The 57,258-nt window shown below is 66.0% G+C and carries 49 protein-coding genes and 3 rRNA genes (1 of these 52 running past the window's edge); 33 read left to right on the forward strand and 19 right to left on the reverse strand.

What is annotated here, in order from left to right; genetic code table 11:
• Nucleotides 1-177 precede the first annotated feature (177 nt).
• The 3 genes from EGM71_RS01670 (at nt 178) to rrf (EGM71_RS01680) (ending at nt 3,544) form a co-directional block, all read left to right on the forward strand.
• A 23S ribosomal RNA gene (locus EGM71_RS01670) occupies nt 178-3,055 on the forward strand.
• A 125-nt stretch (nt 3,056-3,180) separates the two neighbouring features.
• Nucleotides 3,181-3,296: ribosomal RNA gene (rrf, locus tag EGM71_RS01675) — 5S ribosomal RNA — on the forward strand.
• A gap of 133 nt (nt 3,297-3,429) precedes the next feature.
• Nucleotides 3,430-3,544: ribosomal RNA gene (rrf, locus tag EGM71_RS01680) — 5S ribosomal RNA — on the forward strand.
• Between the two features lie 286 nt (nt 3,545-3,830).
• Here the strand turns inward: rrf (EGM71_RS01680) and EGM71_RS01685 are convergent.
• Nucleotides 3,831-5,540, reverse strand: a complete 1,710-nt coding sequence (locus EGM71_RS01685; protein WP_188487345.1) for a M28 family metallopeptidase — start codon at nt 5,538-5,540, stop codon at nt 3,831-3,833.
• An 86-nt stretch (nt 5,541-5,626) separates the two neighbouring features.
• The gene (locus EGM71_RS01690) at nt 5,627-6,289 is read right to left on the reverse strand and encodes a hypothetical protein (RefSeq protein ID WP_188487347.1); all 663 of its coding nucleotides are present in this window, start codon (nt 6,287-6,289) and stop codon (nt 5,627-5,629) included.
• Nucleotides 6,290-6,384: 95 nt separating this feature from the next.
• Between EGM71_RS01690 and EGM71_RS01695 the strand changes: the two genes are divergently transcribed.
• A complete protein-coding gene (locus EGM71_RS01695; protein WP_188487349.1) occupies nt 6,385-7,683 on the forward strand; it encodes a murein hydrolase activator EnvC family protein in 1,299 nt (432 codons plus the stop codon).
• A 108-nt stretch (nt 7,684-7,791) separates the two neighbouring features.
• On the forward strand, nt 7,792-9,324 hold the full coding sequence (locus EGM71_RS01700) for a S41 family peptidase (RefSeq protein ID WP_188487351.1): 1,533 nt from the start codon (nt 7,792-7,794) through the stop codon (nt 9,322-9,324).
• A 106-nt stretch (nt 9,325-9,430) separates the two neighbouring features.
• Here EGM71_RS01700 and EGM71_RS01705 read toward each other — a convergent pair whose 3' ends face one another.
• A complete protein-coding gene (locus EGM71_RS01705; RefSeq protein ID WP_188487353.1) occupies nt 9,431-10,123 on the reverse strand; it encodes a rhomboid family intramembrane serine protease in 693 nt (230 codons plus the stop codon).
• 226 nt (nt 10,124-10,349) lie between these two features.
• On the opposite strand from EGM71_RS01705, the gene EGM71_RS01710 reads away from it, so the two are divergent.
• The 3 genes from EGM71_RS01710 (at nt 10,350) to EGM71_RS01720 (ending at nt 13,574) form a co-directional block, all read left to right on the forward strand.
• On the forward strand, nt 10,350-11,777 hold the full coding sequence (locus EGM71_RS01710; RefSeq protein WP_188487355.1) for an outer membrane protein transport protein: 1,428 nt from the start codon (nt 10,350-10,352) through the stop codon (nt 11,775-11,777).
• Between the two features lie 143 nt (nt 11,778-11,920).
• Nucleotides 11,921-12,520, forward strand: coding sequence for a nicotinamide riboside transporter PnuC (gene pnuC, locus EGM71_RS01715; protein ID WP_069140027.1), 600 nt, complete (start codon nt 11,921-11,923; stop codon nt 12,518-12,520).
• On the forward strand, nt 12,507-13,574 hold the full coding sequence (locus tag EGM71_RS01720) for an AAA family ATPase (RefSeq protein ID WP_188487357.1): 1,068 nt from the start codon (nt 12,507-12,509) through the stop codon (nt 13,572-13,574). The genes pnuC and EGM71_RS01720 overlap by 14 nt, the downstream gene beginning before the upstream one ends.
• 88 nt (nt 13,575-13,662) lie before the next feature.
• Here EGM71_RS01720 and putA read toward each other — a convergent pair whose 3' ends face one another.
• A complete protein-coding gene (gene putA / locus EGM71_RS01725; RefSeq protein WP_188487359.1) occupies nt 13,663-16,881 on the reverse strand; it encodes a bifunctional proline dehydrogenase/L-glutamate gamma-semialdehyde dehydrogenase PutA in 3,219 nt (1,072 codons plus the stop codon).
• Between the two features lie 274 nt (nt 16,882-17,155).
• Between putA and EGM71_RS01730 the strand changes: the two genes are divergently transcribed.
• Genes EGM71_RS01730 through EGM71_RS01755 form a run of 6 tightly spaced genes read left to right on the forward strand, consistent with a single transcriptional unit; the run spans nt 17,156 to nt 21,968 of the window.
• Complete coding sequence (locus EGM71_RS01730; protein WP_004153894.1) at nt 17,156-17,632, forward strand: DUF2244 domain-containing protein; 477 nt, start codon at nt 17,156-17,158, stop codon at nt 17,630-17,632.
• Between the two features lie 11 nt (nt 17,633-17,643).
• A complete protein-coding gene (coxB, locus tag EGM71_RS01735; protein ID WP_188487361.1) occupies nt 17,644-18,600 on the forward strand; it encodes a cytochrome c oxidase subunit II in 957 nt (318 codons plus the stop codon).
• A gap of 59 nt (nt 18,601-18,659) precedes the next feature.
• Nucleotides 18,660-20,267, forward strand: a complete 1,608-nt coding sequence (ctaD, locus tag EGM71_RS01740; RefSeq protein ID WP_188487363.1) for a cytochrome c oxidase subunit I — start codon at nt 18,660-18,662, stop codon at nt 20,265-20,267.
• An 8-nt stretch (nt 20,268-20,275) separates the two neighbouring features.
• On the forward strand, nt 20,276-20,491 hold the full coding sequence (locus EGM71_RS01745) for a hypothetical protein (RefSeq protein ID WP_188487364.1): 216 nt from the start codon (nt 20,276-20,278) through the stop codon (nt 20,489-20,491).
• Complete coding sequence (locus EGM71_RS01750; RefSeq protein WP_188487366.1) at nt 20,488-21,078, forward strand: cytochrome c oxidase assembly protein; 591 nt, start codon at nt 20,488-20,490, stop codon at nt 21,076-21,078. Before EGM71_RS01745 ends, EGM71_RS01750 begins: the two co-directional genes overlap by 4 nt.
• Before the next feature lie 14 nt (nt 21,079-21,092).
• A complete protein-coding gene (locus EGM71_RS01755) occupies nt 21,093-21,968 on the forward strand; it encodes a cytochrome c oxidase subunit 3 (RefSeq protein WP_005407793.1) in 876 nt (291 codons plus the stop codon).
• A gap of 20 nt (nt 21,969-21,988) precedes the next feature.
• Here the strand turns inward: EGM71_RS01755 and EGM71_RS01760 are convergent, their stop codons facing one another.
• Complete coding sequence (locus EGM71_RS01760; protein ID WP_005407794.1) at nt 21,989-22,207, reverse strand: twin transmembrane helix small protein; 219 nt, start codon at nt 22,205-22,207, stop codon at nt 21,989-21,991.
• A 57-nt stretch (nt 22,208-22,264) separates the two neighbouring features.
• Here EGM71_RS01760 and EGM71_RS01765 point away from each other — a divergent pair, with 57 nt between their 5' ends.
• The 4 genes from EGM71_RS01765 (at nt 22,265) to cyoE (ending at nt 25,732) form a co-directional block, all read left to right on the forward strand.
• Nucleotides 22,265-22,981 (forward strand): SURF1 family protein, encoded by a 717-nt coding sequence (locus tag EGM71_RS01765; protein ID WP_188487368.1) that lies wholly within the window; start codon nt 22,265-22,267, stop codon nt 22,979-22,981.
• A gap of 109 nt (nt 22,982-23,090) precedes the next feature.
• Entirely contained in the window at nt 23,091-23,660 is a 570-nt protein-coding gene (locus EGM71_RS01770) for a hypothetical protein (protein WP_188487370.1), read from the forward strand.
• 10 nt (nt 23,661-23,670) lie between these two features.
• On the forward strand, nt 23,671-24,834 hold the full coding sequence (locus EGM71_RS01775) for a COX15/CtaA family protein (RefSeq protein WP_099551635.1): 1,164 nt from the start codon (nt 23,671-23,673) through the stop codon (nt 24,832-24,834).
• Nucleotides 24,835-24,838: 4 nt separating this feature from the next.
• Nucleotides 24,839-25,732: a heme o synthase gene (gene cyoE / locus EGM71_RS01780; protein ID WP_188487372.1), complete on the forward strand. Its 894-nt coding sequence runs from the start codon at nt 24,839-24,841 to the stop codon at nt 25,730-25,732.
• A 121-nt stretch (nt 25,733-25,853) separates the two neighbouring features.
• Here the strand turns inward: cyoE and EGM71_RS01785 are convergent, their stop codons facing one another.
• The 6 genes from EGM71_RS01785 to rpsU form a co-directional block, all read right to left on the reverse strand.
• Nucleotides 25,854-26,825, reverse strand: a complete 972-nt coding sequence (locus EGM71_RS01785; RefSeq protein WP_188487374.1) for a bile acid:sodium symporter family protein — start codon at nt 26,823-26,825, stop codon at nt 25,854-25,856.
• Nucleotides 26,826-26,853: 28 nt separating this feature from the next.
• Nucleotides 26,854-27,354, reverse strand: a complete 501-nt coding sequence (locus EGM71_RS01790; RefSeq protein ID WP_188487376.1) for a fused DSP-PTPase phosphatase/NAD kinase-like protein — start codon at nt 27,352-27,354, stop codon at nt 26,854-26,856.
• A gap of 26 nt (nt 27,355-27,380) precedes the next feature.
• Nucleotides 27,381-29,120, reverse strand: a complete 1,740-nt coding sequence (dnaG, locus tag EGM71_RS01795) for a DNA primase (RefSeq protein ID WP_188487378.1) — start codon at nt 29,118-29,120, stop codon at nt 27,381-27,383.
• 60 nt (nt 29,121-29,180) lie between these two features.
• Nucleotides 29,181-30,125: a YihY/virulence factor BrkB family protein gene (locus tag EGM71_RS01800; protein WP_188487380.1), complete on the reverse strand. Its 945-nt coding sequence runs from the start codon at nt 30,123-30,125 to the stop codon at nt 29,181-29,183.
• A 104-nt stretch (nt 30,126-30,229) separates the two neighbouring features.
• Nucleotides 30,230-30,673, reverse strand: coding sequence for a GatB/YqeY domain-containing protein (locus EGM71_RS01805; protein ID WP_004153909.1), 444 nt, complete (start codon nt 30,671-30,673; stop codon nt 30,230-30,232).
• Between the two features lie 133 nt (nt 30,674-30,806).
• Nucleotides 30,807-31,022, reverse strand: a complete 216-nt coding sequence (gene rpsU / locus EGM71_RS01810; RefSeq protein WP_002808376.1) for a 30S ribosomal protein S21 — start codon at nt 31,020-31,022, stop codon at nt 30,807-30,809.
• 166 nt (nt 31,023-31,188) lie between these two features.
• On the opposite strand from rpsU, the gene tsaD reads away from it, so the two are divergent.
• Nucleotides 31,189-32,214 (forward strand): tRNA (adenosine(37)-N6)-threonylcarbamoyltransferase complex transferase subunit TsaD, encoded by a 1,026-nt coding sequence (tsaD, locus tag EGM71_RS01815; RefSeq protein ID WP_188487382.1) that lies wholly within the window; start codon nt 31,189-31,191, stop codon nt 32,212-32,214.
• A gap of 41 nt (nt 32,215-32,255) precedes the next feature.
• Here the strand turns inward: tsaD and EGM71_RS01820 are convergent, their stop codons facing one another.
• A complete protein-coding gene (locus EGM71_RS01820) occupies nt 32,256-32,921 on the reverse strand; it encodes a hypothetical protein (protein ID WP_188487383.1) in 666 nt (221 codons plus the stop codon).
• Between the two features lie 359 nt (nt 32,922-33,280).
• On the opposite strand from EGM71_RS01820, the gene folB reads away from it, so the two are divergent.
• The 4 genes from folB (at nt 33,281) to EGM71_RS01840 (ending at nt 37,969) form a co-directional block, all read left to right on the forward strand.
• On the forward strand, nt 33,281-33,634 hold the full coding sequence (gene folB, locus EGM71_RS01825) for a dihydroneopterin aldolase (RefSeq protein ID WP_005407807.1): 354 nt from the start codon (nt 33,281-33,283) through the stop codon (nt 33,632-33,634).
• Nucleotides 33,635-33,721: 87 nt separating this feature from the next.
• Nucleotides 33,722-34,993 (forward strand): mechanosensitive ion channel family protein, encoded by a 1,272-nt coding sequence (locus EGM71_RS01830; protein WP_135968193.1) that lies wholly within the window; start codon nt 33,722-33,724, stop codon nt 34,991-34,993.
• A gap of 128 nt (nt 34,994-35,121) precedes the next feature.
• Nucleotides 35,122-37,296, forward strand: a complete 2,175-nt coding sequence (locus EGM71_RS01835; RefSeq protein WP_188487385.1) for a glycoside hydrolase family 3 N-terminal domain-containing protein — start codon at nt 35,122-35,124, stop codon at nt 37,294-37,296.
• Nucleotides 37,297-37,426: 130 nt separating this feature from the next.
• Entirely contained in the window at nt 37,427-37,969 is a 543-nt protein-coding gene (locus tag EGM71_RS01840) for a hypothetical protein (RefSeq protein WP_188487387.1), read from the forward strand.
• Nucleotides 37,970-38,039: 70 nt separating this feature from the next.
• On the opposite strand, the gene EGM71_RS01845 is transcribed toward EGM71_RS01840, so the two are convergent.
• Nucleotides 38,040-39,206, reverse strand: a complete 1,167-nt coding sequence (locus tag EGM71_RS01845) for a PQQ-dependent sugar dehydrogenase (RefSeq protein WP_188487388.1) — start codon at nt 39,204-39,206, stop codon at nt 38,040-38,042.
• A gap of 168 nt (nt 39,207-39,374) precedes the next feature.
• Here EGM71_RS01845 and yiaA point away from each other — a divergent pair, with 168 nt between their 5' ends.
• A complete protein-coding gene (gene yiaA / locus EGM71_RS01850; RefSeq protein WP_049444529.1) occupies nt 39,375-39,827 on the forward strand; it encodes an inner membrane protein YiaA in 453 nt (150 codons plus the stop codon).
• Nucleotides 39,828-39,934: 107 nt separating this feature from the next.
• Here the strand turns inward: yiaA and EGM71_RS01855 are convergent, their stop codons facing one another.
• The 6 genes from EGM71_RS01855 to EGM71_RS01880 form a co-directional block, all read right to left on the reverse strand.
• Entirely contained in the window at nt 39,935-40,258 is a 324-nt protein-coding gene (locus EGM71_RS01855; RefSeq protein WP_188487390.1) for a hypothetical protein, read from the reverse strand.
• Nucleotides 40,259-40,369: 111 nt separating this feature from the next.
• Nucleotides 40,370-41,671 carry an APC family permease gene (locus tag EGM71_RS01860; protein WP_188487392.1) on the reverse strand — a complete coding sequence of 434 codons (1,302 nt, stop codon included), beginning with the start codon at nt 41,669-41,671 and terminating at the stop codon, nt 40,370-40,372.
• Complete coding sequence (locus EGM71_RS01865) at nt 41,668-42,429, reverse strand: L,D-transpeptidase family protein (RefSeq protein WP_188487394.1); 762 nt, start codon at nt 42,427-42,429, stop codon at nt 41,668-41,670. The genes EGM71_RS01860 and EGM71_RS01865 overlap by 4 nt, the downstream gene beginning before the upstream one ends.
• A 15-nt stretch (nt 42,430-42,444) precedes the next feature.
• On the reverse strand, nt 42,445-43,293 hold the full coding sequence (locus EGM71_RS01870) for a MurR/RpiR family transcriptional regulator (protein WP_188487396.1): 849 nt from the start codon (nt 43,291-43,293) through the stop codon (nt 42,445-42,447).
• Between the two features lie 595 nt (nt 43,294-43,888).
• A complete protein-coding gene (locus EGM71_RS01875; protein ID WP_188487398.1) occupies nt 43,889-44,983 on the reverse strand; it encodes a dipeptide epimerase in 1,095 nt (364 codons plus the stop codon).
• On the reverse strand, nt 44,984-46,420 hold the full coding sequence (locus tag EGM71_RS01880) for an SH3 domain-containing protein (RefSeq protein ID WP_188487399.1): 1,437 nt from the start codon (nt 46,418-46,420) through the stop codon (nt 44,984-44,986).
• Between the two features lie 132 nt (nt 46,421-46,552).
• Between EGM71_RS01880 and EGM71_RS01885 the strand changes: the two genes are divergently transcribed.
• The 9 genes from EGM71_RS01885 to hglS all read left to right on the forward strand — a co-directional run.
• Entirely contained in the window at nt 46,553-48,043 is a 1,491-nt protein-coding gene (locus tag EGM71_RS01885; RefSeq protein ID WP_188487402.1) for a transglutaminase-like domain-containing protein, read from the forward strand.
• Nucleotides 48,044-48,094: 51 nt separating this feature from the next.
• Nucleotides 48,095-51,094, forward strand: a complete 3,000-nt coding sequence (locus EGM71_RS01890) for a TonB-dependent receptor (RefSeq protein WP_188487404.1) — start codon at nt 48,095-48,097, stop codon at nt 51,092-51,094.
• Nucleotides 51,082-52,668, forward strand: coding sequence for a serine hydrolase domain-containing protein (locus tag EGM71_RS01895; protein WP_223224523.1), 1,587 nt, complete (start codon nt 51,082-51,084; stop codon nt 52,666-52,668). The genes EGM71_RS01890 and EGM71_RS01895 overlap by 13 nt, the downstream gene beginning before the upstream one ends.
• Nucleotides 52,601-53,314: a M15 family metallopeptidase gene (locus EGM71_RS01900; protein WP_188487406.1), complete on the forward strand. Its 714-nt coding sequence runs from the start codon at nt 52,601-52,603 to the stop codon at nt 53,312-53,314. Before EGM71_RS01895 ends, EGM71_RS01900 begins: the two co-directional genes overlap by 68 nt.
• Nucleotides 53,315-53,681: 367 nt before the next feature.
• On the forward strand, nt 53,682-54,053 hold the full coding sequence (locus tag EGM71_RS01905; RefSeq protein ID WP_188487408.1) for a hypothetical protein: 372 nt from the start codon (nt 53,682-53,684) through the stop codon (nt 54,051-54,053).
• A gap of 232 nt (nt 54,054-54,285) precedes the next feature.
• Nucleotides 54,286-54,696, forward strand: a complete 411-nt coding sequence (locus EGM71_RS01910) for an EF-hand domain-containing protein (RefSeq protein WP_188487409.1) — start codon at nt 54,286-54,288, stop codon at nt 54,694-54,696.
• A gap of 95 nt (nt 54,697-54,791) precedes the next feature.
• Nucleotides 54,792-55,544 carry an HAD family hydrolase gene (locus EGM71_RS01915; RefSeq protein ID WP_188487411.1) on the forward strand — a complete coding sequence of 251 codons (753 nt, stop codon included), beginning with the start codon at nt 54,792-54,794 and terminating at the stop codon, nt 55,542-55,544.
• A 31-nt stretch (nt 55,545-55,575) separates the two neighbouring features.
• Entirely contained in the window at nt 55,576-56,064 is a 489-nt protein-coding gene (locus tag EGM71_RS01920) for a hypothetical protein (protein WP_188487413.1), read from the forward strand.
• A gap of 165 nt (nt 56,065-56,229) precedes the next feature.
• Nucleotides 56,230-57,258, forward strand: the 5' portion of a protein-coding gene (gene hglS, locus EGM71_RS01925; protein ID WP_188487415.1) for a 2-oxoadipate dioxygenase/decarboxylase HglS. It continues 336 nt past the right edge of the window; only the first 1,029 of its 1,365 coding nucleotides appear in the window; its start codon is at nt 56,230-56,232; its stop codon lies off the right edge, out of view.

The raw sequence follows: 57,258 nt of genomic DNA on the forward strand, positions 1-57,258 counted from the left end.
GCTGGTACGTGTTCTTTTAAAACTTGTGACGTAGCGAGCGTTTGAGATGTTCTATCAGACGTGTCGTGAGGCTAAGGCGAGAGACATAAGTCTCTTTATTAATTGAGTCGTTATATTCGTATCCGGGCTTTGTACCCCCGGGTCAAATGTATAACCCAAGGCAACTTGCGGTTATATGGTCAAGCGAATAAGCGCACACGGTGGATGCCTTGGCGGTCAGAGGCGATGAAGGACGTGGCAGCCTGCGAAAAGTATCGGGGAGCTGGCAACAAGCTTTGATCCGGTAATGTCCGAATGGGGAAACCCACCCGCTTGCGGGTATCCTGCAGTGAATACATAGCTGCTGGAAGCGAACCTGGTGAACTGAAATATCTAAGTAACCAGAGGAAAAGAAATCAACCGAGATTCCGTAAGTAGCGACGAGCGAACGCGGACTAGCCCTTAAGCTGATTTGGTTCTAGGAAAACGCTCTGGAAAGAGCGGCCATAGAAGGTGATAGCCCTGTATCTGAAAGGGCCATTTCAGTGAAGACGAGTAGGGCGGGGCACGTGAAACCCTGTCTGAACATGGGGGGACCATCCTCCAAGGCTAAATACTACTGACCGACCGATAGTGAACCAGTACCGTGAGGGAAAGGCGAAAAGAACCCCGGAGAGGGGAGTGAAATAGAACCTGAAACCGTGTGCGTACAAGCAGTAGGAGCTCCGCAAGGAGTGACTGCGTACCTTTTGTATAATGGGTCAGCGACTTACTGTTCGTGGCAAGCTTAACCGTATAGGGGAGGCGAAGGGAAACCGAGTCTGATAAGGGCGCATAGTCGCGGGCAGTAGACCCGAAACCGGGTGATCTAGTCATGCCCAGGGTGAAGGTGCGGTAACACGCACTGGAGGCCCGAACCCACTCCCGTTGCAAAGGTAGGGGATGAGGTGTGATTAGGAGTGAAAAGCTAATCGAACCCGGAGATAGCTGGTTCTCCTCGAAAGCTATTTAGGTAGCGCCTCATATGTATCCTCTCGGGGGTAGAGCACTGTTATGGCTAGGGGGTCATCGCGACTTACCAAACCATTGCAAACTCCGAATACCGAGACGGACTGTATGGGAGACACACGGCGGGTGCTAACGTCCGTCGTGAAAAGGGAAACAACCCAGACCCACAGCTAAGGTCCCAAATTCACTGCTAAGTGGAAAACCATGTGGAAAGGCACAGACAGCCAGGAGGTTGGCTTAGAAGCAGCCACCCTTTAAAGAAAGCGTAATAGCTCACTGGTCGAGTCGGTCTGCGGGGAAGATTTAACGGGGCTAAGCAGTGAACCGAAGCTTGGGGTGCATACTTTGTATGCGCGGTAGAGGAGCGTTCCGTAAGCCGTTGAAGGTGGATTGAGAAGTCTGCTGGAGGTATCGGAAGTGCGAATGCTGACATGAGTAACGATAATGCGGGTGAAAAACCCGCACGCCGAAAGCCCAAGGTTTCCTTGCGCAACGTTAATCGGCGCAGGGTGAGTCGGCCCCTAAGGCGAGGACGAAAGTCGTAGTCGATGGGAAGCAGGTTAATATTCCTGCACCTCGCGTAAGTGCGATGGAGGGACGGAGAAGGTTAGGTGTACCAGGCGTTGGTTGTCCTGGGGAAAGGCGGTAGGTTTGGATCTTTGGCAAATCCGGGATCCTTTAAGACCGAGCACCGAGACGAGCCTTTATGGCGAAGTCACTGATACCACGCTTCCAGGAAAAGCTCCTAAGCTTCAGCTTACGCAGACCGTACCGTAAACCGACACAGGTGGGTAGGATGAGAATTCTCAGGCGCTTGAGAGAACTCGGGTGAAGGAACTAGGCAACATGGCACCGTAACTTCGGGAGAAGGTGCACCCTTTTTGGTGGCTCGTGCGAGCTATAGCTGAAGAGGGTCGCAGTAACCAGGCCGCTGCGACTGTTTATCAAAAACACAGCACTCTGCAAACACGAAAGTGGACGTATAGGGTGTGACGCCTGCCCGGTGCTGGAAGGTTAATTGATGGGGTCAGCCGCAAGGCGAAGCTCTTGATCGAAGCCCCAGTAAACGGCGGCCGTAACTATAACGGTCCTAAGGTAGCGAAATTCCTTGTCGGGTAAGTTCCGACCTGCACGAATGGCGTAACGACAGCGGCGCTGTCTCCACCCGAGACTCAGTGAAATTGAAATCGCTGTGAAGATGCAGCGTTCCCGTGGCAAGACGGAAAGACCCCGTGAACCTTTACTATAGCTTTACACTGAACGTTGAGTTCGTCTGTGTAGGATAGGTGGGAGGCTATGAAACTGTGGCGCTAGCTGCAGTGGAGCCATCCTTGAAATACCACCCTGTCGTGCTTGACGTTCTAACCTGGGCCCATTATCTGGGTCGGGGACCGTGTATGGTGGGTAGTTTGACTGGGGCGGTCTCCTCCTAAAGAGTAACGGAGGAGCTCGAAGGTACGCTCAGCGCGGTCGGACATCGCGCACTGTGTGCAAAGGCATAAGCGTGCTTGACTGCAAGATCGACGGATCAAGCAGGTAGGAAACTAGGACTTAGTGATCCGGTGGTTCTGTATGGAAGGGCCATCGCTCAACGGATAAAAGGTACTCCGGGGATAACAGGCTGATACCGCCCAAGAGTTCATATCGACGGCGGTGTTTGGCACCTCGATGTCGGCTCATCACATCCTGGGGCTGTAGTCGGTCCCAAGGGTATGGCTGTTCGCCATTTAAAGTGGTACGCGAGCTGGGTTCAGAACGTCGTGAGACAGTTCGGTCCCTATCTGCCATGGGCGTTGGAGATTTGAGAGGGGCTGCTCCTAGTACGAGAGGACCGGAGTGGACGAACCTCTGGTGTTCCGGTTGTCACGCCAGTGGCATTGCCGGGTAGCTATGTTCGGAAGCGATAACCGCTGAAAGCATCTAAGCGGGAAGCGCGCCTCAAGATGAGATCTCCCGGGGCACAAGCCCCCTGAAGGAACCATGTAGACTACGTGGTTGATAGGTCAGGTGTGTAAGTGCAGCAATGCATTGAGCTAACTGATACTAATGATCCGTGCGGCTTGACCATATAACCTCAAGTTGCCTTGGCTTTACGACAGCGTCGTAAGAGCATCCAAGTGCACGCTACGTCACAAGAACTATGCGAGGCTGGCGCCTTGTCCCTCGGGACGAGTGCGACTCTCCAAAAGCCTCCCTGGTGAAATTAGCGCTGTGGAACCACCCCGATCCCATCCCGAACTCGGAAGTGAAACGCAGCTGCGCCGATGGTAGTGTGGCTCAAGCCATGCGAGAGTAGGTCATCGCCAGGGTTTACACCCAAAACCCCGCTGCTCACGCAGCGGGGTTTTTCTTATTAAGTGAAGGCACTGCATTTTCCGGGTTCCTTCCGCCCCAAGGGCAAGATCGCGAAGCTGGCGCTGCAAGCGCTGCTGCAACCGTCTCCCTGGTGAAATTAGCGCTGTGGAACCACCCGATCCCATCCCGAACTCGGAAGTGAAACGCAGCTGCGCCGATGGTAGTGTGGCTCAAGCCATGCGAGAGTAGGTCATCGCCAGGGTTTACACCCAAAACCCCGCTGCTCACGCAGCGGGGTTTTTCTTTACGTGCAGGAAATACTGGTGGTGGCGCCCGCTGGCTGGCAGATGAGTTGATGGACCCGCTGCCGTTTGCCGGCCAGCGGCCGGCACTACCCGTAGATCCACGCCATGCGTGGATGGGGCGCTCGCCGAGTAAAGGGGGCCAACCAAGGTTGGCACCCACCAATGGCAGAGCGCACAAAAAAAGCGGCGCCCCGTGGGGCGCCGCTCTGCTCTCAACGAAGTTCAGTCGAGCATGCCTTGACTCTACTTGGTCGGGGCCTTGTCCTTCATCATCGCGTCGCGGGCCGCCTTGAAGGGGTTGCCTGCATACCAGTTCGGCCAACGATCGCCACCGGCCAGTTCCTTGCCCACGCCGTACATCAGCTGCAGGTCTTCGACGGTGCCGTCCAGCTTCCAGGTGGCCGCGTCGAACTCGTCCTTCGGGCCGTGGTAACGGTTGGCGCCGTAGTCCGCCGCGGCCTTGCGGCCCGCTTCCATGCCACCCTCGCGCAGGTCTTCGCCGCCATCGGCGTACAGGGCCGGCACACCGGCCTTGGCGAAGTTGAAGTGATCCGAGCGGAAGTAGAAGCCACTCTGCACCGAGGTCTCGCCGTGCAGGGTACGGTCCTGGGCGGCAGCCAGCGGCTTGAGGATGTCCTCCAGCTCCGAACTGCCGAAGCCGGTGACCGTCACGTCCTTGGCACGGCCGGCCACCGACATCGCATCGATGTTGATCACACCGGCGATCTTGTCGAGCGGGAAGGTCGGGTGGGCGACGTAGTACTTCGAACCCAACAGGCCGGATTCTTCCAGGGTCACGGCCAGGAACACCACCGAACGTTCCGGCTTCGGATCCTGGTGGGCCATGGCTTCGGCCACTTCGAGAATGCCGGCCACACCGGTCGCGTTGTCGACTGCGCCATTGTAGATGTTGTCGCCGGTCTCACCCTCATGCTTGCCCAGGTGGTCCCAGTGCGCCATGTACAGCACGGCCTCGTCAGCGCGCTTGCTGCCCGGCAGCACGCCCACCACGTTGCGCGACTGCTTCTGTGCGATCTGGCTCTTCAGGTCGACCGCGGCGGTGGCCTTCAGCGGCACCGGCTTGAAGCCGCGCTTGCTGGCGTCCTTGTAGGCCTGGGCGAGGTCCAGGCCGGCACCGGCGAACAGCGCCTTGGCCGCGTCGGCGCTCAGCCAGCCCTGTACCGGGATACGTGCTTCGGGGTCATCCTTGGCGGGCAGGTCGTACTGCGGGCCGGCCCAGGAATTCTTCACCACGTCCCAGCCGTAGGATGCGCCGGCGGTGTCGTGCACGATCAGCGCGGCAGCGGCACCCTTGCGTGCGGCCTCCTCGAACTTGTAGGTCCAGCGGCCGTAGTAGGTCATGCGCTTGCCGTCGAACAGCTTCGCGTCATCGACATGGAAGCCCGGGTCGTTGACGAACATCACGACCGTCTTGCCCTTCCAGTCCTGGCCGGCGTAGTCGTTCCACTTCTGCTCCGGCGCATCGACACCATAGCCGACGAACACCAGGTCGCTGGCATCGACCTTCACCTCGGCCTGGCCGGTACGGGTACCGACCACCATGTCGGTGCCGAACTTCAGTTCGGTGGTCTTGCCGCCCTGGGTGATCTTCAGCACGGTCGATTCGTCGGCCGTGGTCTCGGTCATCGGCACATCCTGGAACCAGCTGTCGCCGTTGCCGGGCTGCAGGCCGATGCGCTGCATCTGGTCGCGGATGTAGTTGACCGTCAGTTCTTCGCCCTTGCTGCCCGGGGCCCGGCCTTCGAACTCATCCGAGGCCAGGGTCTTGACCATCTCGGCGAAGTCGCCGGCATTGATCTCCGGGGAGAACTGATGGGCGGACGGCTTTGCAGCAGCGGTATCGGTGGCCGGCGTGGCAGCCGGCGTGTCTTCGCCTTTGCAGGCACTGAGCGCGGCCGCGGCGGCCAGGCACAGGAGGAGTTTGCGGGGCATCGTCGATTCCTGGAGAACAAAGGGCGGCCGCACCTCAAGCGCGACCGGTAACAGCGAGTATCACCGAACCGGCAGGTCCGGCGGGTTCAGTCGGCCGGCGCGGTTTCGGTGTCGAACGGGATCGGCTCGGCACCGGTAACCGGACCGATGCGCGCGGTGCGGTGTACGTACAGCACTACCTCGCGTTCGAACTGAAGCGGACCATTGACCACCGCATTGGGGCCGATGATCACGCGCGGCTTGCGGCTGGCGGTCAGCGAGACACTGAAGTTCGGCTTGCGCACATGCACGCCGCCGTTGACCTGCGAACCGATACCGACGGTAATGTCGCCGTTGACGGTCTCCACGTCCTTGCCGACGCGGCTCTCGACCAGGCCGATGCCGCCGTTGACGGTCTCGACGCCACCTTCGATCTGGCTGCCGCGATCGGTGAAGATGCTGCCGTTGACGGTGCTGACGCTGCCGCTGGCGATCACTTCACGCCCGAGGCGTACACCGCCGTTGACCGTTTCGATCTTGCCGGTGCGCGCGCGGTCGGCGACCTTCACCCCGCCGTTGACGGTGTCGATGCTGCCGGTCTCGACGCCTTCGCCGACGCGGATGCCGCCGTTGACGGTGTCCAGTTTGCCGTAGCGTTGACCGGGTTCGGCGCTGATGCTGCCGTTGACCTTGCTGATGTTCTCCTGGGCACAGACCGGCCCGGTGGCCAGCAGTACGCCCAACAGCAGCGGAATGGAAAGAGTTTTCATGGGGACCTCGATGGATGTGCGGCTGGCAGGCCGCGTGCGGAGATGTCACCATTCCCCGGTACCCCCCGCAACTGCCTGAAGTCACTGGAAAGCCCTTGCGCGACAACGTCTTCCCATCACGCCGACATCACATCGCCGCTGCCCGCGGCGGTCGCTGCCTGCTGCTGGGGCTGGCGTTGGCGCTGGCCCTGCCGCTGCCCAGCGGTGCGCAGACCACCCGCGAGACCGAGCGCAAGCTGCAGAAACTGCGTACCGAACTGAAAGGTGTGGCGCAGGAGCGCCGGCAGATCGAAGGGCAGCGTGGCCAGGCATCGCAGCAGCTGCGCGAGGCCGACGAGAAGGTGGCCCGCACCGGCCGTGCGCTTGCACAGACGGAAACCGCGCTGCGCGAACAGGGCCACGCCCTGGCCGAAGCCGAGCAGCGCCGCAACAGCCTGCAGGCCAACCTCGCCCAGCAGCACCGCGAATTGGCCGGGCTGCTGCGCGCGGCATATCAGCTGGGCAACCACGCGCCGCTGAAGCTGCTGCTGTCGCAGGACACGGTGGCCGATGCCAACCGTGCCTTGGCCTACCATCGCTATCTGCAGCGCGAACGTGCGCAGCGGATCACCACGCTGACCGCCGACCTGAAGGAACTGGAGGCGCTGCAGGCGCAGATCGCCGAGCGCAAGCAGAAGCTGCAGGGAGCGCAGCAGGACCAGAAGCAACAGGCTGCTGCGCTGGCGGCCGATCGCCGTGATCGCGCGCAGACCGTGGCCTCGCTGGACGAACGCTTCAAGGACCAGCGCGAGAAGGAACAGGCACTGGGCCAGGACGCCAAGGCGCTGGAAACGCTGCTGGCCAACCTGCGTGCCGCTGCCGCGCGGGCCGAAGCCGAGCGTCGTGCGGCTGCACGTCGAGCCGCCGCCGAAAAGGCCGCTGCCGAGCGGGCCGCACGCCAGGCCGCCGCGCAGGGCCGTCCGCCGCCGCCCACCAAGGTTCCACCTGCGGTGGCGTCTGCACCTGCACCGAAGGTCGGTGGCCTGGGCTGGCCGTTGTCCGGCAATCTGCTGGCCCGCTACGGCGGCAAGCTGCCCGATGGCCGCACCAGCAGCGGCGTGCTGATCGGCGCGCCGGCCGGAAGCACCGTCACGGCCGTGGCCGACGGCACCGTGGTGTTCTCCGACTGGATGACCGGCTACGGCATGATCCTGATCGTCGACCACGGCAACGGCTACATGAGCCTGTACGCCCACAACGACACCCTGCTGAAGGATGCCGGCGCGCGGGTCAGCCGCGGTGATGCGGTGGCCAAGGTCGGCAATTCCGGCGGCCAGGGCGTTACCGCGCTGTACTTCGAGCTGCGCCGTGGCGGGCAGCCGGTCAACCCGGACAGCTGGCTGCAGCGGCGCTGAATCCGGGCCCGCCGATTGCGGGCCGGATTCAACGGGAATTTAGCTGTGCTTCGCGCATAATCGGTGCATGTGCCTTGGGCACGATGCCAACGTCGACAGGAGTGATCCATGCGCGCAGCCCGTACCGCCACCCTCTTGCTGGCCCTGTTGCCAGCGCTGTCCTGGGCGCAGCAGACCGCGCCCGCCCCGAGCCAGGAAACCAGTGGGCAGGCAGCGAACAGCGAGGAGGCGGTGACCTCGAAGGTGCCGCTGGAGGAAATCCGCCGTTTCGTGGCCGTGTACAACGCGGTGCGCGCGGCCTATGTCGACCCGGTCGATGACAAGAAGCTGATGCAGTCGGCCGTGCGCGGCCTGCTGCTCGACCTCGACCCGCACAGCACCTACTTCAACAAGGAAGACGCGCAGGCCTTCGACGAGCAGGCCAACGGTGCCTACGAGGGCATCGGCGTGGAGCTGCAGCAGCAGCCGGACAACGCCAGCATGAAGGTGATCTCGCCGATCGACGACACGCCTGCGGCCAAGGCCGGCATCCTCGCCGGTGACCTGATCATCGCCATCGACGGCAAGCCGATCAGCGCGATCGACGCCAGCGAGCCGCTGCGCGGCCCGGCCGGCAGCAAGGTGGTGCTGACCATCGTGCGCGAAGGCAAGCCGAAGCCATTCGACGTGAGCCTGACCCGCCAGACCATCCGCGTGACCAGCGTGAAGAGCCGCATGCTGGAACCGGGCTACGGCTACATCCGCCTGAGCACCTTCCAGGCCGATACCGGTTCGGACTTCCAGAAGCAGGTGCAGCAGTTGCAGAAGCAGTCCGGTGGCCAGCTCAAGGGCCTGGTGCTGGACCTGCGCAGCAACCCGGGCGGCCTGCTGACTGCCGCCGTGCAGGTGGCCGATGATCTGCTCGACAAGGGCAACATCGTCAGCACCCGTGGCCGCATCAGCATCAGCGATGCACGTTTTGACGCGACCCCGGGCGACCTGCTGAAGGGTGCACCGGTGGTCGTGCTGGCCGATGCCGGTTCTGCCAGTGCATCGGAAGTGCTGGCCGGCGCGCTGCGCGACAACAAGCGCGCGCGCGTGGTCGGCAGCCGCACCTTCGGCAAGGGCTCGGTGCAGACCGTGCTGCCGCTGGACAACGGTGATTCGGTGAAGCTGACCACCGCGCGCTATTACACGCCCAGTGGCAAGTCGATCCAGGCCACCGGCATCGTGCCGGACGTTGAACTGAAGCCGGCCGCCACGCCGGCTGAAGATGCACTTCCGGCCAGCCTGAGCGACTACAGCGAAGCGACCCTGCCGGGCCATCTGCGCGGCGATGACGAAGGCACCGAGGGCTACCACGCCGGTGCGGTGCTGCCGGGTGATGGTCCGATCAACGACGCGCTGGCCGAGTTGAAGAACCCGGGTTCGGTGGCGGCGCGGTTGAAGGCCGAGGCTGCCAAGGCGGATGCGGCAAAGACCGCGAAGGCCGCTGCGGCGAAGCCGGAAGCCAAGGCCGAACCGAAGCCGGAAGCAAAGCCGGAAGCAAAGCCGGAAGCAAAGCCGGAAGCGAAGCCGGAAGCGAAGCCGGAAGCGAAGCCGGAAGCGAAGCCGGAAGCAAAGCCGGAAGCAAAGCCCGCTCCGGCGCCAGCCAAACCCTGACGATAGCGCCGGGCCGTGCCCGGCGGTGAAGCCCGAGTCGAGCACGCTCGACGCCACGAACGGGCGGGTGAGCGTGGAGCCGGCCAGCGGCCGGCACTACCAGGGGTCAGAAGCCGTGGCGCTTGCGCAGGCGGCGGGCGATGGCCGCCCGCACGTACACGCCGTACAGCAGGCCGAACAGGAAGCCGCCGATGTGCGCCCACCAGGCCACCATGCCGAAGCTGGGGCCGATATGGGCGAAGACGACCTGCAGCGCCGCCCAGACGCCGATGAGCAGGTAGGCCGGGGCACGCACGAACTCCAGGAACAGGCCGAGCGGGATCACCACGCCCAGCCGCGCGCCCGGGAACAGGGCCAGATAGGCGCCGATCAGCGCCGACACCGCGCCACTGGCGCCGATGATGATCTGGTCCGGGCTGCCCATGGTGTAGATCGCCACCAGGTTGGACACCGCGCCGCCCACCAGGAACAGCAGCAGCAGCCGCCACGGCCCGAGCACCCGCTCGGCGGGCAGGCCGAAGATCAGCAGGAACACCAGGTTGCCCAGCAGGTGCGACCAGTCGGCGTGCAGGAACAGCGCGGTGAACAGGCGCAGCACGCTGCCGTCCTGCAGGGTCGCCCACCAATCCAGCGGACGGGTCAGGCCGGTGGACAGGGCGCCCCAGTCCAGCCAGAGGCTGCCGCGGGCATCGTCCGGGCGCGAGATCGACCACAGGAACGCCAGCCACAATGACGCGAACAGCACGGGCGTGGCCCAGCGCAGGGCCGCCTTCTTGCGCGACGGGAGGGAGACGAACATGGGCATAAGCCTAGCGTGACGACGCCTGCGGCGGGGATTGTCCTGTTCAGCTTTTGAGACGAAAAAAGCGCCGTTGCTGTTATTGTTTCATTAACAGCTCTGGGTAATACTCGCATACGGCGTCGTATGTCGGGAGGGGAATCCGGCGCGCTCCGAAGGGCCCCAGGGCCAGCCGGGCGCAGGCGCACTCAGAGCAACATCACCGCTTACCGGAGAGAGAACTACGATGCAAACCGCTTCCACCATTGCCCGTCTGACCCTGCTGGCCGTCGGCGTTGCCGGTGCGCTGGCCGCCGCCGATGCCAACGCCGCCGCCTTCCAGCTGAAGGAAAACAGCGCCAAGGGCCTCGGCCGTGCGTTCGCCGGCTCCACCTCCGCTGAAGGCGATGCCTCGGTGGTCGCCACCAACCCGGCGTCGATGCGCCTGCTCGAAGGCACCCAGATCCAGGGCGACGTCAGCGCCATCAGCTTCGGCGCCAAGTTCCGTGGCCAGGGCAAGTACGCCAACGGCGCTCCGATTTCCGGCGGCAACGGCGGCGACGCCGGCATGATCGCCCCGGTCCCGGCAGCCTACTTCCACCTGCCGTTCGGCGAGAACGACAACATGCACTTCGGTGCATCGCTGACCGTGCCGTTCGGCTTCAAGACCGAATACGACCGTGACTGGGTCGGCCGCTACAACGGCGTCAAGACCGAGCTGCAGGCGATCGACCTGGGCGTCGCGTTCTCCTACGACGTCAACCCGTACCTGTCGTTCGGTGCGTCGGTGTTCGCCGAGCGCCTGAACGTCGACCTGACCAGCGCTGTCGACACCGGCACCGCGATCAACGCCAGCGCCCAGCAGAAGGCTGCCGCTGCCGTGCTGGCCGCCGGTGGCACCGCCGCCCAGGCCGCCGCTGCTTCGCGTCAGGCCGCCGTGGCCATGGCCCAGCAGGGCTTCGCTCCGGGCACCGCCGATGGCTACCTGCGCATCAAGGGTGACGAAGTGTCGATGGGCTACACCCTGGGCATGACCGTCAGCCCGGTGGAAGGCACCAACATCGCCTTCAGCTACCGCTCGCAGGTCAAGCACAAGATCAACGACGGCAAGGCCGACTTCACCATTCCGGGCAACGCTGCGACCTTCCTGGCCGCTGCTGCTCCGGGCACCTTCATCGACAGCAAGGGTCGTGCCTCGATCACCCTGCCGGCCAGCGCCACCGTCAGCTTCACCCACCGCGTGAACGACCAGTGGAAGATCATGGCCGACGTCTCGCGCACCGCGTGGAGCAAGTTCGACCAGGTCGTCGTCGACTATGACTCCAACCAGCCGGACAGCGTGCTGCCGTTCCACTACCGCGACACCACCTTCGCGTCGATCGGTACCGAGTACCGCATGAACGAGAAGCTGACCCTGCGCGGCGGTCTCGCCTATGACCAGACCCCGACCACCGACCTGCACCGCGACGTGCGCGTGCCGGACACCACCCGCAAGTGGCTGTCGCTGGGTCTGACCTACGCGGCTTCGGACAAGATGGAATACAGCGTGGGCTACACCCACCTGTTCACCAAGGATCCGAACATCACCTCGACCTCGGCCACCGGCAACACCGTGACCGGCAAGTACAAGGTCAGCGGCGACGTGCTGGCGGCTTCGATGCAGTACAAGTTCTGATTCGAGCGATTGCTTGACGCAGTACGAAGGAGGCCCCGCGCAAGCGGGGCTTTCTTTTTGTGGGGGACGGTTCTGGGGCATCCACGCATGGCGTGGATCTACTGGCAGGCACGCTCGGCGCGCGGATCGACGACAATGACGCCATGAACCTGTCCGATCCGAACTTCCAGCTGGAGCTGGCTGCCAACATCGCCGTCGCCGGCTCGATCCTGCTGGCCGGCCGCAACAACGTGCACACCTGGTGGTTGGGCATCGTCGGCTGCGCATTGTTTGCGGCCGTGTTCGAGCGATCACACCTGTATGCGGACATGGTGCTGCAGTTCTTCTTCATCGCCATCAGCGTGCTGGGCTGGTGGCAGTGGCTGCGTGGCGACCATGGCGCGCCGCTGCCGATCACCGCGCTGCGGCCGCGTGCATGGGCCTGGCTGGCGCCGCTGGCGGTAGTTGCGACCTTCGGCTACGGCTGGATGCTGACCCGACTGACCAACGCTTATGCGCCTTACATCGATTCGGCGGTGCTGGTGCTGAGCGTGATTGCGCAGATCCTGATGATGCGGCGCAAGCTGGAATCGTGGTGGGTGTGGTTGCTGGTGAACACCGTTGCGGTACCGCTGTATTACAGCCGCGGCCTGCATCTGACCTCGATCCTGTATGTGGGCTTCTGGATCAACGCGCTGGTGGCACTGCGCCATTGGCGGCATCTGATGCGCGATGAGGCAAAGGCGGCCGATGCCGCTGCCTGAGCGTGTCGAGCGCGGGCTGGTGGTGGGCAAGTTCTGCCCGCTGCACCTCGGCCATGAACGACTGATCGACTTCGCAGCCGCACGCTGCCAGCAGTTGCTGGTGATCGGCTGGTCGCAGCCGGGTTTTGCCGGCTACAGCGCGGCACGTCGCGAGCGCTGGCTGCGTGCGCGCTTTCCGCAGGCGACGGTGGCGGTGCTGGATGACGCGCAGCTGGCAGCCCTGTGTGCCGAACACGATGTGCCGCCACGCGTGTTGCCGCAGGACAGCGACAGCGAGCAGGTGCAGCGTATGTTCACCGCATGGCTGTGCCAGCGGCTGTTGGGTGGCCCGGTGCAGGCGGTATTCACCGGCGAGGACTACGGCGATGGCTTTGCCGCCACGCTGGCGGCCTGCTTCAACGCGCCGGTACGTCATGAACGGCTGGAGCGCACGCGGGATGTCGGCCAGGCCAGTGGTACCCAGCTGCGAGCCGATCCACATGCGCATCGGCACAGCCTTTCCGCCGAGATGTATGCGGACTACGTGCAGCGCGTGGCGTTCATCGGTGGCGAGTCCAGTGGCAAGACCACGCTCGCGCGGGTGCTGGCCGAGCGTCTGCAGACCGCCTGGGTGCCGGAGTATGGCCGCACGCTATGGGAGCAGCAGGGCGGAGAACTGACGCCGAATGATCTGCTTCGCATCGCAATGACGCAGCCGCAGCATGAAGATGAGGCTGCGCGGCGGGCGCATCGCTGGTTGTTCTGCGATACCACGCCGCTGGTGACGCTGGGCTACAGCGGCTGGATGTTTGATACGGCACCGGAGGCACTGCGGCAGGCTGCACTGCGGCCGTACGACCTGTTGTTCCTGTGTGCGCCGGATATTCCGTTCGACCAGGATGGCACGCGGGTGGGGGAGGCCTTCCGGGCGCAGCAGCATGCGTGGTACGTGCACGAGTTGCAGGCGCGGGGAGTCGAGTACGTGCTGCTGGAGGGCGACCTGGAAGCGCGCATCGCGAGGGTGCGGCACGAGCTGGCCAAGCGTACGGACAGCCGGTTCAGTGTAGCGGCATGATCGTCGCCGGGCATGGCCCGGCACTACCGGTAAAGCACAAAAAACCCCGCTTTTGCGGGGTTTTTCGTTCACCGCATGACGCAGGTGATCAGTCGCCCAGGGTCAGCAGCGAGGCGTTGCCGCCGGCGGCGGTGGTGTTCACCGTCACCGTCTTTTCGGTGGCAAAGCGCAGCAGGTAGTGCGGGCCGCCGGCCTTCGGGCCGGTGCCGGACAGGCCCTGGCCGCCGAACGGCTGCACGCCGACCACCGCGCCGATCTGGTTGCGGTTGACGTAGACGTTGCCGACGTGGACGCCGTTGCTGATGCGATCGACGGTCTCGTCGATGCGCGAATGCACGCCCAGGGTCAGGCCGTAGCCGGTGGCGTTGATCTGATCGATCACCGCGTCGAGCTGGTCGCCCTTCCAGCGGATCACGTGCAGGACTGGACCGAAGACTTCCTTGTGCAGCTGGCCGAGGTCCTTCAGTTCATACGCACGCGGTGCGAAGAAGGTGCCATTGGCTGCTTCGGCGGACAGCTCGGCGGCAGCGATCAGGCGCGCTTCGCGGTCCATGCGTTCGGCGTGGTCCTGCAGGATCTTCAGCGCGTCGGCGTCGATCACCGGGCCGACGTCGGTGGACAGCAGGCCGGGGTTGCCGACCTTCAGTTCCTTCATCGCACCGGCCAGCATGGTCATCACCTTGTCGGCGATGTCGTCCTGCACGAACAGCACGCGCGCGGCCGAGCAACGCTGGCCGGCGGAGGTGAAGGCCGAACCGATCGCGTCCTTGACCAGCTGTTCCGGCAGCGCCGAGGAGTCGGCGATGAAGGCGTTCTGGCCACCGGTCTCGGCGATCAGTACACCGATGGCGGCGTCACGTGCGGCCATCGCGCGGTTGATCGCACGGGCGGTGTCGGTGGAGCCGGTGAAGGCCACGCCGGCCACGCGCGGGTCGGCGGTGAGCGCGGCACCGACGGTGGCGCCGTCGCCCGGCAGGAACTGCACCACCTCGGCCGGCACGCCGGCATCGTGCAGCAGCTTGACCGCGTAGTAGCCGATCAGGTTGGTCTGTTCGGCCGGCTTGGCGATGACGCTGTTGCCGGCGGCCAGGGCGGCAGCGACCTGGCCCAGGAAGATCGCCAGCGGGAAGTTCCACGGGCTGATGCAGACGAACACGCCACGGCCGTGCAGCTGCAGCTCGTTGGACTCACCGGTCGGGCTCGGCAGCTTCTCGGCGTGGCTGAACTGCTCGCGCGCCTGCTTGGCGTAGTAGCGCAGGAAGTCCACGGCTTCGCGCACTTCGGCGATGCTGTCGGGCAGGCTCTTGCCGGCTTCCTTCACGCACAGCGCCATGAACTCCGGCATGCGCGCTTCCAGCTGGTCGGCGGCGTGCTCGAGGATGGCGGCGCGGCTGGCGGCCGGGGTGCGGTTCCAGGCCGGCTGCGCGGCCACGGCGTTGGCCAGGGCCTTCTGCACAGTGGCGGCATCGGCGGCCAGCCACTGGCCGACCACCTCGCGGGTGTCGGCCGGGTTGGTCACCGGCAGCGCGGCGCCGGCCGGGTTGGCACCCGGTACCAGCGGAGCGGCCTGCCAGGGCTTCACAGCCGCGTTGATCTGCTCGGCCAGGGCGCGCAGTTCGTTGTCGTTGGCGAGGTTGGCGCCCATGGAGTTCTTCCTGTCGTGGTTCTGGCTGCGCAGCAGGTCAACCGGCAGCGGGATCTTGGGATGCGGGATCGATTCGAACGAGGCGACCATCTCGACCGGATCGCGGATCAGGTCGGCGATCGGCACGCGCTCGTCGGTGATGCGGTTGACGAAGCTGGAGTTGGCGCCGTTTTCAAGCAGGCGACGCACCAGGTACGGCAGCAGGTCTTCATGCGAACCGACCGGTGCATACACGCGGCAGGGCAGGTTCAAGCGGTCGGCCGGCACCACTTCGGCGTACAGGTCATCGCCCATGCCGTGCAGCTTCTGGTGCTCGTACACGCCGCCGTTGGCGATGCTGCGCACGGCCGCGATGGTGTGCGCGTTGTGCGTGGCGAACATCGGGTAGATCGCGTCGGCATGGGTGAACAGGCGCTTCGCGCATGCCAGGTACGACACGTCGGTGTTCTGCTTGCGGGTGAACACCGGGTAGCCCGGATAGCCTTCGATCTGCGCGCGCTTGATCTCGGCATCCCAGTAGGCGCCCTTGACCAGGCGCACCTGCAGGCGGCGACCGGCGCGGCGCGCCATGTCGGCCAGGTGGTCGATCGTGTACGGCGTGCGCTTCTGGTAGGCCTGCACGACCACGCCGAAGCCATCCCAGCCGGCCAGCGAGGCGTCGGAGAAGACCTGCTCGATGATGTCCAGCGACAGTTCCAGGCGGTCGGACTCTTCGGCGTCGACGGTGCAGCCGATGCCGTAGCTCTTGGCCAGTTGTGCCAGTTCCAGCACGCCCGGCACCAGGTCCTTCAGCACGCGCTCGCGCTTGGCGTGCTCGTAGCGCGGGTACAGCGCCGACAGCTTGATCGAGATGCCCGGGGCATTGTTGACGTCGCCGTCCGGACGGCCGCCGCGTGCCTTGTGATCGCCGCCGATGGCGTGGATCGCACGGCGGTAGTCTTCCAGGTAGCGCAGCGCGTCCTTCATGGTCAGCGCGCCTTCGCCCAGCATGTCGAACGAGTAGCGGTAGCTGGCGTTGTCGCCCTTGTGCGAGCGCGACAGCGCTTCGCTGATGGTGCGGCCCATGACGAACTGGTGGCCCATGATCTTCATCGCCTGGCGCACGGCCAGGCGCACCACCGGCTCACCGACGCGGCCGACCAGGCGCTTGAACGCGCTGGGCGCATCGGCGCGGGTGGCGTCGTTCATCTGCACCAGCTTGCCGGTCAGCATCAGGCCCCAGGTGGAGGCGTTGACCAGCACCGAGTCGCTGCCGCCCAGGTGCTTTTCCCAGTCGGCATCGGCCAGCTTGTCGCGGATCAGCTTGTCGGCGGTGTCCTGGTCCGGAATGCGCAGCAGCGCCTCGGCCACGCACATCAGCAGCACGCCTTCCTCGCTGCCCAGGTCGTACTGGCGCATGAAGGCTTCGATCGCGCCCTGGTCCTTGGCACGCACGCGCACGCGGCCGACCAGGTCGGCGGCAAGCGCCTGCACCCTGGCCTGCTCTTCGGCGGGCAGGCGGGCCTGCGCCAGCAGCTCGCGGACGTGGCTGGCCTCGTCCTTCAGCCAGCCATCGGTGATGGCCTGGCGGAACGGGTTGGGGGGCGCCGGCAGTTCCGGCGACAGCAGCGCGCCGGGACGCGGGGCGTCGCTGGCGGCAGGGGAGGAAGAAGGTGCGTTCATGCCGGTCCGGCCAGTGGAAAACTTGGCGATTTTAATCATTTTTGCGCCTTCCGGAAGTGCCCCGCAGCCACCTTCGTGAAGGGCTGATAGCCCCTAACGGTGGTGGGTTCAGCGTGTTCAGCAAGCTCGGCTACATTTGTGCTGAATTCGTCATTCGTGCTGCCGACCCAATGCTGTGTTGCAGCATTGGAAAAAGTGTGAATGCACCCTTGCTACCGGCGAGAGGGCAGGGCTACCATCGAGACGTTTCCCGCGGCAGGAACGCGGTTGCGACATGATCGAGGTGCTTCCAGCTCCGGATGGGTCAGGTACGCAGCTGCGGCTGCGTCCCCCACGGGCGCTCGATGCCCGGCAGTTCGTCCTGTTGTTCACCGTGTTGTCGGGTGCGATGTGGCTGGTGTCCGCCCTTGGGTGGTTGGCCGGCAATGCATTCGCCCCCCTGTTCGCGCTGCTGTACAGCCTGGTGCTGGCAGCGGCGCTGCGTGCCTTGTGGCGCAGCGGTGAACGGCAGGAGGAGATCCGGGTAGTGCCGGCGTACGTGGAGGTCATCCCCGTACCCGGTGGATCGCCGGTGTTCCGGGCCCACCCCCACTGGGTGCGCCTGCTCACCGACGATGAGAGGGTCCGGCTGGCATCCAGCGGCCGGCAGGTGGAGGTGGGGAGTTTCCTCGCGCCGGCCGAACGTCAGACGCTCGCAGAGACACTTGAAAGCTTGCTCGCCGCCAGCGATGGCGGCAACCGACGACGCTAAGGGTCTAGGCAATGAAGCAAAGCAGCAGGTGGGGCACGAAGTGCGTGAACGTGGTTGCCGCAGTGCTGGCGACCGGGGGACTGATGCCGGCGTTGGCCTGGGCCCAGGCGGCCGATCCCAAGCCGTGGCAGCTGAACATGGGCAAGGGGGTGACCCAGACCTCGCGCCTGGCCTGGGAATCGAACAACCTGTCGTTGATCATCTGCACGGTGATCGGCGTCATCGTGTTCGGCGCGATGGCCTATGCCATCTTCAAGTTCCGCAAATCCAAGGGCGCGGTCGCCGCCACCTTCAGCCACAACACCAAGGCCGAGATCATCTGGACGGTGATCCCGGTGATCATCCTGATCGTGATGGCGTGGCCGGCCACGGCCAACCTGATCAAGATGTACGACACCCGCGATGCCGAGATGACGGTGAAGGTCACCGGCTACCAGTGGATGTGGAAGTACGAATATCTCGGCGAGAACGTCACCTTCACCAGCCGCCTGGACCGCGAGTCCGACCGCATGCGGCAGAGTGGCAAGGTGCCGACGCGCGAAAGCCACCCACACTACCTGCTGGACGTGGACAACCGCCTGGTGCTGCCGGTGGATACCAAGGTGCGCTTTGTCATCACCTCCGATGATGTGATCCACGCCTGGTGGGTGCCGGCGCTGGGCTGGAAGCAGGACGCCATCCCTGGCTTCATCAACGAGGCCTGGACCAGCATCGAGCAGCCCGGTGTGTACCGCGGGCAGTGCGCTGAGCTGTGTGGCAAGGACCATGGCTTCATGCCGATCGTGGTCGAGGCGGTGTCCAAGGAAGAATTCAAGCAGTGGCTGGCGCAGCGCAAGCCGGCGCCGCCCGCCGCGCCGGCAACGCCGGCGGCACCTGCCGAACCGGCAGCACCGGCGGGCCAGGCACCTGCTGCGCCTGCCGCTGCAGAAACCGGCAGCGCGCCTGCCACCGCGGCCAGCGGAGCGTGATGTAAAGCCCGCGGCCGCCAGCGGCCGTGGTGACAACCGATTCTGAGAGGTGTTTTGCAATGGCGCACTCGGCAGTTGGGCACGACGATCACCATCACCACCAGAGCTTCTTCGAGCGTTGGTTCTTCTCGACCAACCACAAGGACATCGGCACGCTGTACCTGGGTTTCAGCTTCATCATGTTCGTCATCGGCGCTTTCATGAGCGTGCTGATCCGGCTTGAGCTTGCCCAGCCCGGCATCCAGTTCATCCGGCCGGAGGTGTTCAATCAGCTGACCACGGTGCATGCGCTGGTGATGATCTTCGGTGGCGTGATGCCGGCTTTCGTCGGCCTGGCCAACTGGATGATCCCGCTGCAGATCGGCGCGCCGGACATGGCGCTGCCGCGCATGAACAACTGGTCGTTCTGGTTGCTGCCGGTGGCCTTCAGCCTGCTGCTGCTGACGTTCCTGCTGCCCGGCGGTGCACCGGCCGGCGGCTGGACGCTGTACCCGCCGCTGTCGCTGCAGGGCGGCTACAACGTCGCTTTCACTGTGTTCGCCATCCACGTGGCCGGCATCAGCTCGATCATGGGCGCGATCAACATCATCGCCACCGTGCTCAACATGCGCGCGCCGGGCATTGACCTGCTGAAGATGCCGATCTTCTGCTGGGCCTGGCTGATCACCGCGTTCCTGCTGATCGCGGTGATGCCGGTGCTGGCCGGTGCGGTGACCATGCTGCTGACCGACAAGTTCTTCGGTACCAGTTTCTTCAACGCCGCCGGTGGCGGTGATCCGGTGATGTTCCAGCACATCTTCTGGTTCTTCGGGCACCCCGAGGTCTACATCATGATCCTGCCCGCCTTCGGCGTGGTCAGCGAGATCATCCCGACCTTCAGCCGCAAGCCGCTGTTCGGCTACCAGGCGATGGTGTACGCCACCGCCGCGATCGCGTTCCTGTCGTTCATCGTCTGGGCCCACCACATGTTCACCGTGGGCATGCCACTGGGCGGCGAGATCTACTTCATGTTCGCCACCATGCTGATCTCGATCCCGACCGGCGTGAAGGTGTTCAACTGGGTCAGCACGATGTGGCGTGGCTCGCTGACGTTCGAGGCGCCGATGCTGTGGTCGGTGGCCTTCGTCATCCTGTTCACCATCGGTGGCTTCTCTGGCCTGATGCTGGCCATCGTCGCCGCCGACTTCCAGTACCACGACACCTACTTCGTGGTCGCCCACTTCCACTACGTGCTGGTGACCGGCGCGGTATTCGCGCTGATCGCCGCGGTGTACTACTGGTGGCCGAAGTGGACCGGGCGCATGTACAGCGAGAGGTGGGCCAAGGTGCACTTCTGGTGGTCGATCGTGTTCGTCAACCTGCTGTTCTTCCCGCAGCACTTCCTCGGCCTGGCCGGCATGCCGCGGCGCATTCCCGATTACAGCGTGGCCTTCGCAGACTGGAACCTGATCAGTTCGATCGGTGCGTTCGGCATGTTCGTCACCCCGTTCATGATGGCGGCGATCCTGCTGTCCTCGCTGCGCAACGGCGAAAAGGCCGAAGCACGCAGCTGGGAGGGCGCGCGCGGCCTGGAGTGGACGCTGCCGTCGCCGGTACCGTCGCACACCTTCACCACGCCGCCGACCATCCGCCCGGGAGATCTGGCGCATGACGACATCACGCATTGAGGTGGCGCATGCATAACGAGAGCCCGCTCCCGATCGGCAGAGTCGAGCCAGCTTCGGCTGACAGCGTGTCGTCCAGTCAAGAGCAGCCGACCCGCGGTCGGCTCTACCAGGGCGGAAGCATCGAGCTGCAGCGACAGCGCGCGAAGCGCACCGCGATGTGGGTCGGCGGCGTCGCCGTGCTGGTCTACGTCGGTTTCATCCTCAGTGGGGTGATCGGCCGATGAGCGAGGCGCCGGCCAGCACGCCGTCACCCAGTGCCGGGCTGCCGCGCCTGATCGGCGTGGCGGTGGCGGTGTTCCTGCTGACGTTCTCGCTGGTGCCGCTGTACCGCATCGCCTGCGAAAAGGTGTTCGGCGTGCGCCTGGAGCGCGGCCCTGGAGGTGAAGCCAGTACGGGTGCTGCAGCTGGCAAGCGCACCGTGCGGGTGGAGTTCGACGGGGGCGTCAATTCGCGGCTGCCGTGGTCGTTCCATCCCGAGCAGCTGACCATGGACGTGGTGCCCGGCGAACTCAACGAGGCGCTGTACTTCGCCCGCAACGACAGCGCGGCTGCAGTGGTCGGCAGCGCGGTGCCTTCGGTGGCACCGGCGCGTGCGTCGGGCTTCTTCAGCAAGACCGAGTGCTTCTGTTTCACCGCGCAGACGCTGCAGGCCGGCGAGAAGCGCGACATGCCGGTGCGCTTCATCGTCGATCCGGACCTGCCACCGGAGATCAAGACGATCACGCTGTCCTACACCTTCTACCGCAACGACGCGCTGTCCGATCGGCTGGCTCCGGCCGCCACCTCGGAAGGCGCGCACGCCGCACCCTGACCTCGGATACCGACATGGCCCAGACACCGACCGACGCCAACGTGTACTTCGTCCCGGCCCAGAGCAAATGGCCGTTCGTGGGTTCCATCGCGATGATGGTGACCATGGTCGGTGTGGCCAGCTGGCTCAACGATGCCAGCTGGGGACGCTGGACGTTCTACATCGGCATCGCGATGCTGGTGCTGACCCTGTTCTGGTGGTTCAGCGACGTGGTGCGCGAATCGCAGGCTGGCAACTACAACCATCAGGTCGATGGCTCGTTCCGGATGGGGATGATCTGGTTCATCTTCTCCGAAGTGATGTTCTTCGGTGCGTTCTTCGGCGCGCTGTTCTACACCCGCAACCTGGGCCTGTCGTGGCTCAGCGGCGAAGGCCGCGGGGTGATGACCAACGAGCTGCTATGGCAGGGCTATTCCGCCGGATGGCCGACCAATGGCCCGGCGGCGATCGGTGGCGCGTTCCAGACCATCCCGGCCTGGGGCCTGCCACTGATCAATACGCTGATCCTGCTGACCTCCGGCGTGACCCTGACCATTGCCCACCACGCGCTGAAGGCCGGCAACCGCCGCCAGCTGCTGATCTGGCTGGGCCTGACCGTGGTGCTCGGCCTCGGCTTCCTGACCCTGCAGGCGGAGGAGTACATCCACGCCTACAAGGAACTGAACCTGACGCTCGGTTCGGGCATCTACGGTTCAACGTTCTTCATGCTGACTGGCTTCCACGGCGCGCACGTGCTGCTGGGCACGATCATGCTGATCGTGATGTGGCTGCGCTCGGCCAAGGGGCACTTCACCCGCGACAACCATTTCGGTTTTGAAGCCGCCGCGTGGTACTGGCACTTCGTCGACGTGGTGTGGCTGATGCTGTTCCTGTTCGTCTACGTGCTTTGACCACGCAGGCAGCGGTGGCTTCAGCCGCCGATGCCGTGCGGTTTGATCCAGCCCATGTAGATGCTCACGATCACCAGCAGGATCAGCGCCACCGACACCGAGATGCGACGTGTCAGTGCGTTGACCGTACGCTTGGTCTGGCCGCGGTCGACCAGCAGGTAATACAGGCCGGCGCCCAGATTCCAGACGATGACGATCAGAAACGCGATTACCAGCAGGGTCTTCAGCGAATCACTCATGCGCGGCTCGAGGGCAGGGTGGATGCGCCTATCTGACCGCGTTTGCGCGGACTTGTCATGATGCGCCAGCACACGCGCGTGATCGGATGGCTGCTGGCCGTGCTGGCGATGGCGGGTTTCAGCGCGTTGGGGCTGTGGCAGCTGCAGCGCATGCATGCCAAACAGTCAATGTTGGATGCGCAGGGGCCAGCTGTGGCACAGGCGCTGCCGCTGGCGCAGGCCCTGGCAGCCCCGGGTGCGCTGCACGGTGTGGCCGATCACGGTCGCTTCCTGCCCGGCATGGTGCTGCTGGACAACCAGACCCGGCACGGCCGTGCCGGCGTAAAGATCTATCGCCCGTTCCGCAGTGACGAAGGCAGCGTGCTGCTGGTCGATCTCGGCTGGCGCGCGCTGCCGCCGGATCGCACGCTGCCGGACATTCCGGCGCCGCCTTCACCGGTGGCGGTGCGCGGGCTGCTGGCGCCGCCGCCGTCGGCGGGGCTGGTACTGGGCCCGGCGTTCTCCGCCACTGGGGAGGCCGGGCGCTGGCTGGCCAGCCGATTGCCGGCCGAGGGGCTGGCGGCAGCGCTTGGCCTGCCTGCGCTGCCCGAACGGGTCCTGCGACTGGACCCGGCGCTGCCGTTCGGCGACGAACGCGATCTGGACCTGCTGCCGAACACGTTGCCGCCGCAGCGTCACCTGGGCTACGCCGTGCAGTGGTTCGGGCTGGCCCTGACCGTGCTGGTGGTGGCCGTGGTGCTGGAGTGGCGCAGGAGACGCGCCGTGGCACGGTAGTGCCGGCCACTGGCCGGCACGCCCTCGGATTCCTGGATGCCGGCCAGCGGCCGGCACTACCGCGGCATCACCCCCGCATCCCCTACCCAACCATGAGAAAATGCCCCGCATGAACACTGCTACGTCCCCGCAGGCGCGCGGCTCCGGCCGCCGGACCCTGGTGCTGCTGTTTGCCGTGTTCTTCGGGGCGATGGCGCTGGCCGCGGTGTTGCGCTTCTCCGGCTGGCAACCAACCGGGCACCGCAATGCCGGACAGCTGCTGAAGCCGCCGGTCGATCTGCGCCAGCAGGCGCCGACCCTGGCCAGCGGCCAGCCCTACCCCTGGAACCCCGAGGCCCGCACCTGGCGCCTGCTGGTGGCCCCGCCCGGCACCTGCGACGCGCAGTGCGTCACTTTGTCGCAGGGACTGGGCAAGGTGTGGCAGCTGTTCGGCCATAACGCCGATAATGTCGAGATCCTGTGGCTGGGAACGCCACCGGCGTCGATCGCCTCGCTGCCCGCGCTGCGGCCGCTGGCTCCGTCGCCAGCCCTGCGCGCGGCGTTGCCGGGCGTCGATGATCCGGCGGGACTGCCGGTCTACGTGATCGATCCGAACGGCTTCGTGATCATGCGCCATGCCCCGGGTTCCGACCTCGGTGGCCTGCGCAAGGACATGGCCACGTTGCTGAAACTGAAGTGAGTCCCGTTTGATGAGCCTTTCCGCGCGTCCGGCGCTGCACCGCAATTTCCACCGCCTGGCGTGGTTCGCCATGATCATGACCGCGAGCACGATCATGTTCGGCGCCTTCGTGCGCCTGTCCGATGCCGGCCTGAGCTGCCCGGACTGGCCGACCTGCTATGGCCAGGCCACCTGGCCGCAGCACGTGGAAGAGACCATCGGCCACCCGGCGGCGGAGATCCGCCCGCTGGAGACCCACAAGGCCTGGCGTGAGCAGGTGCACCGTTTCCTGGCCGGCGCGCTGGGCATCGAGATCCTGACCCTGGCGCTGCTGGCCACGCGCAAGCGGCGATTCGGAAGTACGGCGGTAGTGACCGCCTGCGTACTGGTGGCCGCCGGTATACCGTTGTACATGATGGGCTGGCATGGCACCGCCAGCGTATTGGCGTTGATCGGCGAGGCGATCCTGCTGATCGCCGCGCTGCGCTGGAGCAACATCGACCTGGCGCGCGCGGCACTGCTGACCCTGGCGGTGGTGATCTTCCAGGCCCTGCTGGGCATGTGGACGGTGACCCTGCTGCTCAAACCCATCGTGGTGATGGGCCATCTGCTGGGCGGCATGCTGATGTTCGGCCTGCTGGTGTGGATGGCCTGGCGCGCAACGCACATGCCGATCACCCTGGCCGAAGCGCCGAAGCTGAAGTGGCTGTTGCGCATCGGTGTGGCGGTGCTGGTCACCCAGATCGCACTGGGGGGCTGGGTCAGTGCCAACTACGCGGCGCTGGCCTGCGGCGGCGGCAGCGCCTCGCTGGACAACTTCCCGCGCTGCGCCAACCAGTGGTGGCCGCAGCACAACTTCGTCGAAGGCTTCACCCTGTGGCGCGGCATCGGCGTGGATTACGAAGGCGGCGTGCTGGATGGCGCTTCGCGTATCGCCATCCAGATGGCGCACCGTATGTTTGCGGTGGTGGTGGCCGTCTACCTGCTGTGGCTGGGCGTGCGCCTGTTCCGGTTGCCGAGCATGCGTGGCTGGGCCAGCGCGTTGATCGCGCTGCTGGTGCTGCAGGTCACCCTCGGCATCCTCAATGTGAAGCTGGCGCTGCCGCTGGAAGTGGCGGTGGCCCACAACGGCGTGGCCGTTGCCCTGTTGTTCGTGCTGGTCAGCCTGCTGGCCCGCCTGCGTGCCCCGGACTGATTCCATGTTTTCCAATTACCGCCAGTACTGGGACCTGACCAAGCCCAAGGTCGTCGCCCTCATTGTCTTCACCGCCCTGGTCGGCATGGTCCTGGCCATCCCCGGCGTGCCCAGCTGGGAGCAGGTGCGCGCCGGCGTGCTCGGTTTCCTCGGCATCTGGCTGGCGGCCTCGGCCGCAGCCGCGATCAACCAGCTGCTGGACGCGCACATCGATGCGCAGATGGCGCGCACTTCGTGGCGTCCGCTGGTGGTGGGCAAGGTCAAGCCATGGCAGGTGCTGGTGTTCGCCGGTGTGCTGATCGTGCTGTCGATGGCGATCCTGGTGCTGTGGGTGAACCTGATCACCGCTGTGCTGACCTTCGCCTCGTTGATTGGCTATGCGGTGATCTACACCGTGTACCTCAAGCGTGCGACCTCGCAGAACATCGTCATCGGTGGCCTGGCCGGCGCGATGCCGCCGATGCTGGGCTGGGCCGCAGTGACCGGCATGCAGGGCTCGTCGGACTGGGCGTACTCGTCGCTGCTGGTGCTGATCATCTTCATCTGGACCCCGCCGCACTTCTGGGCGCTGGCGATCTTCCGCCGCGAGGACTACGCCAAGGCGGAGATCCCGATGCTGCCGGTAACCCACGGCGTGGTGCACACCCGCAAGCAGATCATGGTGTATTCGGTGGTGCTGGCGCTGGTCTGCCTGCTGCCGTACCTGGTGGGCATGAGCGGTGCGTTCTACCTGGGCGGCGCGATTGTGCTCAATGCCGTGTTCCTCTGGTACGCCTGGCGCATGCTGGACCCGCCGGACGAACTGTTCTCGATGAAGATGTTCTATTACTCCATCGTCTACCTGATGGCGCTGTTCGCCTTCCTGCTGGTGGACCACTGGATCCTGCCCTGGTTGTAGAGTCGAGCATGGCGGGAGCATCCACGCATGGCGTGGATCTACTCCGGATCACAGGTGTCAGCCGAGCATGGACTCGGCTCTACAGTAGATCCACGCCATGCGTGGATGATTTCCCGGATGGTCAGGGCTTGCGCCGCGCATACCGCTGCGCGATCACGCCGCAGACGATCAGCTGGATCTGGTGGTAGATCATCACCGGCAGCACGATCGCGCCTAGGCTGCCGCCGGCGAACAGCACCTTGGCGATCGGCACGCCGGTGGCCAGGCTCTTCTTCGAGCCGCAGAACACGATGGCGATCTCGTCCTCGCGATTGAAGCGCAGGCGGCGGGCGATGAAAGTGATCAGCGGCATGGCAATGCCGAGCAGTACAGCGGCGACCACTGCCACAGCGAACAGCGACAGCAGCGGCGTCTTGCTCCACAGGCCCTCGGTGACAGCTTCGCCGAAGGCCGAGTACACCACCAGCAGGATGGTCGCCTGGTCGGTGTAGCGCAGCAGCGCGCGCTGCTTTTCCACCCAGCCGGCGATCCAGGGCCGCAGAAGATGGCCGGCCACGAACGGCACCAGCAGCTGCAGCATGATGCCGCCGATCGCATGCAGCGGATCGTGGATGCCGCCGGAGGTGCCGGCCAGCGCGGTCAGCAGCAGCGGGGTCAGGAATACGCCGAGGATGCTCGACAACGAAGCGCTGCACACCGCTGCGGGCACGTTGCCATGCGCCATGGAGGTGAACGCGATGGACGACTGCACGGTGGAGGGCAGGGTGCACAGGAACAGCACGCCCAGATACAGCTCCGGGGTCAGCAGCCAGCCCGACAGCGGCTTGAACATCAGCCCCAGCAGCGGGAACAGGATGAAGGTGCAGGCCAGGATGGTCAGGTGCAGCCGCCAGTGCAGCATGCCGCCGATGATCGACTCGCGCGGCAGGCGCGCACCATGCAGGAAGAACAGCGCGGCGATGGCGACGGTGGTGACATCGTCGAGGACGATGGCGGCGGCGCCCTTCATCGGCAGCAGCGAGGCCAGGCCGACGGTGCACAGCAGGGCGAGGGTGAAATTGTCCGGTCGCAGGCGCGACCACCAGCGGGTCATGGTGGGCAGAGTCCTTGGTGCGGAGGGTTCAGGGCGAAGTGACCGGCGTGGCCAGGCGCTGGCGGGTAGCGGCCTCCAGCGACTTCAGGCCGGCGCGCTGGCCGAGCTGCAGTGCCTGTTCGGGGCTGGCGTGTTCGTAGCGTGCGTTGATCAGGCCGAGCACGGCGCCAGCGCGGTTGCCGGACGCGCAGTGCAGCAGCACCGGCCCCTGGCTCTGCTGCAGTGCCTGGTGCACGGCGCGTACGTTGGCGGCATCGAGCCCCTCGGCGCCGGCGACTGGAATGCGCACGTAGCGCAGGCCCAGCGATTCGGCGAGGTGGGTTTCGTCGAAACCACGGTCCTCGTCGGGCTGGCGCAGGTCGATCACGGTGCGCACGCCCTGCGCGGCCAGGGCCTGCAGCTGTGCGGCGCTGGGCTGGCCGCCGGCATACAGGCCGGGGCGGACTTCGTTGAGGGGCGTGTCTTCGGCCAGGGCCGTCAGTGGCAGGCAGAGCGACAACAACAGCAGGCAGGTCAGGCGCAGCAGCATGGTCTCTCCGGTGATGGGTTCTGCCGCTAGAGGCGAAGATTGGCGCGGGCCTTGAACAGCTCGCGCAGTTCGTACTTGTCAGTATCGTCCAGACCCTGCTGGCGCTGCTTTGCCAACAACTCCTCCAGACGTTGCACCAGCAGCTGTTTCTCCAGCTGGGCCACGGCATCGTGCAGCTCCTGGGTCCACATCGCGTCGTCGCCAGGTATCGTCTGCGCGGCCAGGGTGTGCAGTGACGCCTGTTCCTCGCGCCCGTCGAAGTGCTCCAGCAGGGCGCCGGTACTGATGTCCGGGCGCTGCTCGACCAAGTCCAGCAGCTCCAGCAGCAGCTCCACGCCCGGCAGGCGCAGGCCCTGGAAGTGGTGCTTGCCGCCCAGCGTCAGCGCCAGTGACGGCTGCTGCAGCAGCACGGCGATCGCGCCGCGCACCAGGCTGCGCTTGGCCACCGGCTGAATAGTGCGTGCCGACTGGCGTTGAGGCATCGGCGCGCGCGCAGACGGGGCGTTGCCGCCGAGCCCGGTCAGCTGCGCCAGCTGCTGCTTCATCAGGTCGCCGAAGGCGCCGTCGGGAATCTGCGCCAGCATCGGCTTGGCCCGCTCGGCCAGGCGTGCCTTGCCGTCCAGCGTGCCCAGGTTGATCTCACGGGTGAGCTCGTCGAAGAAGAACTGCGACAGCGGCGTGGCCTGCTTCAGGCGCTCGTTGAACGCTTCGGCGCCTTCCTTGCGCACGATGGTGTCCGGGTCTTCGCCATCGGGCAGGAACAGGAAGAAGGCCTGGCGGCCATCCTTCATGCGCGGCAGCACCGACTCCAGCGCCTTCCAGCCGGCGCGGCGGCCGGCGGCGTCGCCGTCGAAGCAGAAGAACACGTCCGGCGCGTTGCGGAACAGCAGCTCGGCATGGTCCGGCGTGGTCGCGGTACCCAGCGTTGCCACCGCCTGGGTGACACCGAACTGGAACAGCGAGACCACGTCCATGTAGCCCTCGACCACGATCAGCCGCTCGATCTTCTGGTTGGCCTGGCGCACCTGCCACAGGCCGTACAGTTCACGGCCCTTGTGGAAAAGCGCGGTCTCGGGCGAGTTGAGGTACTTGGGGCCGTCGTCCTTCTCGAACACGCGGCCGCCGAAGGCGATCACCCGGCCACGGCGGTCGAAGATCGGGAACATCACCCGGTCGCGGAACTTGTCGTAGACGTGCCCGCGATCGTTCTTGGAGAACAGGCCGGCGCGGTCGAGCAGCTTCATCCGCCGCTCGTCCTTGCCCAGCGCATCGCGCAGGCCGCTGTAGCCATCCGGTGCATAGCCGATCTGGAAACGGGCGCGGTTGTCCTCGTCGACACCGCGGCCATCAAGATAGCTGCGTGCCTTGTCACTGCCTTCCAGGTTCTTCTGGAAGAACTTCGTGGCCGCATCCAGCGCTGAATACAGCTCGCGGCTGTCGTCCTGCTGCTGCGGGCTGCGCGGGTTCTCGTTGCGCGGCACTTCCATGCCGGCGCGCTTGGCCAGTTCATCCACCGCGTCGAGGAACTCGAGGCGATCGTAGTTCATCAGGAAGCTGATCGCGGTGCCGTGCGCGCCACAGCCGAAGCAGTGATAGAACTGCTTGGTGGGCGAGACCGTGAATGATGCCGAACGCTCGTCATGGAACGGGCAGCGGGCGGCGTACTCCTTGCCCTGGCGCTTCAACGGCACGCGGCTGCCCACCACCTCGACGATGTCGGTGCGGGCCAGCAGGTCGTCGATGAAAGCGTCGGGGATACGGGCCATGGTCAACAGGGCAGGGCGCGGCCGCCAGGGCGCGCAGCAGGGGCGGCGGATTCCCCTAGTTTACTCGCTGGCGGCGCCGGGGCCGGCCTGTTCGGCGTCGACGCCGGCCCTGGCCAGCTGCGCCCGTGCATACAGGCGCTCGTCGATCACCGCAGTCATCAGCGCGCCGACAAAGAACACGGCGGTAGCGTAGTAGATCCAGACCAGCGAAATCACCAGCGCGCCCATCGAACCATACGCACTGCCCGGGGCCACGGTAGCGATGTAGACGCCGATGCCATAGCGGCCCAGGGTGAACAGCACCGAGGTGATGGCGCCGCCGATGAAGGCCTGGCGCCAGGCCACGCGGCGGTCCGGCAGGTAGTGGTAGAGGAAGGCGAAGGCCATCGTGTACAGCAGCAGCGAGGTCAGGTAGCCGATCGCCGGCAGTACCGAGGGCAGCTGCGCGAACACCACCTGCAGCGCGGTGGTGGCGGTCATCGACAGGATCAGCAGGAAGCCCAGCGCCAGCACCACGCCGAACGAGAACACGCGCTTGCGCAGCCAGGCCTTGACGCCTTCCAGGCGCTGGCCGCTGGTGTGGAAGATCCGGTTCAGTGCGTTCTGCAGCTGGGCAAATACCGCCGTGGCGCCGACGAACAGCAGCAGGGTGCTCCACAGTCCGGCCAGCGAACCGACGCTGGGCTGGCTGTTGGCGTTGTGCAGCACGGTGTCGGCGACGCTGGCCACGCTGCTGCCGGCTACCGAGCCGATCTGGCTGATCAGCGTCTGCTGTGCCGGCGGGTACAGCGAGGCGGTCAGCCACAGCAGCAGCACCAGCAGCGGTGCCATCGACAGCAGGGCGTAGAAGGAGACCGAGGCGGCCTGGGTCAGCACGTCGATTTCGACGAAGCGCTTGGCGACGGCCATCGGGAAGCTGTCCTGCAGTCGGTCAGCGTAGTGGCGAAGCCGGGCAGGAAAACCGTGGGGGCGCGTGTCGTCGGGGGAGTGCGATTGCTCGACCATGAGGGTGTTGTAACAGCCGGGGGTCGAAGGTGCGGTGAAGCGGGTGCATCGATTGGGGTCAGCGCCCTTTCGCGAACGAAAGGGCGCTGACCCCGGATGCCGGCTTAGGCCAGCTGCTGCTTGACCAGCTTGGAGACCAGGCCCATGTCGGCCTGGCCGGCGAGCTTGGGCTTCAGTGCGCCCATCAGCTTGCCCATGTCGGCCGGGCCGGAGGCACCGGTCTCGGCGATGGCGGCCTGGATGGCGGCCACGATCTCGGCTTCGCCCATCTTGGCCGGCAGGTAGGCTTCGATGACCACGATCTCGGCGCGCTCGATCTCGGCCAGGTCTTCGCGGTTGGCGGCTTCGAACTGGCTGACCGAGTCCTTGCGCTGCTTGACCATCTTGTCGAGCACGGCGATCACGGCGGTGTCATCCAGCTCGATGCGCTCGTCCACTTCGCGCTGCTTGATGGCGGCGTTGATCAGGCGGATCACGCCCAGCTTGTGCTTCTCGCCCGCCTTCATGGCGGCCTTCATGTCTTCGGTGAGCTGCTGCTTCATGCTCATGAGGAACCTCGTGGTGGTAGGTGGGGCGGGGCGGATGCCCGAACCCGGAAACGCAAAAAGCCGGCGACGCTCGCGCGTGCCGGCTTCGGCTCCATCGCGACAGGCAAGCCCGCCGCAATGAAGATGCGTCCGATCAGTACAGGCGCTGACGCTTGGTGACGTCGCGCGACGAGCGGCGCAGCTGACGCTTCACAGCAGCGGCGGCCTTGCGCTTGCGCTCCTGGGTCGGCTTTTCGTAGAACTCGCGCTTGCGGGTTTCGGCCAGCACACCGGCCTTTTCGCAAGTGCGCTTGAAGCGGCGAAGAGCAAACTCGAAGGGCTCGTTCTCGCGGACTTTGACGCTGGGCATGGAATCTCCGGGACACAGTAGAACCGGGTCACGCCCGGCGAGCCGCACATTATAGCGGCGAAACGACAAACTGCAAGCGGCCAACCCTGAATACGGGCCGGGGGTTCGAAAGCAGTGAGATCTGCACGTCCCCCGAGGGGGCGGCAGGGGCGTCATAATAGCAGGTATGCGAGTCCTTGGCATCGAATCTTCCTGTGATGAGACCGGCGTGGCGGTGTATGACACCGACCTGGCCGGCAGCGCGGCCCTGCGCGCCCATGCGGTCTACAGCCAGATCGCCCTGCACGCCGAATACGGTGGTGTGGTGCCCGAGCTGGCCAGCCGCGACCACGTCCGCAAGCTGCTGCCACTGGTACGCCAGACCCTGGCCGAAGCGGGCCTGGGCGTAGGCGATATCGACGGCGTGGCCTACACCGCAGGTCCCGGTCTGGTCGGCGCGCTGCTGGTCGGCGCGGGTGTGGCCCGCTCGCTGGCCTGGGCGCTGGAGGTCCCGGCGGTGGGCGTACACCACATGGAGGGCCACCTGCTGGCCCCGCTGATGGAGGACGACCCGCCGGAAGCGCCGTTCGTGGCGCTGCTGGTATCGGGTGGCCATACCCAGCTGGTGGCGGTGGACGCCATTGGCCAGTACCGCCTGCTGGGCGAGACCCTGGACGACGCGGCCGGCGAGGCCTTCGACAAGACGGCCAAGCTGATGGGCCTGCCGTACCCGGGGGGGCCGCAGCTGGCCAAGTTGGCTGAGCAGGGCAGGCCGGGCGCGTACCGCTTCGCGCGGCCGATGACCGACCGCCCGGGGCTGGATTTCAGCTTCTCCGGCCTGAAGACCCAGGTCCTGATGGCCTGGCGCGACAGCGACCAGAGCGAACAGACCCGCGCCGACATCGCCCGCGGCTTTGAAGACGCGGTGGTCGAGACCCTGTCGATCAAGTGCGAGCGCGCGCTGGAAGCGGCCGGAACCAATGTGATCGTGGTGGCCGGTGGCGTCGGTGCCAACACGCGCCTGCGTGCGCGCCTGAAGCAGATGGCCGAGCGTCTCGGCGGCCGTGCCTGCTTCCCGCGGCCGGCACTGTGCACCGACAACGGCGCGATGATCGCCTTCGCCGGTGCGCTGCGCCTGCAGGCCGGCCAGCACAGCCCGCCGAAGGTGGATGTGACCCCGCGCTGGGACATGGCGACCCTGCCGGCGGTGTGAGCCCCGGAACCGGTAGCGCCGGGCCCTGCCCGGCGAACGTATTACCGACGCATTGCCAACGGCGACGTCGCCAACACTGTCGTCGCCCGCTCATGGCGTTGCAGCCAGCCCAGCGTATGCGGGCAGCGGGCGTGGATCAGCCGCCCGATCGCGGCCAGGTCGGCGCCGATGTCGCGCTCAAGGATGGGCTCGTGGTGCGAAATGCGGTTGCGCAGGTGGCGAATGCGTCCGATGTCAGCGTGGATGGCTTTTCTGATGACGCTGGGATGAGCTGAGGGTGCATGCCGCAGAACTCCGTTGAGTGCGGGTATCCACAGCGTGGCGTCGAAGCGACAGGTGAAAAGCTGCTGCCAGAACACCATCGGCAGCTTGGCGACGATTTCGGGTGTATCGGTCGTGCGGCCAGCAACCTGTTCCAGTGCTGCACGTGCGGAAGTACAGGTCGAGGTTGGCAGCCTGCGTCGGAAGGCATCATTCCAAGGCCAACGCGGGCCATGCTGTCGGGCGAGCACGGTAGCAGCGGCGTTACGGGTGACCACTTCGCACAGATGGACCGGCATCATCAGTGCGCCGCACATCCGCATGTTCCAGAGGTACAGGGATTCGGCTGTGACGTCGGGGCTGCAGGTCGATGCGATTCTCTCGTAAGTAGACAGACGCTCCGCTGACAGCGCGCGCCGCAGTACATCGTATGGAGCCATCGTCATGTGCGGTGGTGAAGGAGGAATCGATGTTCGCGAGAGTGGCCGGCGACCACCATCAGGGAACGTCGTTGTCCGCGCGGCTGATTTTCTGCGTTTGGCCTCGGACGACGACCTGACCTGCCCTGTCGGAATTGGCCTTGACCGGCGATCGGGTCCTTGCCTAATCTGCGTGCCTGCGCCACCGGGACTCGCGGCTGTCCAACAGCTCCCCCCGGGGACAAACGGTAGTACCAAAGGGCCCCGCTAGCAGGGCCCTTTGTCTTTTCTGGAGCCGTGTCCCTGCCGGCCACCCGCCGCCCGTTCCGGGCAGGCTCACCGCCGTGCCGTTACCATGGCCGCCTGTATTCGGGCTGGTAAGCGCAATGGACAAGGTTTTCATCGAGGGGCTGACGATCGACGCCCTGATCGGTATCTACGATTGGGAACGAAGGATCCGCCAGGACCTGGTGTTCGACCTGGAAATGGGTTTCGACAACCGTCGCCCCGCAGCCACCGATGACATCGCCCACACCCTGAACTACAAGGCGGTGAGCAAGCGCCTGGAGCAGTTCGTACGCGAGTCGGAGTTCGGCCTGGTCGAGACCCTGGCCGAACGCTGCGCGCAGATCGTGCTGGACGAATTCGACGTGAAGTGGCTGCGCCTGAAGCTGAGCAAGCCGGGCGCGGTGCGCGGCGCGCGCGCGGTGGGCGTGATCATCGAACGCACGCGGGACTGACCCGGTCGTGCCGGCCAGCGGCCGACACCCCGGTAGTGCCGGCCGCTGGCCGGCAACCTCAACAGCAATGAAGAAGGGAGACAACTGATGGTGGATGCGGTGGTGGCGGTACAGTGGCTGGAACGGCTGCAGAACACACTGGAACCCTATCCCGGCGCCTACCTGGCGTTGATGATCTCGGCGCTGTTGATCGCAGCCGGCCTGGCCAACTGGGTGACCAAGCGCATCCTGGTGCGTGGCCTGCGGCGCCTGCTGCAGCGCCTGCCGGGCGCCGAGTCCGGGCGCGGCAGCCACGTGATGCGGGTCATTTCGCGTCTGTCCAACGTGGTGCCCAGCCAGGTGATCGCCTCGGGCGTCACCCTCATCCCCGATCTGCCCGAAGGCCTGGTCAAGGTCATCATCAAGCTGTGCATCGTGTGGGCCGTGCTGACGGTGTCGATGGCGTTCTCGCATGCGCTGGACGCGGCCAACAGCCTGTACGAGCGCAAGCCCGATGCGCGCAACAAGCCGATCAAGGGCTACCTGCAGGTGGTCAAGATCGTGGTGTTCGTGGCCGCCGGCCTGTCGATCGTCGCCACCCTGTTGGGCGTAGCGCTGGGCCCGCTGGTGACCGGCCTCGGTGCTGCCACGGCAGTGCTGATGCTGATCTTCCAGGACACCATCCTGTCGCTGGTGGCCAGCGTGCAGATCAGTGGCGATGGCCGCGTGCGCATCGGCGACTGGATCGAGATGCCCAGCCAGAACGCCGACGGCGATGTGATCGACATCGCGCTGCACACCATCACCGTGCAGAACTTCGACAAGACCATCACCACCATCCCGACCAAGAAACTGGTGACCGAGTCGTTCAAGAACTGGCGCGGCATGCAGGAGGCTGGTGGCCGCCGGATCAAGCGCGCGCTGTACCTGGACCAGCACAGCGTCGGTTTCCTGGACGAGGGCGACCTGGCCTTCCTCGGCGAATTCGCGCTGCTGCGTGACTACCTGCAGTCCAAGGAGCAGGAACTGGGGCAGTGGAACGGGCGCCTGCGCGAGCAGGGCGTGGCCGAGGTCAACAGCCGCCGGGTGACCAACCTGGGCACCTTCCGTGCGTATGTGGAGCGTTACCTGCGCAGCCACCCGGGCATCCATACCGACATGACTCTGCTGGTACGGCAGCTGCAGCCGACCACCGAAGGCCTGCCGCTGGAGCTCTACTGCTTCACCCGCAGTACCGCCTGGGGTGAGTACGAGGCGGTGCAGTCGGACATCTTCGACCACCTGCTGGCGATCCTGCCGGCCTTCGGCCTGCGGGTGTTCCAGGCCTCCAGCGACGCCATGTTGATGGCCGGGCAGCGCCAGTTGGCCGGCTCGGAGTAAGCTGCGGTGCCCCCGGCGGGGCCATACGGACCCCGCTGGTGGCTGAAACTGAACGACGAAACCTCTCGCCAAATGGCTCGGGATCGCTAGAATGCCGGGCTTGTAAACGTTTTCATCAAGGACTGCTGGTGGCCTCCGATCGCATCGAATCCCTCATTGCCCAGATGACCGTCGAGGAAAAGGTCGGCCAGCTGGGTGTCTTCGCGGACATGGTCCGCCCGTTCGCCCCGGACGTGAACCCGGAAGCCAACGTGCGCAATGCCGACCAGGTGCTGCAGCAGGTGCGCGAGGGCAAGGTCGGCTCGCTGTTCAATGGTGTGGGCGCCGAACTGGGCCGTCGCATCCAGCAGGTCGCCACCGAGGAGAGCCGTCTGGGCATCCCGGTGATCCTGGCTGCCGACGTCATCCACGGCATGCGCACCGTGTTCCCGATCCCGCTGGGCGAGGCCGCCAGCTTCGAGCCGGACCTGGCTGAGCGCACCGCGCGCGCCACCGCCATCGAAGCTACGGCTGCGGGTCTGCACTGGACTTATGCGCCGGCCGTGGACATCGCCCGCGACCAGCGCTGGGGCCGTGGCGCTGAAGGTGCCGGTGAGGACGTGGTGCTGGGCTGTGCGTTTGCCGCCGCCCGCGTGCGCGGCTTCCAGGGCAGCGACCTGCGCGCCGCCGATTCGCTGCTGGCCACGCCCAAGCACTTCGCCGCCTATGGCGCGGTGATGGCCGGCATGGAATACAACATGGTGGACATCTCGCCGCAGACCCTGCGCGACGTGCACCTGCCGCCGTTCAAGGCCGCCTTCGATGCGGGCGCGATCACCGTGATGTCCTCGTTCAACGACATCAACGGCGTGCCGGCCAGTGCCAATGCCGAGCTGCTGACCGACATCCTGCGCGGCGAATGGAAGTTCCCGGGCGTGGTGATCTCCGACTACACCGCCGACATGGAACTGGTCGCGCACGGCTATGCCGCCGATGACCGCGATGCCACTGCCAAGGCGTTCACCGCCGGCCTGGACCTGAGCATGCAGAGCGGCTTCTACGCCGAGCACCTGCCGGGCCTGGTCGAGAGCGGCGACGTGCCGATGGCGGTGCTGGATGAAGGCGTGCGCCGCATCCTGTGGCTGAAGGAAACCATCGGCCTGTTCGACGACCCGTACCGTTCGCTGGACCCGGCGCGCGAAGCGGATACCTCGCACATTGCCGCACATGACGCACTGTCGCGCGATGCCGCGCGCCGTTCGATCGTGCTGCTGAACAACCGTGACAACGTGCTGCCGCTGCAGAAGACCGGGCAGAAGATCGCGCTGATTGGCCCCTTCGTGCAGGACCGCGAGAACATCGAAGGCTGCTGGACGCTGTTCGGCGACAAGCAGCGCTATGTGGACCTGGAAACCGGCGTGCGTGCCGCCATCGGCGACGAGGCGCTGCTGGAGATCGTGCCGGGTTGCGATCTGGAAGCCGCGATTCCGGGCGGCACCGAAGCGGCCGTGGCGGCCGCGCTGCGCGCCGACGTGGTGGTGCTGGCGCTGGGCGAACCGCAGCGCTACAGCGGTGAAGCGCAGTCGCGCGTGGAGATCACCCTGCCGCCGGCACAGCAGGCGCTGGCCGAGGCCGTGGCGATGACCGGCAAGCCGCTGGTGGTGCTGCTGCGCAATGGTCGCGCGCTTGCCCTGCAGGGCGCGGTGCGCAATGCACAGGCCGTGGCGGTGACCTGGTACCTGGGCACGCAGACCGGCCATGCCGTGGCTGATGTGCTGTTCGGTGACTACAGCCCGTCCGGCCGCCTGCCGGTCAGCTTCCCGCAGGTGTCCGGCCAGCAGCCGTACTTCTACAACCACCCGCGCACCGGTCGCCCCGAACTGCCGACGATGTCGGAGTTCAAGGCCCGCTGGCGCGAGATTCCGAACGAGCCGCTGTATCCGTTCGGGCACGGCATCGGCTACACCACCTTTGCCTACGGCGTGCCGCAGCTGAGTTCTGCGCAGCTGGGCTGGGACGACACCCTGACCATCACCACCACGCTGACCAACAGCGGTGATGCGGCCGGCGAGGAAGTGGCGCAGCTGTACATCCATGACCGCGTGGCCAGCCGCGTGCGTCCGGTGCGTGAGCTGAAGGACTTCCGCAAGGTGGCGCTGCAGCCGGGCGAGTCGGCCGAAGTGGTGTTCACCCTCAGCCGCGAACAGCTGGCCTTCACCGGCCGCGACGGCGTGCTGCGTGCCGAGCCGGGCCACTTCGACCTGTGGGTCTGCGCCTCATCGGCGGCAGGTGACGCCGTGCAGTTCGAGCTGCTGAAGGCCTGACCAACGCAAAAAGGGGACGGAGGGGATTAAGTCGTTTGTGCCAAAACGACTTAATCCCCTCCGTCCCCTTTTTGTTGTCCTCACTGCGGCGGCGCTACCATCGGGCTTCCTGTCCCGATGGAGTGCGCGCATGCGCCGGATGGCCTACCTGATTCCCGCCCTGCTGCTGGCGGCCTGTTCGCAGCCGGCGCCGCCGGCCGAGCCTGCGGCGGATGCGCCGCCGCCGATGGAGGCCAGTGCTGCAGCGACGCCTGCGGCTGAACCGGCGACGCCGGCGGCCGAACCCGCCGCAACCGCACCGGCGGATGCGCCCGCGGAAGACGCGCGTGCGCGTATCGAGAGCGTGCTGGGTGATGCCGCGCAGTACGAAAAGGTCTTCAACGCGTTCAAGACCGCGGTGGTCGGTGGAGATCGCGCTGCAGTGGTCGAGGAAGTGCGCTTCCCGTTGAACATCAGCGGCGGGAAGAAGATCACCGGCCCCGGTGAGTTCCAGCGCAACTACGAAAAGATCATCACTCCGGCGGTAGTCAAGGCGGTGACCGAACAGGACTTCGGCAAGGTCTTCGTCAACCAGCAGGGCGTGATGATCGGTGATGGCCAGGTGTGGTTGAACGGGCAGTGCCTGGACCAGGCCTGCACGAAGACCGAGGTAAAGGTCATCACCATCCAATGAACGCAGACGGCCCCGCGTGCGGGGCCGTTGCGGAGAAGCGTGCCGGCCAGCGGCCGGCACTACCGGGGCATCAGGTCTTCGGCGTGAGCTTCAACAGGCGTGCCTTGCTGCCATCTTCCAGCAGCCACAGCGCGCCATCCGGGCCCTGTTCCACTTCGCGGATGCGCTCGCCCATGTTGAAGCGCTCGGCTTCGCGCGCGCTGTCGCCGTCGAAGGCCACGCGCACCAGCGAGGTGGAGGACAGGCCACCGATGAAGCCGCTGCCCTTCCACTGCGGGAACAGGCTGCCGCTGTAGATCACGAAGCCGGCCGGCGAGATCACCGGCGTCCAGGTCACCTTCGGGGCGGCGAATTCCGGCCGGGTATCGTGATCGGGAATCGGTCGGCCGTCGTAGTGGTCACCGTTGGAAACGATCGGGTACCCGTAGTTGGCGCCGCGCACGATCAGGTTCAGTTCGTCGCCGCCGGCCGGGCCCATCTCGTGCGCCCACAGCTTGCCGTTGGCATCGAAGGCCATGCCCAGGATGTTGCGGTGGCCCAGCGACCACACCTGCGCGGCGACCCCGCCCTGCGAGGCGAACGGGTTGTCGGCGGGGAGGCTGCCATCGTCGTTGAGGCGGACGATCTTGCCGAGGTTGCTGCCCATGTCCTGGGCCGGATCGAACTTCTGCCGCTCGCTGGAGCTGATCCACAGCTTGCCGTCCGGGCCGAAGGCGAGGCGGTGGCCGTAGTGGCCCTCACCGCTGACCTTCGGGCTTTGCCGCCAGATCACCTTCAGGTCCTTCAGCTGGCCGGCACCCGAGGCGTCCAGCGCCAGCGTGGCGCGGGCCACGGCGGCACCGCGGGTGTCCAGCGTGCCTTCCTCGGCATAGCTGACGTAAACGACATGATTCCGGGCGAAATCCGGGTGCAGGATGATGTCGCCGAAACCGCCCTGGCCACCATAGGCGACCTTGGGAACGCCGGTGATCTCGTGCTTCTGGCCGCTGGCCAGGTCCAGGTGCTGCAGCGTGCCGCGCTTTTCGGTGACCAGCAGGCTGCCGTCGGGCAGGAAGGTCATCGCCCAGGGCTGGTCGAAGCGGCTGACTTCGGTGGAATTGAACGGGCGCTGGTCGGTGGCCGCAGAAGCCGGTGCGGCGGTCTGGGCGCCGCCGGCGGCCGGATCGGCGGCGTTGCAAGCGGAGGTGGCGAGGATCGGCACGAGGCCGAGGGCGAGCAGCAGGGGCGTGCGGGTCATGGGTATCTCCAGGGCGGGGATTCGGATGGCCGGGCTGTACCTTGTATACCACTGCAGCCGTGACCGTCGTGGCCCGAAGGTCCTGCGCCCCCTGTGCGACAGCGGCGGGATCGTCTAGGGTGGGCACGCCCGGGCAAAGCGTGCCCGTCTGCCTGCCAAGGATCTGCAATGAACACTGCCATGCCCCACAAGCCCTCCACCGCCTTCATCGCCGCCTCGTGGGTGGCCCTGCTGCTGGGCGCGGCGGCGTACCTGATCGGCCTGTTCAACGCCACGATGGCGCTCAACGAGAAGGGCTACTACCTGACCCTGTTGCTGTTCGGCCTGTTTGCAGCGGTGTCGCTGCAGAAGAGCGTGCGCGACCGCGTTGAAGACATTCCGGTGAGCGGCCTGTACTACGCGCTGTGCTGGTTCGCGCTGCTGTCGGCATTGATGCTGCTGCTGGTCGGGCTGTGGAATGCCACGCTGGCACCCAGCGAGAAGGGTTTCTATGGCATGGCGTATGCGCTGTCGCTGTTCGGCGCGGTGGCGGTGCAGAAGAACACCCGTGACCTGATCGCCGCCGGTGGTGGCGAGAGCAAGCGCAGCGCGATCGTGCCGCCGCTGCCGGAACAGGATTGATCGATCCGGTGTAGAGCCGAGCCATGCTCGGCTCAGTCGAGCGTGGCTCGACTCTACAAACGTGGTGCGAGAGCCGAGCGTAGGCTCGGCTCTAAGACAGCATGGCGCTATCGCTTCAACCGCGGATCCGCCAGCTGCGCTTCCTCCCAGCCACGGCGCACGGCGTTGCGGGCCTGCGCCCAGTCCAGGCGACTGCGGCCACGTTCGCTGGCCCAGCGTGATTCGAGCTCGGCTTCGACCTGTTCGTAGGCGCGGATCATGTCCTGCGCACGCGCCGCGTGGCCGATGCGGTAGGCCGGCTCGTAGTCCTCGAAGAACAGCTGGTCGTCGTAGTACGGCTCGGCCGTGTAGCGCTCGCGCCAGTAGTTGGAGATTGCATCACGCGGCGTGCTGTCGTCCGGCACGCGGCCGGGGATCTGGTATTCGGCCATGGAAGGGCTCCGTTGTTGGCGAAGCCTGATCGTGCCTGCGTGGCGGTTAACGGCCCGGTCCGGCAGCGTGATTGCCAGATCAATCCGCCGGGCATGCCCCGGCGTTACCGATCATCCGGCGTCGGCATCCTTGCGCGGCAGCTTGTAGATCACCGCGCCGATGGCGAACGCGACCAGTGCAGCGGCGATGTTCTGCCAGCTGGCACTGGCGAACAGGGCCAGGCACAGCAGCAGCGCCAGCACCGGAATCAGGGGGCCACCGGGCAGTTTCAACGCACCCGGGCGGTCGGCGTAGCGCTTGGCCAGTACCAGTACTGCCGCGGCAGTGCCGATGTAGGCGAACAGGCGCGTGGTCATCGACAGCAGCGCCAGCTGCACGAACGAACCGGACAGGGCCAGGCCGAGGGCGATCAGGCCCTGGCACAGGATCGACGCGGCCGGGGTATGGAAGCGCGGATGCACCTGCGCCAGGATCTTCGGCCCGTAGCCGTCGCGGGCCAACGCGAACAGGAAACGCGGGCCCATCATCATCGTGTTGCTGTTGGTACCGAGGATGGAGATGGTCGCGCCGATGGTGAGGATCAGCGCCAGGGCCTCGCCGCCGAAGCCGGCAGCGGCATCGGCCAGCGGCGTGGCCGAGCTGGACAGGCCGGCCAGCGTGCCCTGCGCCACCACCTGCACCGCGCCGTAGATGACGGTGACGGTGATGATCATGGTGATCAGCGCGAACGGAATGTCGCGGCGCGGATTGCGGTACTCGCCGGCGGCGGCCGGAATGTTCTCGAAGCCCGCGTAGGCGTACAGCAGCAGCAAGGCGGCTTCACCCATGCGCTGCAGGTCATGCGGGTCCGGGCGCTGGCCGGAGAAGGCCAGCTGTGGATCGATGTAGAACGCACCGATGGCCACGAACAGCAGCAGCGGCAGCATCTTGCCGATCACCAGCACCACGCCGGTGCGCGCAGCCGAGCGCACGCCAATGATGTTGACGCCGGTGAGGAAGCCCAGCGACACCACGATCACCGCGATGCGACCCATGCCGGCGCCGGCCCACGGCCAGAAGCGCGCGACCGCATCGGCCAGCGCATTGCTGAGTGCGGCCGCCGAACTGATGCGGGTCAGCCAGATCATCCAGCCGATCTCGAACCCGGCGAATCGCCCGAACGCCTCGCGTGCATACAGGTAGCTGCCACCGGGCTCGTCGAAATAGCTGGCGGCCTGCGCGTAGCACAGCACCAGCAGCGCGACGACGATGCCAGCGGCGACCACGCCCCACAGGCTGAACGGGCCGAGCAGAGCGACGGTGGCGGCCGGCAGCAGGTAGATGCCACTGCCGATCACATCGTTGATCGACAGGCCGACGATCTGCCAGCGGCTGACCGCGCGCTGCAGCTGAGGTTCGTCCTGCGTGCTCAACGGGCGTCTCCGGCCAGCGCGGGCAGTTGCCACTGCGCCTGCAGGCGCTTGTACTCCGCACGCGGCAGCAGGACGAAGCGCGGCGCGTCCTGCGGGCGCAGCCAGTTCATCAGCGCCTGCATGCGTTCCTGTGGCATGGCCGTACAGCCGGCGGTGGCCTCACCGGGCGTGCGCCACAGGTGGGCGAAGATGCAGCTGCCCTTGCCGGGCTGGTTGTCCGGGTTGTGGGCGATGACGAAGCCTTCCCGGTAGCGCACGTCGCCCTTGTTGTGCAGGTCCAGCCGCATTGGCTCGGTGGAGCCCTTGACCGCCGCACTGCCGACTTTCTTCTCATCGACGATGCGGTTGTAGAACGGCGAACCGGGCACGTCCATGCAGTAGCTGCTGTCCAGCATCGGCTGGTAGGGCATCGCGGTGCCGGGGCGGGTGACGGCATAGCCGAACGCACTGCCGAGCGCGAATATGCCGGCCGGGCTGCGACCGTCCCCTTCCTGCTTCTGCGGGCCATCGGCCTGTGCCGGATGCAGGCCCAGTCCCCAAGCGCTGCCGGTGCGGCCGAGCGCAACCGGGAACGCCTGTCCGTGCGTGTGCCAGCCCTTGCCGTCGCGCACATAGGCCTGCAGCTGCCCCTGGGTGCTGTCCCAGCCTTCGCTGGTGACCACGATCAGCTGGCGTGCGCCATCCAGCGGCGCCGCGTGAACGGACACCGCCGCAGCAAGCAGCAGTGCAGTAGTGGCAAGGCGGACCAGCGATCTCATCAACGTGCGCTCCGGTCAGGAATCCAGCAGGTGGTCGATCCGCTCCAGGTTCACCGCAAGCTGCTGCTGGCGATCCGGATTGGTGTGGCAGAGCAGCACGAACAGGAAATCGAGCAGGGCGTGCATGGCGCTACGGTACAGCAGCTGCGCGACCTGCGGCGTGCGGTCGTGCGCGCAGACCGCCAGTGCCGCATCAGCATGCGCGCGCAACGGGTTGGCGGTGTGGCGGGTGATGGAAATCACCTTGCCACCCATGTCCTGGAACTGCCGTGACAGCTGCGAAAGCTGCGGCAGGTTGCCGAACTCGGAGAACACCAGCAGCGCATCACCGGGACGTGCGGCCGAGAGGTTGGCCAGCATCAGGACCGGGTCGGTGTGCGGCACCACCAGCAGGCCGAGCAGCGACAGCCGCATGGCGAATTCGCGGGCATACAGGCCGTCGTCACCCAGGCCGTAAACGAACAGTTTGGGCGCACCGTCGAGCAGCTGCACGATGCGCTCGATCTCCTCGCGTGGATTGGCCTGGCGGGTTTCCTCCTCGGCCTGCGCCTTGCTGCGGCGCAGGGCCTCGCCCAGGCGCAGGTAGTCATCGCCGCTGTCGGGTTCGCTGGGGGCCTGTTGTGGATCGGCACCGGCGCGAGCCACATCCTGGCCGATGGAGTACTTCAGGTCCGGGTAGCCCTTGAAGCCGAGCTTCTGGCTGAACTTCACCACGCTGGACTGGCTGATACCCAGTGCGCTGGCCAGCTGCTGGGACGAGTAGTCGCGCAGCAGGTGGGCATTGTCGAGGATGAAGTCGGCGATGCGGCGTTCGATGGCCGACATCTGCCCGCGCTCGGTGCGGATCTTCAGCAGGGGCGGCATGCGGGGTGTCCGGGTGTCTGCAAAGGCGTTGCGGTTGGCCGCTGAGAGCGTGTCATGGGGTGGGTCGGGCGGGTGGGGCTTGCAGGGGACGCCGTGAATCCGTCCATGGAGGCTTGGCCGCGCTTGCTCGTTTGCGCTGTCCTGCGCAAACGGCAAGACCGGGGTTGGGCGTCCTGCCCAACCCGCCCGAGGCATGCCTCGGGCCCATGGCGCGGACACCCCTGCAAGCCCCACCCGCCCGACCCCGGACATATCGCGCGCGTGCCAGCCGCGAAGGGGTTACGGGGTAGGGCAGAAGCAGGAGCATCCACGCATGGCGTGGATTTACTGGGTGCAGCTGTTGCTTTGGACGTTGAGGCCGCCTTGTAGCGAGCCGAGCACCGCAGGTCCGGCGAGGGCGAAGAGGCGCGGGTGTCTGAGCGCAGCGAGTTCCGCGCCGTCCCTCGACGGACCGAGGAGCGCAGGGCACCGGCGTGCGCAGCACGTCGGCTCGCGGATGGCGGAGCGTTTCTTTTGGTTACTTTTCTTTTCGCGAAAAGAAAAGTAACGCGCGACCCAACGTCAGTGGCACGCAGCGTCAGCCGCAAGGCACAGATCACCCCAGCATCTCCAGCCCACGCACTTCGGTGATGCCCAGCCCCGGCACGGCGCTGATGCTGATCTCCGATTCGTTGAAATGCACGCCCCCGCTGACCGGGTCGAACTGGCCCAGCGAGGGGCCGTCGAGGTCGACCTTGGTGATCACATCGCTCTTGGCCACCGCCAGATGCACGGCGGCAGCCACGCTGATGCTGGATTCGATCATGCAGCCGATCATGCACGGCACACCGTAGATACCGGCGATGTCGGCGATGCGGATCGCGTTGGACAGGCCGCCGGTCTTCATCAGCTTGATGTTGATGATGTCGGCCGCGCGCTGCTGGATCAGGTCCATCACCTGGCTCGGGCTGAACACGCTTTCGTCGGCCATCACCGGCGTGTTGACGCGGTCGGTGACGTACTTCAGGCCGCTGATGTCGGCCGCCTTCACCGGCTGCTCCAGCAGCTCCAGTACCACGCCGGCTTCCTCTAGCGTGCGCATGGCGTGCACCGCCTGCTTGGCAGTCCAGCCCTGGTTGGCATCCAAGCGAAGCAGGGCGCGGCCTTCCACGGCGGCATGGATCGCCTTGACCCGTTCGATGTCCAGGCCGATGTCCTTGCCGACCTTGATCTTCAGCGACTCGAAGCCGCGTTCGATCGCCGACAGCGAATCGGCCACCATCTTGTCGATGTAGTCCACGCTGATGGTGATGTCGGTGGTGATCACCGGGTCGCCGCCGCCGAGCATCTGGTAGAGCGGTGCACCGTGCAGCTGCGCCCACAGGTCGTACAGCGCGATCTCCACCGCGGCTTTGGCGCTGGTGTTGCGCTCCATCGCGGTCTGCACCAGACCGCACAGGCGATTGAGGTTGGCCACGTCCTGGCCGATCAGGCGCGGCGCAATGAAGTGACGGATCGCTTCGATGATCGAGCCGTGCGTATCGCCGGTGATCACCGCCGTGGCCGGGGCTTCACCGTAGCCGGTGTTGCCGGTGTCGGTGCGGATCAGCACCACCACGTCTTCCACGGTTTCCACCGTGCGCAGGGCAGTCTTGAACGGTGTTTTCAGCGGCACGCGCAGCATGCCCAGTTCGATGGCAGTGATCTTCATTCAGGGGGTCTTGGCACGCAGGCGTTGGATGTTGGTGATGCGGTCGATGTAGCGGACGCTGTCGCTGGCCATCATCGGTTCCAGCGGGGTGACCGAAACACCATTGAGGTGGGCCTGCACGCGCTTGCCGTCAGCACCAAACCAGCTGCCGCCCGCCGTATCGTGGATGACCCAGGTGCGGCCGTCGACGCGGCCGATGGCCATCATCACGTGGCCGGGGATGTAGACCAGGTCGCCCACCTGCAGGTCGGTCACGGCGCGGTCGCGCACGGCCTTGCCGTCCTTGCCGGTGAATGGCACGCGGTCCAGCGCCGGGCTGACCGCCTGCGCGCTGGTATTGCGCGGCAGCAGCACGCCGAAGCTGCGATAGATCTCGGAAACGAAACCGCTGCAGTCGCGGGTGTCGTAGTCGTGGCCCCAGCCGTAGCGTTCACCGAGGAATTTGAAGGCCTGCTGCAGCAGCAGGCGTGGGGTCAGCGGCAGGTAGTCGGCGGCGGTGTCCTGCGAGCGCGGCAGCAGGGCCGGTATCAGCTTCAATCGACCATCGGCCTCGCGTACCGGCAGCTGCACCACCCACGATGCGTGCGCCTGCTGGCCGTTCACCGGCTCTGACGCCGGCCAGTCGGCCAGCACCGGCAAGCGCACGCCCATGTCCAGCTGCAGGCGCGAGACGCGCGGTTCTTCCGGGGTGTAGGCAGTCTGCGCGGTGGCGCCGGTGATGATCCGGTAAGGTCCCTTCGCGCCGTAGCCGAGCACCGTGGCTTTGTCGCCGCTGGCGATGGCATCGGCCTCGATCCATGCGCTGTAGCGCTCGCTGTGCACGAACAACCAGCGGCCGTCGGCGCTGCGATGGACCACGGCAACCTTGTCGCCGGGGAACAGCGCCGATTCCTGGAAGCGATCGATGTCGGTGTCGCCGATGCTGCTGAACACGCGCTCGCGAGTGGGGAAGGTGCGCAGTGCGGCGCGCTTTACCACCAGCGCATACTGCGGTGCCACCTGCGTGGGGATCGCATCGAGGCCGAGGTTGGCTTCGATCGTGCTGCGCAGTGCCGGCGCGATGGCCTGGCCCTTGTCGTTGTACAGGATGCGGCTGGGCCAGCTCGACAGCGCGGTGATGCTGGCACGCACCGTCGCCGCATCCAGCTGGGCTGGCAGTGTGGCGATGTCCTGGATGTGGCTGTCCTGTGCCTGCATCCGCGCGTTCTGTGCCTCGATCTGGCTGCGGTCCAGGATCGGCACGTCTGCGTTGTCCAGGCGCGCGGTCCAGTACTGCGGGGTGAGGTAGGCCTCGTGCAGGCCGATCACATAGGGCAGCGGCGCGCCCGGGTCGGGCGGCGGGGCCGCCTGTGCAAAGGCCGGTGCGGCCAGCAGGCACAGGGCCAGGGTCAAGCGGCGTGGCCAATGCCGATGCCGTTCGCGGGAAGCCAGGATCATGCGCTGCACACCCTCCTCGAATGCCTGTTGGAATATTTATTCCTTTTGGCATCGAAAGCAAGAATAAATTATTGACCGGCATCCCGGCCCGTGTTACACAGCCGTTACCACCCGCGCTGGGGAAGTGTCGCTGTGGATCCTGCCGTTCGCAAACCACGTCTGCCTGCCACTGCCGGCCTGTGTGCCGCGCTGCTGCTGTGGGCGTGGTCGGCGGGAGCGGAGCCGCCACCCTCGGCCATCCAGTTTGCGCGGGTCGTGCAGATGATCGACGCGGGACGGTTCTCCGAAGCCGGCAGCGAACTGAACACCTGGTCGGCTGCGGACGCGGCGGAGCCTGGCGTCAGTTTCGACGACATCGCGTTCCAGGAAGAGCGCATGCGCCGCATCCGCCTGGATTTTTCCCTCGACGAAGCCGCCGTCAAGTCTGCCGTGCGCCGCTGGATTCCCGACCTGACCGACGAGGAATTCGCACGCTGGGACCAGCTTGGACTGATCGAACACCTCGACATCGATGGCACGCGCTGGTACTTCAAGCGCGCACCGTCGAACCTGTTCCTGCTCAGCGACGAGGCACGTGCACGCCGCCGCGCGGATGCACCGATGCCGGCGCCGGGCCCAAACGAGGTGCTCAACGCGCACCACGCACGCGTGCTTGCCGCAGCGGAACAAAGTGGCCGGGCGTCGGTACTGCCGCAGCGCATTGAATTCACCCAGTCGCTCACGGTGAAAGCCGATGCGGTGCCGGCCGGCGAGACCGTACGCGCCTGGATTCCGTACCCGCGCGAGATGCCCGGCCAGCAGGAGCAGGTGCAGTGGCTGGGCAGCACCCCGGGCAAGGCGCGGGTGGCGCCAGCCAGCACCCTGCAGCGCACGGCCTATCTGGAAGCCAAAGCGGTGGCCGGGCAGCCGACCCGCTTCGAGGTCCGATATGCGGTCACGATCTTCGCCCGGCATACCGCGATCGATCCGGCCAGGGTGCAACCGACCCCGGCCGATCCGGCCTTGAAGCCCTATCTGGCCGAGCAGCTGCCACATGTGCGCTTCACCCCTGCGCTGAAGCTGTTCTCCGACCAGGTGCTGCAGGGGGAAACCCGCCCGTATGAAGTGGTGCGCAAGCTGTTTGCTGCCGTGGATCGCATTCCATGGGCCGGTGCGCGCGAATACTCCACGATCAGCAACATCAGCGATTACGCGCTGCATGCCGGGCATGCCGACTGTGGGCAGCAGACCCTGCTGCTGATCGCGCTGCTGCGTATGAACGGCATTCCCGCACGCTGGCAGTCGGGCATGGTGTTCTCCGGCGATGGCAGTGGTTACAACAACCTGCATGACTGGGGGCAGGCCTACCTGGCGCCGTATGGATGGCTGCCGATGGACGTGACCACCGGCGCACTGGCCAGCGACGTGCCGGCCCTGCGCGATTTCTACCTGGGTGGCCTCGACGGCTACCGCATCTCCTTCAACGACGATTTCGGCCAGGCCCTGGTGCCGGCCAAGCAGCACTTCCGCTCGGAAACGGTCGACTCGCAGCGCGGCGAGGTCGAGTGGGCAGGCGGCAACCTGTACTTCGACCAATGGAGCTACGACTTCCAGTGGCGGGTACTGCCAGCCGGGCAACGCTAGCGCGACACATCGCACTCCACACCATTCAATTCTTGCAGGAGAGAGCAGGGGATGAAGGCTTACAGCATCAAGCGGGCGGCGTTGTGCGTCGCCCTCGGGGCGTGTCTGGGCGTGATCGCGCCCAACGCATTTGCACAGGATGGTTCGGTGGTCGGCCGGCTGGTCAGCGATGCCGGCCAGGTACCGGCCGGTGCCACGGTGACCGTACGCAATCCGGCAAAGGGCTTCGTCCGCTCCGTGCAGGCCGAGGCCAACGGCAGTTACCGCATTCCGCTGCTGCCGGTAGGCACCTACGAGATGGAGGTCGGCTTGCCCGGCGGCGGCGCCAGCCGTGTCGGCCAGGTGACCGTCAGTCTCGGCAGCGCAACCACGGTGAACGTGCCGCTCGGCGCGGTCAGCACGCTGGGCACGGTCGAAGTGCGGGCACCGCAGGTGGTGTCGATGGTGGATGTGAAGTCCACCGAATCGGCCACCAACATCACCCGCGAAGAACTCTCGCGCCTGCCGGTGGACCGTGACATCACTGCCGTGGCGCTGCTGGCACCGGGTGCGGTGAAGGGCAAGGGGTCGCTGGGCGGCCAGGGCATTTCCTTCGGCGGTTCGTCGGTGGCCGAGAACACGGTCTACATCAATGGCCTGAACGTCACCGACTTCTACAACCGGGTCGGCTTCTCGTCGGTGCCGTTCTCGTTCTACCAGGAGTTCCAGGTCAAGACCGGCGGCTATTCGGTGGAGTTCGGACGCAGCACCGGCGGTGTCATCAATGCGGTGACCCGCTCGGGCAGCAATGACTTCAAGGCCGGTGCCGAGCTGGTGTTCGAGCCGCGCGCATGGCAGTCGCAGGCACGTGACCGCTACGACGGCAATGGCAGCCGCTACATCACCGCCAGCCGCGACGACTACAGCCGCAGCGCGCTGAACGTGTTCGCCTCCGGTGCACTGGTGCAGGACCGGTTGTTCTTCTTCGGCATGTACGAAGCCCGCGACTACCGCCCGACATCGACCAACGACGCCGGTACCCGCTTCAACCAGGGCAAGGCCGATGATCCGTTCTGGGGCGGCAAGATCGATTGGCGCATCACCGACAACCAGATGTTCTCGCTGTTCGGCTTCTCCGACCGCAACAAGACGCTCACCGACGTCTATGCCTACGATTACGACCTGGGCAGCAGCGTGGGCGAGCGTGCCAACCAGATCATGAACACCGTGGGTGGCCGCAACTGGTCGGGCACCTATAGCTGGCAGGTCAACAACGATCTGACCATGAAGCTGATGTACGGCGAGAACAAGCGCAACCGCGTGCAGAGCTCGCTGATGGACGAGAACTGCAACCGCGTCTTCGACAACCGCACGGCCGGCCAGGGCGTACCGCCGTCGCTGCAGGGCGACCGAAGCTGCACCAGCAGCTCGCAGCTGGAGTCGGCGCTGGACACGCGCAAGGCGGCGCGCGCGGACTTCGAATGGACGTTGGGCAACCACCTGCTGCGGTTCGGCCTGGATCGGGAAGAGAACACGTCCGATTACAGCCGCGCCTATCCGGGCCCGGGCGGCTTCCGCTACGACATCTACTACCGCACCCCCGGCAGCTCGCTGAACGGTGGCGTGGTGCCGGCCAGTGGCGTGGTCGTGCGCACCCGCCGCTATGAAGTGGAAGGTGCGTTCGAGACCATCAACTCCGCCTACTACCTGGAAGACAACTGGCAGGTCACGCCGAACCTGCTGCTCAATCTCGGCCTGCGCATGGAGGCGTTCGACAACAAGGGCGGCGACGGCAACAGCTACATCAAGATCGACAACATGCTGGCCCCGCGAGCCGGGTTCTCCTGGGACGTGCGCGGCGATGGCACCACCAAGGTGTTCGGCAACCTCGGCCGCTACTTCCTGCCCGTGGCCAACGTCATCAATATCAAGCAGGCCGGTGGCTTCCTCGACGAGCGTACCTGGTACGAGTTCCTCGGCTACACCGGCGCAGCCAACAACATTCCGAACCTGGGTGCGCAGATCGGCCCGGTGGACAACTCGCAAGGCGACGGCAGCGTGCCGGACCTGCGTGCGGAAGTGAACCGGGACATGGACCCGGTCTACCAGGACGAAGCCATCCTGGGCTTCCAGCAGATGATCAACGAGGCCTGGTCGGTGGGTGCCAGCGTGACCTACCGGCGCCTGCACAACGCCATCGATGACATGAACATCACCGCCACCGGGCAGTGCGGTGCCATCGACGGCGTGTGGATCATGGGCAACCCGGGGCGCACCAACACCGTGTGGGGTGACACCGACTGCGATGGCCGCAACGATGGCTGGATCAGCATCGACACCTCGAAGGAGGGTTGGGCGCTGTATGACGACAACGGGAATTATGTCGGCCAGCGCGGCTGGGTGAAGCCCAAGCGCGACTACAAGGCACTGGAGCTGCAGGTCGATCGCGCGTGGGACGGCAAGTGGGGCTTCAATGCCTCCTACACGCTGGCCTATGGCCGCGGCAACGCCGAGGGACCGGTCAACTCCGATACCGACTTCGCCGATGCCGGTCGCACCGAGAACTTCGACAATCCGTGGGTGAACTACGGGGGCTATGGCTACCTGGCCAACGATCGCCGCCACCAGTTCAAGTTCCGTGGCAGCTACGCGCTGACCGAGAACCTGAGCGTGGCCGCAACCCTGGGCGTGCAGTCGGGCAGTCCGATCACCCGCTTCGGTGCAGGCAATCCATTCGACGCGACCGATTTCCACAGCTACTACGTGTGCGTATCCAACTGCCAGGCGACAGTGCCGTCCGAACGCGTGTTCGTGCATTCGCCGCGCGGTGGAGATGGACGCACGCCGTGGACCTACGATCTCGATGTCAGCGTCTCCTACAAGGTGCCGATTCCCACCGACCTGCGCCTGAAGCTGGCGGTGTACAACGTGCTGAACCAGCAGCGCGTGGTGACCGTGGACCAGGACTACGAGCCGCAGAACGGTATTGGTTCGCCCAACCCGCTGTACCGCTACGGCACCGGCTTCCAGTCACCGCGCTATGCGCAGTTGACCGTGACATGGGCCTACTGAAGCCCGTCCGGCATGCACGACGCTGCGTCTGCGTGGCGGCGTGGGCGGTGTTCCCGATTGCGGCGGCGCAGACGACCTCGACCGCCTTGATCGATGCCGATGTCGCCGCCGTGGTCCAGCACGAGCATCTGCCCGCGCTGGCCATGGCGGTGGTCGAGAACGGGCAGGTGGTCTATCGCCACGCCGAGGGTGCGCGTGGTGATGACGGCCGCGTCGACGAGGACACGCTGTTCAAGATCGCCTCCAACAGCAAGGCGATGACCGCCGCGCTGCTGGCGCGGCTGGTGCAGCAGGGCAAGCTGCGCTGGGACGATCCGGTGCAGCGCCATCTGCCGGAGTTCCGCATGCACGACGCATGGGTGGGCCAGCAGATGCAGGTACGTGACCTGCTGATCCACAACAGCGGTCTCGGACTGGGTGCCGGCGACCTGATGCTGTGGCCGGAGCCGAACGCGTTCACCCGCGCCGATATCATCGCCGGGCTGGCGCATCTCAAGCCGGTCAGCAGTTTCCGCAGCCACTACGCCTACGACAACCTGATGTATGTAGTGGCGGGCGAAGTGGCCGCTGCGGCCGGTGGCAAACCCTATGACCAGTTGATGCGCGAGCAGGTGTTCGAGCCGCTGGGCCTGTCACGCTGTCAGGTGGGCGCCTGGTCGGTGAAACGCGTGGGCAACGTCGCGCAGCCGCATGCCTGGCGCGGTGACCGCAATGAGGTGGTGAACGCCGACGGTGACATCAGCCCGGACCTGCCGTCGATGGCGGCCGGTGGCATCCGTTGCTCGCTGCGCGACATGACGCGCTGGATGCAGGTGCTGCTGGATCCTGCGCTGGTGCCGGACTGGCTGGGCGCCGAGCAGCGCCGCACGCTGTGGACCCTGCACATGCCGATGCCGCTGGGTGAACGCCAGCGGCGCTGGGACAACGCGCATTTCTACGGCTACGGCTATGGCTGGCGCGTGTCGGACATGGACGGGCAGTGGAAGGTGGCCCACACCGGCACGCTGTCGGGCATGTACTCGTCGCTGGCGCTGCTGCCCGACCGCAAGGTGGGTGTGGTGATGCTGATCAACGGTGAAGGCGAGGACGCGCGCAGCGCACTGATGCAGGCCATGCTGAAGCGCTTCACCGCCCCCGATGAGGCGCGCCCGGCGATGGAGTACCTGGCCGAACTGAAGGCTGACCAGGCCGTACGCGCGGCAACCGGGCATCAGCGGCCGCCGACGTCGGATGCACGGCAGGCGTCGGCTTCCGATCTGCCGCACTGGCAGGGCCGTTATACCGATCCCTGGCTGGGCCCAGCGTCGCTATGCCCAGGCGAGGGCGGCCTGCGTTTCAGCGTGGACAAGTCGCCAACGCTGCAGGCGGCCGTGCTGCAGTTGCAGGGGCGCTGGCTGCTGCGCTGGGATACGCTGGGCGACGAGGCGCAGGCGTGGCTGCAGCCGGGCGAGGGCCTGGCGCCGACACTGGACCTGCGCGCCATCGATCCGGACATCGACTTCAGCTATGACTTCCAGGACCTGCATTTCACTCGTACTGGCGACTGCGCTGGCAGCGACCACCAGCGCCGCTGAGCCACCGCGCGTTTCAGCGGCCGCCGATGCGGCCAGTGCCGGATTGGTGGAGATCCGCACGTTGTCGCCAGGCATCGACATGGACATCCGCTACGCCGGCGCCAACAACTTCACCGGTGCGCGCGTGCCCGGCTACGAGGCGCCATCGTGCTATCTGCTGGCGCCGGTGGCGAAGGCGCTGGCACAGGTGGAACAGGACCTGCACGCGCAGGGCTTCGGCCTACGGCTCTACGACTGCTACCGGCCGGTGCGTTCAGTGCAGGCGTTCATGGCCTGGGTGAACGACCCGCGCGAGCTTTCGCGCAAGGCCCTGCAGTACCCGGACCTGGACAAACCACGCCTGCTGGCTGACGGCTACATCGCTGAGCGCTCCGGCCACAGCCGCGGTGCCACGGTTGATCTGGGCCTGCTGGATTGCCGCAGCGGTGCATGTACGCCGTTGGACATGGGCACCGACTTCGATTTCTTCGGGCCACGCGCACATACGCAGACCACCGGGCTGAGTGAGACGCAGCAGGCGAATCGGCGGCAACTGGTGCAGGCGATGGCACGGCGTGGTTTCGTGAACTACCCGCAGGAGTGGTGGCACTACACCCTGCAGCCCGAGCCGGAACCCGGCACCGCGTACGACGTGCCGGTGCTTTAGGGGTTGTCGGCAGGGCTGCGCCCTGCCCCCGCAGAATCTGGAGCAGCAACAGCAACAGCAACAGCATGCTTTCCGTGGGTTGGCGGGGCGGTGCCGGAGTGCGGGGACGCCGTAAATCCGTCCATGGAGGCTTGGCAGCCGCATCCATGCGGCTGACACCCCGCACTCCGGCCCCGCCCCGCCTCTGACAGTTTCCCGCGTGGTCCGTTGTAGAGCCGAGCCCATGCTCGGCTGCTCTTTGTTCAATCGTCGAGATATTCGATTTCGAAGGAGATTCATCCACGCATGGCGTGGATCTACCGTGGCTACCGGATTGGGTCCGGGGCAGATCCCTTACACTGGCTGCCTTCTCATCCCAGCCCGCCCGATGAACCTTCCCCTGCACTTCGGCCTGCTCGGCACCCTGGAAGCCGGCGCCATCGCCCTGCTGGTCGGCCTGCTGGTGTACTTCCTGTGGTCGCGGGTGTGCCGGCTGCTGCACTGGACGGTGGGCCATGCGATCGGCTGGTCCTGCGTCATCTCGGTGGTGGCCTCCGCCGGCATCGATGCGTGGAAGCTGTTCTACATGGGCATCGTGCGGCTGGAGTCGCCGCTGTACGCGCGCCTGTTCCTGGCCACCATCCACGATCCGAACGAACTCGGTAGTCGCGTGGTGCTGGAAATCGCTGGCGCGCTCGCCGGTGTTGCCCTGGGATGGGTGTTGTTCAGTTCGCGGTCATTGGAAAAAACCGTCGACTGACGCAGGTTTTTCGTTGCCTGCCGGTTAAATGCAACGGCGCTGAATGCGCATCTTATGAGCCACTCACTTCACCCTAACCACCGCGCTAAAGCATGCGTGGCGGCCAGTGGTTAATCGTGTGTGTGCATGCCGGTCGCGGGGCAAAATCGATTCAGAAATGCGGTGGCAGGGTAGGTGCCGTGCGGAAACAACACGCCGCGCAACACCACCCAATTGGTAGGAGACACCCCTGATGACTATTCGCAACCGCAAGCCCCTGATCGCGCTGATCGTCGCCGCCGGCAGCGTGCTGGCCATCCCGGCGATGGCCCAGTCGGCCAAGCAGCAGGCCGCGCATGCGCAGAACGAAGCGGCGCATGCCCAGCAGGCTGCGGCCCAGGCGGGCCAGGCCGCTGACCAGGCGACGGATGCGGCCGCGGCGGCATCGGCGCAGGCCAACGGCGGTGGCCAGACCTGGGCCAGCATCGATACCGATGGCAACGGCACCATCAGCAAGTCCGAGGCGCAGGTGAACGCGGGCCTGGCCCAGGTGTTTGACCAGGCCGATACCAACAAGGACGGCGAGCTGAGCGCCGACGAGTACAAGGCCTACGTGGCCGCCCAGCAGGCCGGCGCGGGTGCCGGCGCGGCGCAGGGCCGCTGATCCACGCCTGATTCGGGAAGACCGGTGCATGGGGACCCGGGCGGCTGCGGCCGCCCGGGTTTTTCTCGTCATCGCCACCCCTGTATCCTTGGCCGATGAACACCTCCACGCCTGCGCCGTCGCGCGCCATCGGCCTGGTCGGTTTTGACGGTGACGATACGCTGTGGAAGAGCGAGGACTACTACCGCAAGGCCGAGCAGGATTACCTTGACCTGCTGTCGCGCTACGTCGACGTGCATGACACCCAGACCGCGCGCCATCTGCTGGAAGTGCAGCAGCGCAACCTGGCCGTGTTCGGCTACGGCGTGAAGGGCATGGTCCTGTCGATGATCGAAGCGGCCATCGACATCACCGGCCAGCGCATCGACGCCAAGGACATCCAGCGCATGCTGGACATCGGCCACGACACCCTGCGCCACCCGGTCGATCTGATCGACGGCGTGCGCGAATCGGTGGCGGCCATCGCCGAGCACTACCCGGTGGTGCTGATCACCAAGGGCGACCTGTTCCATCAGGAAGCCAAGATCAACGTGGCCAACCTGCGCGAACTGTTCCCGCGCATCGAGATCGTCTCCGAGAAGGATCCGGAAACCTATGCCCGCGTGCTGGCCGAATTCGACCTGCCGATGGAGCGCTTCGTGATGGTCGGCAACTCGCTGCGTTCGGATATCGAGCCGGTGGTCACCCTCGGCGGCTGGGGCGTGCATACGCCATACGCAGTGACCTGGGCACACGAGACCCAGCACGGCGTGGCCGACGACGAACCGCGCATGGTCACTGCCGATACCGCCCACGATTGGCCGGCCGCTCTGGCCGCGATCGAGGCCAAGGCCGCTGCGGCGGCCTGACAGGGCCCGGCGGCTGCGGCAGAATCGGGGCATGAACGTCCGACTGCGCGCGCTGTTGTTGTCCCTGCTGCTGGTGCCGGCCACCGTGCTGGCCCAGCAGACCGCCGAGCGTTCGGCGGACTACACGGTGGAAACCGGTGACAGCTGGGTCGATGCCCAGCTGCAGGACATCAACCACTACGCCGAGCGCTACCCCGACGCCTTCCTCGACGAGGTGTCGCGCTACGCCGACGTACCACGCGGGTATGTCAGTGCGCTGTTCACCACCCATGGCTGGCAGGCCGGGGACATCTATTTCGCCTGCTTCTGGGCCAGGGCCAGCGGCCAGACCTGCCGCGACAGCGTGCGCGCCTTCAGCCAGAACCCGGAGGGCGGCTGGGAAGCGGTGGTGAAGCGCATGCCCGCCACGCCGGAAAACCTGCACTACCGGGCGGTGCGCCACGCCATCGTGGCCAGCTACCAGCACTGGGACCGGCCGATCACCCTGGATGCCACCCTGAAGCGCCAGCTCAACCGGTAGTGCCGGCCGCTGGCCGGCAACTGCACCCTTCCAGGCATCCGGAGGTTGCCGGCCAGCGGCCGGCACGACCGGTTTCTTTCATGTTGCTCTGCATATCGCCGCCGCCGCGCGCTCCGGCGACAATACGGGTTCGAGCTGTTCCCCGTTCCCGTAATCGAGTGACTGATGAGCGCCTCTTTCGTTTCGCCTGATGTGATCCGCCGCCTGTTCGCGCAGGCCATGTCCCGCATGTACCGCACCGAAGTGCCGCTGTACGGCACGCTGGTGGAACTGGTGGAGCGGATCAACGCGCAGGTGCTTGCCCAGGACCCGGCGCTGGCCGCGCAGCTGCAGCGCAACGACGAGCGTGCGCGCCTGGATGAAGAGCGCCACGGCGCGATTCGCGTCGGCACCGTGCAGGAGCTGGCCACGCTGCGCCGCCTGTTCGCGGTGATGGGCATGTACCCGGTCGGCTACTACGACCTGTCGGTGGCCGGCGTGCCGGTGCACTCCACCGCGTTCCGCCCGCTGACCGGCGCCGCGCTGGCGCAGAACCCGTTCCGCGTGTTCACCTCGCTGCTGCGCCTGGAGCTGATCGAAGACGAAACCCTGCGTGCCGAGTCGGCAAAGATCCTGGCACGTCGCCGCATCTTCACCGACGGCGCGCTGGCGCTGATCGACCAGGCCGAGCGTGACGGTGGCCTGTCGCAGGCCGATGCCGAGCGCTTCGTCGAGGAAGCACTGGAAACCTTCCGCTGGCACGGCGATGCCACGGTCGACCTGCCGACCTACCACGCCCTGCACAACGCGCACCGCCTGGTGGCCGACGTGGTCAGTTTCCGTGGCCCGCACATCAACCACCTGACGCCGCGCACGCTGGATATCGACGCTGCGCAGGCGGCAATGATCGAGCACGGCATGGCGGCCAAGGCGGTGATTGAAGGCCCGCCGCGCCGTGCCTGCCCGATCCTGCTGCGCCAGACCAGCTTCAAGGCACTGGAAGAAGCCGTGCAGTTCCCGGACAGCGAGGGGGGCGATGCCGGCACCCATACCGCGCGCTTCGGCGAGATCGAACAACGCGGGCTTGCGCTCACCCCGAAGGGCCGCGCGCTGTACGACCAGCTGCTGTCGCAGGCACGCGATGCCGGTGGCGAAGGCAGCACCGGCGGCGACTACGGCCAGCGCCTGCAGGCGGTGTTCGCCAGCTTCCCGGAT

Source organism: Stenotrophomonas maltophilia, from assembly GCF_006970445.1.
Classification (GTDB): domain Bacteria; phylum Pseudomonadota; class Gammaproteobacteria; order Xanthomonadales; family Xanthomonadaceae; genus Stenotrophomonas; species Stenotrophomonas maltophilia_AU.

Coding starts and splice junctions, on each gene's coding strand:
- EGM71_RS01685 (WP_188487345.1), bottom strand. CDS start 5,540: ATGCCCCGCAAACTCCTCCTGTGCCTGGCCGCCGCGGCCGCGCTCAGT.
- EGM71_RS01690 (WP_188487347.1), bottom strand. CDS start 6,289: ATGAAAACTCTTTCCATTCCGCTGCTGTTGGGCGTACTGCTGGCCACC.
- EGM71_RS01700 (WP_188487351.1), top strand. CDS start 7,792: ATGCGCGCAGCCCGTACCGCCACCCTCTTGCTGGCCCTGTTGCCAGCG.
- EGM71_RS01705 (WP_188487353.1), bottom strand. CDS start 10,123: ATGTTCGTCTCCCTCCCGTCGCGCAAGAAGGCGGCCCTGCGCTGGGCC.
- EGM71_RS01710 (WP_188487355.1), top strand. CDS start 10,350: ATGCAAACCGCTTCCACCATTGCCCGTCTGACCCTGCTGGCCGTCGGC.
- pnuC (WP_069140027.1), top strand. CDS start 11,921: ATGAACCTGTCCGATCCGAACTTCCAGCTGGAGCTGGCTGCCAACATC.
- EGM71_RS01720 (WP_188487357.1), top strand. CDS start 12,507: ATGCCGCTGCCTGAGCGTGTCGAGCGCGGGCTGGTGGTGGGCAAGTTC.
- putA (WP_188487359.1), bottom strand. CDS start 16,881: ATGAACGCACCTTCTTCCTCCCCTGCCGCCAGCGACGCCCCGCGTCCC.
- EGM71_RS01730 (WP_004153894.1), top strand. CDS start 17,156: ATGATCGAGGTGCTTCCAGCTCCGGATGGGTCAGGTACGCAGCTGCGG.
- coxB (WP_188487361.1), top strand. CDS start 17,644: ATGAAGCAAAGCAGCAGGTGGGGCACGAAGTGCGTGAACGTGGTTGCC.
- ctaD (WP_188487363.1), top strand. CDS start 18,660: ATGGCGCACTCGGCAGTTGGGCACGACGATCACCATCACCACCAGAGC.
- EGM71_RS01745 (WP_188487364.1), top strand. CDS start 20,276: ATGCATAACGAGAGCCCGCTCCCGATCGGCAGAGTCGAGCCAGCTTCG.
- EGM71_RS01750 (WP_188487366.1), top strand. CDS start 20,488: ATGAGCGAGGCGCCGGCCAGCACGCCGTCACCCAGTGCCGGGCTGCCG.
- EGM71_RS01755 (WP_005407793.1), top strand. CDS start 21,093: ATGGCCCAGACACCGACCGACGCCAACGTGTACTTCGTCCCGGCCCAG.
- EGM71_RS01760 (WP_005407794.1), bottom strand. CDS start 22,207: ATGAGTGATTCGCTGAAGACCCTGCTGGTAATCGCGTTTCTGATCGTC.
- EGM71_RS01765 (WP_188487368.1), top strand. CDS start 22,265: ATGATGCGCCAGCACACGCGCGTGATCGGATGGCTGCTGGCCGTGCTG.
- EGM71_RS01770 (WP_188487370.1), top strand. CDS start 23,091: ATGAACACTGCTACGTCCCCGCAGGCGCGCGGCTCCGGCCGCCGGACC.
- EGM71_RS01775 (WP_099551635.1), top strand. CDS start 23,671: ATGAGCCTTTCCGCGCGTCCGGCGCTGCACCGCAATTTCCACCGCCTG.
- cyoE (WP_188487372.1), top strand. CDS start 24,839: ATGTTTTCCAATTACCGCCAGTACTGGGACCTGACCAAGCCCAAGGTC.
- EGM71_RS01785 (WP_188487374.1), bottom strand. CDS start 26,825: ATGACCCGCTGGTGGTCGCGCCTGCGACCGGACAATTTCACCCTCGCC.
- EGM71_RS01790 (WP_188487376.1), bottom strand. CDS start 27,354: ATGCTGCTGCGCCTGACCTGCCTGCTGTTGTTGTCGCTCTGCCTGCCA.
- dnaG (WP_188487378.1), bottom strand. CDS start 29,120: ATGGCCCGTATCCCCGACGCTTTCATCGACGACCTGCTGGCCCGCACC.
- EGM71_RS01800 (WP_188487380.1), bottom strand. CDS start 30,125: ATGGTCGAGCAATCGCACTCCCCCGACGACACGCGCCCCCACGGTTTT.
- EGM71_RS01805 (WP_004153909.1), bottom strand. CDS start 30,673: ATGAGCATGAAGCAGCAGCTCACCGAAGACATGAAGGCCGCCATGAAG.
- rpsU (WP_002808376.1), bottom strand. CDS start 31,022: ATGCCCAGCGTCAAAGTCCGCGAGAACGAGCCCTTCGAGTTTGCTCTT.
- tsaD (WP_188487382.1), top strand. CDS start 31,189: ATGCGAGTCCTTGGCATCGAATCTTCCTGTGATGAGACCGGCGTGGCG.
- EGM71_RS01820 (WP_188487383.1), bottom strand. CDS start 32,921: ATGACGATGGCTCCATACGATGTACTGCGGCGCGCGCTGTCAGCGGAG.
- folB (WP_005407807.1), top strand. CDS start 33,281: ATGGACAAGGTTTTCATCGAGGGGCTGACGATCGACGCCCTGATCGGT.
- EGM71_RS01830 (WP_135968193.1), top strand. CDS start 33,722: ATGGTGGATGCGGTGGTGGCGGTACAGTGGCTGGAACGGCTGCAGAAC.
- EGM71_RS01840 (WP_188487387.1), top strand. CDS start 37,427: ATGCGCCGGATGGCCTACCTGATTCCCGCCCTGCTGCTGGCGGCCTGT.
- EGM71_RS01845 (WP_188487388.1), bottom strand. CDS start 39,206: ATGACCCGCACGCCCCTGCTGCTCGCCCTCGGCCTCGTGCCGATCCTC.
- yiaA (WP_049444529.1), top strand. CDS start 39,375: ATGAACACTGCCATGCCCCACAAGCCCTCCACCGCCTTCATCGCCGCC.
- EGM71_RS01855 (WP_188487390.1), bottom strand. CDS start 40,258: ATGGCCGAATACCAGATCCCCGGCCGCGTGCCGGACGACAGCACGCCG.
- EGM71_RS01865 (WP_188487394.1), bottom strand. CDS start 42,429: ATGAGATCGCTGGTCCGCCTTGCCACTACTGCACTGCTGCTTGCTGCG.
- EGM71_RS01870 (WP_188487396.1), bottom strand. CDS start 43,293: ATGCCGCCCCTGCTGAAGATCCGCACCGAGCGCGGGCAGATGTCGGCC.
- EGM71_RS01875 (WP_188487398.1), bottom strand. CDS start 44,983: ATGAAGATCACTGCCATCGAACTGGGCATGCTGCGCGTGCCGCTGAAA.
- EGM71_RS01880 (WP_188487399.1), bottom strand. CDS start 46,420: ATGATCCTGGCTTCCCGCGAACGGCATCGGCATTGGCCACGCCGCTTG.
- EGM71_RS01890 (WP_188487404.1), top strand. CDS start 48,095: ATGAAGGCTTACAGCATCAAGCGGGCGGCGTTGTGCGTCGCCCTCGGG.
- EGM71_RS01895 (WP_223224523.1), top strand. CDS start 51,082: ATGGGCCTACTGAAGCCCGTCCGGCATGCACGACGCTGCGTCTGCGTG.
- EGM71_RS01900 (WP_188487406.1), top strand. CDS start 52,601: ATGACTTCCAGGACCTGCATTTCACTCGTACTGGCGACTGCGCTGGCA.
- EGM71_RS01905 (WP_188487408.1), top strand. CDS start 53,682: ATGAACCTTCCCCTGCACTTCGGCCTGCTCGGCACCCTGGAAGCCGGC.
- EGM71_RS01910 (WP_188487409.1), top strand. CDS start 54,286: ATGACTATTCGCAACCGCAAGCCCCTGATCGCGCTGATCGTCGCCGCC.
- EGM71_RS01915 (WP_188487411.1), top strand. CDS start 54,792: ATGAACACCTCCACGCCTGCGCCGTCGCGCGCCATCGGCCTGGTCGGT.
- EGM71_RS01920 (WP_188487413.1), top strand. CDS start 55,576: ATGAACGTCCGACTGCGCGCGCTGTTGTTGTCCCTGCTGCTGGTGCCG.